This window comes from Pseudomonas sp. PDM26 (genome assembly GCF_019219185.1).
Classification (GTDB): Bacteria; Pseudomonadota; Gammaproteobacteria; order Pseudomonadales; family Pseudomonadaceae; genus Aquipseudomonas.
In genome coordinates this window covers 56,706-114,376 of record NZ_JAHUWC010000005.1, presented here as the reverse complement: position 1 = coordinate 114,376, position 57,671 = coordinate 56,706, and the positions used below count along the sequence as shown (strand labels likewise).

The following is a 57,671-nucleotide window of genomic DNA, read 5'->3' as shown; positions in this document are numbered from 1 at the left end:
TGGGCCGGATTATGCCAGAAAAGCCCAAAAAGAGTAGGCCCCTCCTGTCGTAACGGCATTAATCCGGCGGCAGCCAGTGAATTCACCTGCGCTGAATCGTTTTAGTGACGAGTATCTGACGGCGTCTCGATGCCCGCACCGGCGAATAATTGAGTCACGTCGGCGGCATCGAACAGATAGCGCTGGTTGCAGAACTGGCAATCGATTTCGATGTTGCCACCGTGCTCGACGACCAATTGCTGCGCGTCTTCCATACCCAGACTGACCAGCGCATTGGCAGAACGTTCGCGCGAGCAGCTGCAGCGGAAGCGCAACTTCTGCACATCGAACAGACGCACCTGCTCTTCGTGGTAGAGGCGATGTAGCACGGTTTCGTTGTCCAGGCCCAGCAGTTCATCGGCGGTCAGGGTGGTGGCCAGTGCGGTGAGGTGCTGCCAGCTGGCGGCGCGTTCCTCTTCGTCTTTAAGGCGGTCGGCGGGCAGTTGCTGCAACAACAGGCCACGGGCGCGACGGCCATCGGCGCAGAGTTTGATACGCGTGCCAATCTGCTGCGACATGACGAAGTAGTTGGTAAAACAGTCGGACAACGTTTCGCCATCAAGATCGACGACGCCCTGGTAGCGTCGGCCCTGTTTCGGGTCGACGGTCAATGTCAGCGAGCCATCCGGCATCAAGTCGGCCAAGGTAGCATCGGGGGCAATGCGGTCCGCTTCGTAACGGGCCAGGCCACGGATATCGCGCTCGCTGGAGCACTCGATCATCAGCAGCGGGATCGGGCCTTCGGAGCGGGCCTGCAGGATCAGCAAGCCATCGAACTTCAACGTGCCGACCAGCAAGGAAGCAGCCGCCATCAGCTCGCCGAGCAGTTGCGCGACCGGCTGCGGGTAGGCGTGTTTGGCCAGGACTTCGGCGTAGCTGAGCTCCAAAGAGACCAGCTCGCCACGGGTGTCGCTGTCATCGAAGATGAAGCGTTGGGTGAAGTCGTTATCCGGTAGGTCGGTCATAAGTCTGGGTATCTGAAGTGGTGACAAAAGTGATTACGGAATTCGAGGTTACGCCTCGGCCATAGCGTCTTGCTGTCTGGTTATGGCTTACAGGCCGGCGGCTGTGTGCGCTTTACGACGAATGGCACTGCCAATGGCTCGTGCAGGGCAGGCGAACTACCCCATATGGCTACGCGCAAGCACAATTACAAGTCTTTGCCTGTTTGAGTGATCGACGGACCCGGTCAATCATTCGTTGCTGCTGCCACGAAACTTGAACAGATCCCGCCGCTGTTTCTTGCTCGGTTTGCCGTCGGTGCTCACGCCCAGAGCGCCTGCTTTGCGCTCGGCGGCGGCGTTTTCGCGCTTGGCGATGCTGGCTTCGGTTTCGGCGTACAGCATCTGCGCTTCCGGCGCGCCACGGCGCACGATCGACAGCGCCTGGACCACCACCGTGCGCTCGTCGAAACCGGTACGAATCACGAATTCATCGCCGATACGTGGTTCCTTGCCGGGCTTGCAGCGCTCACCCCGGCAATGCACCTTTCCGCTTTCAATCGCCGCTTTGGCCAAGGCGCGGGTTTTGTAAAATCGTGCAGCCCACAACCATTTATCGAGGCGGACTTTGTCGTCCTCTTCGTTTTTTTGTGCCATGGAATTTCCTCATTCTGAAATATTGGTGAACTGTACTACCGTTTCTGTCGTACCAAGAATTTCACCGGCCCGAGCTACAATGCTGACATTCCATAACCTCCCTGCGGGGCTGGAAATCCGGGCCGTAGATATCTGTCGCCTTTTAACCATTATTCTGCGTGAATACCGCGAATTCGGCCGCCTGCGGCCACCGCGGTTTCTACCGGTTGAGCAATTTTGAAGACATTTGACCATTTGACCGTTGTCGGTCTGCGCGAGTGGGTGGCGCTCCCTGATTTGGGAGTCGCCGGCCTTCGGGCAAAAATCGATACCGGCGCCAGCACCTCAAGCCTCCACGCCACCGAAATCGAGCCGTTCGAGCGCGACGGCGAGCAGTGGGTGCGTTTCACAGCACACTTGGGCACGGTGGTGCAGTTGCGTCACCGTCGCTGCGAAGCACCGCTGGTGACAAGGAAAACCATTAAAAGCTCAAACGGTCACGCGCAGGTGCGATACGTGATCAGCACCACCCTGGCCCTTGGTGATCGGGTCTGGCGGGTCGAGTTCACGCTCGCCTGCCGCAAGTCCATGCGTTATCGCCTGCTGCTCGGCTCCAAAGCCCTGATCCACGGCCAGTTGGTGGTCAATCCGGGCATCAAGTATGTACAAGACAAGCCGGTGTTCCCGGTATCTACCTCCTCCACAGGTGTTGCATGAAGATCGCTGTGCTGTCGCGGAACCCGCGTCTGTATTCCACCCGTCGTCTGGTCGAAGCCGGTACCGAGCGTGGCCATGAAATGGTGGTGGTCGACACCTTGCGCGCCTACATGAACATCGCCAGCCACAAGCCGCAGATCCACTACCGCGGCAAACCGCTGGAGGGTTTCGATGCGGTGATTCCACGGATCGGTGCGTCCGTGACCTTTTATGGCTGCGCAGTGCTGCGCCAGTTCGAAATGATGGGGGTATTTCCACTCAACGAATCGGTGGCCATTGCCCGTTCGCGGGACAAGCTGCGTTCGCTGCAATTGCTGTCTCGTCGCGGGATCGGTTTGCCGGTGACCGGGTTTGCCCACTCCCCCGATGACATTCCCGACCTGATCGAAATGGTCAACGGCGCGCCGTTGGTGATCAAGGTGCTGGAAGGTACCCAGGGCATCGGCGTGGTGCTGTGCGAAACCGCCACGGCCGCGGAATCGGTGATCGAAGCGTTCATGGGCCTCAAGCAGAACATCATGGTTCAGGAGTACATCAAGGAGGCTGGCGGGGCGGATATTCGCTGCTTCGTCGTCGGTGACAAGGTGATTGCGGCGATGAAGCGCCAGGCCAAACCCGGCGAATTTCGCTCCAACCTGCATCGCGGTGGCAGCGCGAGCCTGATCAAGATCACACCCGAAGAGCGCATGACAGCGTTGCGTGCGGCGAAGGTCATGGGGCTGGCGGTGGCAGGGGTGGATATCCTGCGTTCCAATCACGGGCCGCTGGTGATGGAAGTGAACTCGTCGCCGGGACTTGAGGGGATAGAGACCACCACGGGGAAGAATGTCGCGGGGATCATCATTGAGCATCTGGAGAAGAATGGTGGGCCGAATATGACGCGGACCAAAGGTAAGGGTTGAGCCTGAAAAGATCGCAGCCTCGCTTCGCTCGACAGCTCCTACAGAAAAATGCGATCCCCCGTAGGAGCTGTCGAGCGAAGCGAGGCTGCGATCTTTTCAGCCGTTAAACCGCATCCCGCGGCAGCAGCAACCCCAACGGCAACCGCACCCGCGCTTCCAGCCCACCGCCCGAGCGGTTACGCAGCTCAACGTTGCCGCCATGCATCGAAGCAATCCGCTTCACGATTGCCAACCCCAACCCGGTGCCCTTGCCACCCCGAGCACGATCCCCCCGGGTGAACGGGTTGAAAATCGCCTCAAGCTCTGACGGATCGATCCCCGCGCCACGGTCCATGACACTCAGGACCACATACGGCGCACTGGTATCCCCGGACACATATGCCGCCACTTCCACCCCGCTGCCGGCGTGATGCAGAGCATTACCGATCAGGTTGTTCAGCAGCCGCTTCATCGATACCCGACGCAGCGGGAACGGCTGGATCGGCTCCAGGCGCAAATGCACTTTCTCTTCGCTCTGGTTGTACGGCGCGGCAACTTCACGAACCAGATCGCTCAGGTCCACTTCTTCCACCGACTCATCACGTCCGTCACGAATGAACGCCAGGAACTGGTCAAGAATCGCGTCCATGTCTTCGATGTCACGGATCATGTCGTCCGTCAGGTCACTGTGGTCGCCCATCAGCTCCAGGGACAGCCGCAAGCGGGTCAACGGCGTACGCAAGTCGTGGGACACCCCGGCCAGCATCAACTCGCGTTCGCGACCGGCCTGCTCGACGTCTTCGGCCATCTGGTTGAAGGCGCGGTAAACCTCGGTCATCTCACTCGGCGTATCGCTGATCGGCAGGCGCACGCTACGGCCCTGGCCGAGTTGCCGCGCGGCATACACCAGACGCTTCAAAGGTTGATTGAGCTGGCTGACGAAGATCCAGGCCGAAGCGGTGGACAGCAGGCCAATAGCGAGGAACCAGCCGAGCACGTTCCAGATTTTCTGACCGCGCAACGGATGCGGATACAGCGGCACTTTCAGCCAGCCTTCACCCAGGCTCGGAGCACGAACCCACAGTGCCGGGGGAGAATGCATGCGTAGCCGCACTTCGGTGTCCGGCCCCAGCTCGGTCTGCATCTGTCGCTGGTAAATCTCACTGTATGGCCAATGTTGCTCGCCTTCCGGGACACCTGCGCCCACTACCCGAATCAGGGGTGCACTATCGGCAATCTTTGCGCGGTTCTCTTCATCGGCCGCCCAGTAGGCACGCAGCACCAGGGCGACACCGTGGCTGTATTGGCGGTCCACCAGCACGTCTTCGTTCATCAGCAGATAAACCAGGGTCAGCGCCTTGGAGAAGAGAACGACGATGAGCACCAGCCAAAGGGTGCGAGAGAAGAAACTCTGGGGAAACCAAACGGGGGTTTTCATGGTTAGCCGTTAAACACTTGCAGGAGCGAGCAATGCTCGCATATTGCGGATCGCGAGTCTGCGGACAGGATCGATTGATCCGTTGTCCGCATGACCCGCTCCTACAAATCGCCAATCACTTGGTCGCGGTACCATCCGGAACAAACACATAACCCACGCCCCAGACGGTCTGGATGTAACGCGGCTTGGAGGGATCGGGTTCGATCATCCGGCGCAGACGGGAAATCTGCACATCGATGGAGCGCTCCAGGGCATCCCACTCGCGGCCACGGGCCAGGTTCATCAATTTGTCGCGGGTCAGCGGTTGACGCGCATTCATCACCAGGGCCTTGAGCACCGCGAATTCACCGGTGGTGAGCATGTGCACTTCTTCGCCGCGCTTGAGCTCGCGGGTGGCCAGGGACAACTCGTAGTCACCGAAGGTCACGCTTTCGTCTTCGCTGCCCGGGGCACCCGGCACCGGAGCCGACTGGCGACGCAATACCGCCTTGACGCGAGCCATCAGCTCATCGGGGTTGAACGGCTTGGCCAGGTAATCGTCGGCGCCCAGTTCCAGGCCCTTGATCCGGCTCAGCTCGTCGCCCTTGGCGGTGAGCATGATGATCGGAATCTGGTTGTTCGCGTTGCGCAGACGGCGGCAGGCGGTCAGGCCGTCTTCGCCGGGCAACATCAGGTCGAGGACGACCAGGTTGAACACTTCGCGCGCCAGCAGGCGATCCATTTGCTCGGTGTTCGGTACGGCGCGGGCGCGGTAGCCCTTGCTGACGAAAAAACGCTCCAGCAGGCTGCTCAGCCCCGGATCGTCGTCAACGATAAGAATTTTTTCGCCTTCAGCAGTTTGTGCAGTGCTGCTCATTGGATGCTCCCTTTGATCTCGGCACGCATTATGGCGTAGCTGCCGTTATACGCACCGTGTGCATTGTTAGCAGATTTTTCCTATACCGCCAGAAAACCGGCCATTGCACCGGCAACCCGCGATGCCCCCCGAATGCCGTAACGCTGGTTATAATGCCCGGCCTTTTGTGTCAGGCAACATCAGACAGGTACTACAGACGGACGCGATTTATTTTTATCGCGTCAGCAGTAATTGTTCGATTTCACGGGTCAACGCAATGCCTGCTGACCCAGGCAGCGGCGCTGGCCAGGCCGCTCAACCAGACTCGCGAAGGCCCTATTTCCGCGCCTGCGAGCCTGCTTTCACAATTTGTCAGGTGGTTTTATGGACAGCATCAACAGCCGCATCGCCGAGGAACTCGGTGTACGCCCACAACAGGTCGAAGCGGCCGTCGCGCTACTCGATGAAGGCTCTACCGTTCCCTTCATCGCCCGTTACCGGAAAGAAGTGACCGGCAGCCTCGACGATACGCAATTGCGTCATCTGGAAGAGCGCCTGCGCTACCTGCGAGAACTCGACGAACGGCGTATCAGCATCCTCGCCAGCATCCAGGAGCAGGGCAAGCTGACCCCTGCACTTGAACGCGACATCAAGCTCGCCGACACCAAGACCCGCCTCGAAGACTTGTACCTGCCGTACAAGCAAAAGCGCCGCACCAAGGGTCAGATCGCCCTGGAAGCCGGCCTCGGCGAATTGGCCGACGGCCTGTTCAACGACCCGTCTCTGAGCCCGGAAACCGAAGCCGCACGTTTCATCGACGCGGAAAAAGGCGTGGCCGATGTGAAGGCAGCCCTTGAAGGCGCCAAGTACATCCTGATGGAGCGCTTCGCCGAAGATGCCAGCCTGCTGGAAAAGCTGCGCAACTACCTCAAGCAGGAAGCCACCCTCAGTGCCCGCGTGATTGCCGGCAAGGAAGAGGAAGGCGCCAAGTTCCGCGATTACTTCGAACACGACGAACCGCTCAAAAGCATGCCGTCGCACCGCGCGCTGGCGATTTTCCGTGGCCGCAACGAAGGCATCCTCAGCTCCGCGCTGAAAGTCGGCGACGAACTGCCGGGCACCATGCATCCATGTGAAGGCATGATCGGCCAGCAATTCGGCATCCAGAACCAGAACCGCGCCGCCGACAAATGGCTGGGCGAAGTGGTGCGCTGGACCTGGAAGGTCAAGCTCTACACCCATCTGGAAACCGACCTGCTGGGCGAGCTGCGCGATGGCGCGGAAACCGAAGCGATCAATGTCTTTGCCCATAACCTGCACGACCTGCTGCTGTCGGCACCGGCCGGCCCGCGCGCCACCCTGGGTCTCGACCCGGGCCTGCGCACCGGTTGCAAGGTCGCCGTGGTCGACGCCACCGGCAAGCTGCTGGATCACGCCACGGTTTACCCGCACGTGCCGCACAACAAGTGGGACCAGACCCTCGCCGTGCTCGCCGCCTTGTGCGCCAAGCACTCGGTGGACCTGATCGCCATCGGCAACGGCACCGCCAGCCGCGAAACCGACAAGCTGGCCGCTGAACTGATCAAGAAATACCCGGCCATGAAGATGACCAAGGTCATGGTTTCCGAGGCCGGCGCATCGGTTTATTCAGCGTCGGAACTGGCTTCCAAGGAATTCCCGGATCTCGACGTATCGATCCGTGGCGCCGTGTCGATTGCCCGTCGCCTGCAAGACCCGCTGGCGGAGCTTGTGAAGATCGATCCGAAATCCATCGGCGTCGGCCAGTACCAGCACGACGTGTCGCAGCTGAAACTGGCCCGTGGCCTGGACGCGGTTGTAGAGGACTGCGTGAACGCCGTTGGCGTGGACGTGAACACCGCTTCCGTGGCGCTGCTGGCACGGATCTCCGGCCTCAACGCGACCCTTGCGCAGAACATCGTCAGCCACCGCGACGAGCACGGTGCGTTCAAGACCCGCGCTGCGCTGAAGAAAGTCGCGCGCTTGGGTGAAAAAACCTTCGAACAGGCGGCCGGATTCCTGCGCGTGATGAACGGCGACAATCCCCTGGACGCCTCCGCAGTGCACCCGGAAGCCTATCCGCTCGTGCAGCGTATCGCCGCCGAGACTGATCGCGATATTCGTTCGCTGATTGGCGACAGTGGTTTCCTCAAGCGCCTGGACCCGAAAAAATTCACCGACGAAACTTTCGGTTTGCCAACTGTCACCGACATCCTTCAGGAACTGGATAAGCCAGGCCGCGATCCGCGTCCCGAGTTCAAGACCGCCGAGTTCCAGGAAGGCGTCGAAGACCTCAAGGACCTGCAACTGGGCATGATCCTCGAAGGCGTGGTGACCAACGTGACCAACTTCGGTGCTTTCGTCGATATCGGCGTGCATCAGGACGGTTTGGTGCACATCTCTGCGCTTTCGGAGAAGTTCATCAAGGATCCACGGGAAGCGGTAAAGGCCGGTGACGTGGTGAAAGTGAAGGTCATGGAAGTGGACATCCCGCGCAAACGCGTGGGCCTGTCGATGCGCATGAGCGACACCCCGGGAGAGAAAATCGACGGTGCCCGCGGTGCACGTCCGGGATCGGCGCCACGCCAGTCCCAGAACACCGCACCGCGCAAGGAAACCACGGCGGCAGCACCGAGCAACAATGCCATGGCTTCGCTGTTCGCCAATGCCAAGCAATTGAAGAAACGCTGATGGACATTCCCGTCGGGCTGACCGAAAGCGCGTTTTTCAAGCTGCTGGGCTGCCGCTTGTACAGTCTGGAAAGCGGGGTGGCGCAAGTCGCCCTGGCGCTGGAGCCGGAGCTGCGCAATCGCGGCGGCAAGCTGCACGGCGGGGCCTTGTTCAGCCTGGTGGACATTGCCATGGGGCTGGCCTGTTCCAGCACCCACGGCTTTGACCAGCAGAGCGCGACCATCGAGTGCAAGATCAACTACATCCGCGCCGTCGCCGACGGTGAGGTGATGTGCACGGCGCGGGTGATCCACCCGGGTCGCCGCACACTGGTGGTCGAAGCCGATGTGATGCAGGGCGACAAGCTGGTCGCAAAAGCACAAGGCACGTTCGCTGTCCTGTAGATGGATGTCATCGATTTGAGTTAATTTCGGCGCAATGACCTGTAGGAGTGAGCTTGCTCGCGATGAACGTCAGGGCGCCGTTTTCACTCAGGCACCCCTCGTCATCGTTAACCTCCATCGCGAGCAAGCTCGCTCCTACAAAACAAGGCGAAAACGCCAGTTTTAACTTCACCCTTGTAGACCGTCTTGCCCACCCCCATATTGGGGCGACTGACGCGTGAAGGAATCCAACTTGAGCGAACTTCTCAACCGCCGCCTGGCCCTGCTCGGCGAGCGCGCTAACCTCTCTCTGCTCGAACAGTGCCTTCACGGCATCGAACGTGAATGCCTGCGCGTGACCGATGAAGGTCGCCTGGCGCAAACGCCGCACCCGGAAAGCCTGGGTTCCGCGCTGACCAATGAACAGATCACCACCGACTACTCCGAGTCGCTGCTGGAGTTCATCACTCCGGCCCTGCCCGACCCGGCGGACACGTTGGCGAGCCTGGACAGCATTCACCGCTTTGCCTACAGCAAGCTCGGCAACGAGTACCTGTGGAGCCCATCGATGCCGTGCCCGTTGCCGGCCGAGGAAGACATCCCGATCGCCTGGTACGGCACGTCCAATATCGGGCAGCTCAAGTATGTGTACCGCAAGGGCCTGGCCCTGCGTTATGGCAAGACCATGCAGTGCATTGCCGGCATCCACTACAACTTTTCCCTGCCGGAAAAACTCTGGCCGCTGCTCAGGCAGGCCGAGGGTTTTGTCGGCACTGACCGCGACTTTCAGTCGTCGTCCTACATCGCCCTGATCCGTAACTTCCGCCGCTACAGCTGGCTGCTGATGTACCTGTTCGGGGCATCGCCAGCACTGGACGCCGGCTTCCTGCGCGGTCGTTCGCATCAGCTGGAGCAACTGGACCCGCAGACTTTGTACTTGCCTTACGCCACCAGCCTGCGCATGAGCGACCTGGGTTATCAGAGCAGCGCCCAGGCCGGCCTGACGCCGTGCTACAACGATCTGAACAGCTACACCGACAGCCTGCGCAAAGCGGTGGCCACGCCGTATGCACCCTATGTCGAAGTCGGCACCCACCAGGATGGGGAGTGGGTACAGCTCAACACCAACATCCTGCAGATCGAAAACGAGTACTACTCCAACATCCGCCCGAAACGCGTGACCTACACCGGTGAACGCCCTATCCAGGCACTGATGGCCCGGGGTATCCAGTACATTGAAGTGCGCTGCCTGGACATCAACCCGTTCCTGCCGATGGGCATCGACCTCACCGAGTCGCGTTTCCTCGATGCGTTCCTGCTGTACTGCGCGCTCAATGACAGCCCGTTGCTGACCAGCACCAGTTGCGGCAACGCGACCTCGAACTTCCTCAGCGTGGTCAAGGAAGGTCGTCGTCCGGGCCTGCAACTGCAACGGGATGGCCAGCCGGTTGACCTCAAGGAATGGGCCGGCGAGTTGCTGGAGAAAATTGCTCCTCTGGCGGCGATGCTTGACCAGAGCCATGGCGGCGATGCCCACAGCAAGGCGCTGGACGCCCAGATGGCCAAGGTCCTGGACCCGTCCCTGACGCCGTCGGCCCAGGTATTGGCGGCGATGGCCGAACACAATGAAAGCTTCGCCCAGTTCTCCTTGCGCCAGAGCCAGGCCCATGCCGAGTTCTTCCGCAGCGAGCCGTTGCCGGCTGAGGAACAGGCGAAATTTGAAGAGCGGGCGCGTTCGTCGCTGGCTCAGCAGGCTGAGCTGGAGCAGAACGAAGTCGGTGATTTCGATGTGTTTGTCGGAGCGTATCAGGCGAGCATTCTGGCGATCAGCAACTAATCGGCGCCAGTAAGAAAGATCGCAGCCTTCGGCAGCTCCTACACTGGAATGAGTTTCCTGCAGGAGCTGCCGAAGGCTGCGATCTTTTGGTTTTCAGCCCTGCGGGTTTTCCCCTCATAAGCTAATTCGAAAAAGTTATTTATTTTCGAATTCTTAGATCATTTAGTCTCTTTCTCACGCCGACTCTCGGTCGCCTGACAAGGAGCTTCCTGATGAAACTGACTTCCCCTCTTCGCTTGTTGGCGGCCGCTTCCTTGGCTACCGTGAGTTTTTTTGCCCAGGCGGCCGACTTCACCGTCGCCTACCAGACCACCGTTGACCCGGCGAAAGTCGCCCAGGCCGACGGCGCCTACGAAAAGGCCACCAAGGCCGATATCAGCTGGCGCAAATTCGACAACGGTGCCGATATCATCGCTGCCATCGCCTCCGGCGACGTACAGATCGGCTACCTCGGCTCCAGCCCTCTGACCGCCGCCATCACTCGCAAAGTCCCGGTGGAAACCTTCCTCATCGCCACCCAGATCGGCGCCGCCGAAGCCTTGGTCGCCCGCGACGGTTCGGGGATCAAGACCCCGCAAGACCTGATCGGCAAGAAAATCGCCGTGCCATTTGTGTCCACCGGCCACTACAGCCTGCTGGCCGCGCTGAAGCACTGGAACATCGACCCGTCGAAAGTCACCGTTCTCAACCTGGCTCCGCCCGCGATCATCGCCGCCTGGAAACGTGGTGACATCGACGCCACATACGTGTGGGATCCGGCCCTCGGTGTCGCCAAGGAGAACGGCAAGGTACTGATCACCTCCGGCGAGCTGGCCAAGTTCGGCGCACCGACCTTCGATGCCTGGATCGTGCGCAAGGATTTCGCCGAGAAGCATCCGGAAATCGTCACCGCGTTCGCCAAAGTGACCCTGGACGCCTACGCCGATTACCGCAAAGACCCGCAAGCCTGGCTCGCCAACCAGGGCAACGTCGACAAATTGGTGAAGCTCTCCGGCGCCAAGGCCAGCGACATTCCGTTGCTGCTGCAAGGCAACGTCTACCCGTTGGCGGCTGACCAGGTGCTCACCCTCGGCGCGCCGACCACCAAAGCCATCACCGACACTGCGGCGTTCCTCAAGGAGCAAGGCAAGGTCGAGGCGGTGCTGCCGGACTACGCGCCCTACGTCAGTGCGAAGTTCATCACCAACTGATCGGGAGTTCATTGCGATGGCTTTGCTACAGCTGGAGCGCATCAGCGCACAGTACCTCGGTGCAGCAGAACCTGTACTGGCGGATATTTCCCTGAGCCTCGGCCCCCAGCAGTTGCTGGTGGCCCTTGGCCCGTCCGGCAGTGGCAAGACTTCACTGTTGAACCTGATTGCCGGTTTCGTCGAGCCCAGCGCCGGGCGCATCACCCTCGACGGCGTGCCCGTCAAAGGCCCGAGTGCCGAGCGCGGCGTGGTGTTCCAGGACGACGCGTTGCTGCCGTGGCAAGACGTACTGGCCAATGTCGGGTTCGGTCTTGAACTGGCCGGTATCGCTCGGGACAAACGCGAAGCCCGCGCCCGGGAAATGCTCGCCCTGGTCGACCTTTCCGGTTTTGAGCTGCGCCGCATCTGGCAGCTTTCCGGTGGCCAGAAGCAGCGTGTCGGCCTGGCCCGCGCCCTCGCCGCCGACCCGCGTGTGTTGCTGATGGATGAGCCTTTCGGTGCCCTCGACGCCTTCACCCGCGAGCAGATGCAGGAGCTGTTGCTGCAAGTCTGGCAACGCACCGCAAAACCGGTGTTCCTGATTACCCACGACATCGAAGAAGCCGTGTTCCTCGCCACCGACCTGATTCTGCTGGCACCCAATCCAGGGCAAATCGTCGAGCGCCTGAGCCTCGATTTCGGTCAGCGTTATGCCGCCGGTGAGTCGGCCCGCTCGATCAAGTCCGACCCTCGTTTTATCGAAACCCGCGAACACGTACTCGCCAAGGTGTTCTCCCAACGCAGCGCCGCCCAGCGGCAGGAGCGCGCATGAGCAGTTACGAAATTCCCGTCACGGCGATAACGCCAGGCACCACCGTGATTCCGGCAAGTCGCCGTTTGAGCACTCGCTGGATCAGTGTGCTGACACTGGTCGCTCTCGTTGCCATTTGGTGGGCCGCGACTGCGACCGGCTTGATCGAGCCGCTGTTCCTGCCACCACCTTCCGCCGTACTGCAAAAAGGCTGGCTGCTGGCGACTTCGGGTTACATGGATTCAACCCTGTGGCAGCACCTGGGCGCGAGTCTGGGCCGCATCGGCCTGGGCCTCGGCTTTGCGATTCTCACCGCCGTGCCGGTGGGCATCGCCATCGGCGCCAACCGTATCGCCCGTGGCGTGCTTGACCCGCTGATCGAGTTCTACCGGCCGATTCCGCCGCTGGCTTATCTGCCACTGATCGTGATCTGGTGCGGCATCGGCGAATTGTCGAAAGTGCTGCTGATCTACCTGGCGATCTTCGCCCCGATTGCCATCGCCACCGCCACCGGTGTGCGCACGGTCGACCCGGCCAAATTGCGTGCCGCGCAGTCGCTGGGGGCGACCCGCGTGCAGTTGATTCGCCACGTCATTTTGCCCAGCGCCTTGCCGGATATCCTGACCGGTGTGCGCATTGGCCTCGGAGTGGGTTGGTCGACGCTCGTCGCCGCGGAATTGATCGCCGCCACCAGCGGTCTGGGCTTCATGGTGCAATCGGCTGCGCAGTTTTTGGTCACCGATGTGGTGGTGCTGGGGATTCTGGTGATTGCACTGATCGCCTTCGCCATGGAGTTGGGCCTGCGTGCCCTGCAACGCAAACTGGTGCCGTGGCATGGCCAAAATCACTGAATATTGAACACCCCTGTAGGAGCGTATTGCTTGTAGGAGCGAGCTCGCTCCGGGCGGCGTTCCGACGATGGACTCAAGAGCGCCGCGTTTAGCCAGTCAACACGCGTTATCGTTAACGACCATCGCGAGCAAGCTCGCTCCTACAGTTGGCACCTCCGGATTGAAGAGAACCACCATGAGCCACCTGACCATCGTCCCCTTAGGCTCCGCCCTCGGTGCGCAAATCAGCGGCGTCGACATCAGCCAGCCGCTGAATCTGGAGCAGCGCGATGCCATTGAGCAGGCGCTGCTCAAGCATCAAGTCCTGTTCTTCCGCGACCAGCCAATCACGCCACAGCAGCAGGCGCGATTCGCCGCGAATTTCGGCGACCTGCACATTCACCCGATTTACCCCAACGTGCCGGAACAGCCGCAAGTGCTGATCCTCGACACCGCCGTCACCGACGTGCGCGATAACGCGATCTGGCACACCGACGTGACCTTCCTGCCGACGCCGGCCATGGGCGCGGTACTCAGTGCCAAGCTGCTGCCGGAGTTTGGCGGCGACACGTTGTGGGCCAGCGGGATTGCCGCGTATGAAGCCCTGTCGACGCCGCTGAAAACCTTGCTCGAAGGCCTGACCGCCACTCATGACTTCACCCGTTCGTTCCCGTTGGAGCGCTATGGCAACACGCCCGAGGCGCTGGCCCAGTGGGAAGAAGCACGGCGCAAGAATCCGCCGCTGTCGCACCCGGTGATCCGCACGCACCCGGTGAGTGGGCGCCGCTCGCTGTTCGTCAACGAAGGTTTCACTTCGAAGATCAACGAGCTGTCGGAAACCGAGAGCGAGGCGATTCTGAAGTTCCTGTTCGCCCATTCAACGCGACCGGAATTCACCATTCGCTGGCGCTGGCAGCAGGATGACATTGCGTTCTGGGATAACCGCGTGACTCAGCATTACGCGGTGGATGATTACCGGCCGGCGCGGCGGGTGATGCAGCGGGCGACGGTGTTGGGGGATGTGCCATTTTAAGATCAAAAGATCGCAGCCTTCGGCAGCTCCTACATTGACTGCGTTCGCCGCAAATATTACGGCCGAACATTGATCCTGTAGGAGCTGCCGAAGGCTGCGATCTTTTGCTTTTTAGGGTTATTCCGCCGTCGAAGGCTTCTCCCAAAGATTGACCCCGCCCTCCCGGGCAAACCGGTCAATCTCCGCCAGTTCCTCTGCACTGAAGCTCAGGTTCTTCAACGCCCCGACGTTCTCGACGATCTGCTCCGGCCGGCTCGCACCAATCAATGCCGACGTGACCCGCGGATCGCGCAACGTCCAGGCCAGCGCCAGCTGCGCCAGGCTCTGGCCACGACGTTTGGCGATTTCGTTGATTGCCCGCACCTGGGCAATGTTGGCCTCGGACAAATGCGATGCCTGCAACGAACCACCGCCCGGACGGTTGACCCGCGCATCCGCCGGCACGCCGTTGAGGTATTTATCGGTCAACAAACCCTGGGCCAGCGGGGTGAAGGCAATCACACCGGTACCGAGTTCGTCAGTAGTGTCGAGCAGGTCTTTTTCCACCCAGCGATTGAGCAGGTTGTAGGCCGGCTGGTGGATCAGAAGCGGCACTTTCCACTCTTTGAGCAACGCCGCCATTTCGCGGGTCTTCACCCCAGAGTACGAAGAGATTCCGATGTACAACGCCTTGCCCTGTTGCACCGCCGTGGCGAGTGCGCTGGCGGTTTCTTCCAGCGGCGTGTCCGGATCAAAACGGTGGGAGTAAAAGATGTCGACGTAATCCACGCCCAGGCGTTGCAGGCTCTGGTCGAGGCTGGCCAGCACGTACTTGCGTGAACCGCCGCCCTGACCGTAAGGGCCGGGCCACATATCCCAACCAGCCTTGCTGGAAATGATCAGTTCGTCACGGTATTGCTTGAAGTCTTCACGCAGTAAACGGCCGAAGTTGATCTCGGCGCTGCCGTACGGCGGGCCATAGTTGTTGGCCAGGTCGAAATGGTTGATGCCCAGGTCGAATGCCGTGCGCAATAACGCGCGCTGGGTATCGATCGGCGTGCTGTCGCCGAAGTTGTGCCACAGCCCCAACGACAGCGCCGGCAGCACCAGTCCGCTGCGGCCCACGCGGCGGTAAGGGATGGAGTCGTAGCGGTTTTCGGCAGCGGTGTAAGTCATCGAATCCTCTCTTGTCGGTCTTGAATCTGGTCTCGACTGCTTCGCCAGTCGCCCAGCATACGCCCGGACAAACGCCAGAAAACCCCGGATTCGACTAATGGCTGAAACGTTTCACATATTTTCATCTTCGCCGTCAGAACCATCGCCAAGATCGCAGCCTTCGGCAGCTCCTACATTGACCGCGTGCACTTTTCACCTTCACGTGGCCCCCGCAAACACCTCTCCCAACCAATCCACAAATACCCGAACCCGTGGCGACATGTGTCGATTGTGTGGATAAAGCACCGATACCGGCATTGACGGTGGCGGTGTCTCGGTGAGGATTTCCTGCACCAGCCCTTGGGCGATCTGCGTTTCCATCCGGTAATGCGGGCACTGGATCAAGCCCAGTCCGGCAATCGCCGAGGCGGCGTAGACTTCGGCGCCGAACACCGAAACGGCGCCATCGATGGTCACTTCCCTGAGTTCGCCGTCCACCATGAACTCGAACGGGAACAACTTGGCCGTCGTGCGCGAAACGTAGTTCACCGCGCGGTGCCGACTCAGGTCGGCGAGGCTTTTCGGTTCGCCGTATTTGCGCAGATAGGCGGGGCTGGCGCAGGTGATCTGACGCAGGTTGGCGACACGTTTGCCGATCAGCGTGGAGTCGCCCAATGTTCCCGCCCGCAACACGCAATCGATACCTTCGCTGATCAGGTCGACCTGGCGGTCAGCCTCGCTGATGGACAGCTCGATGTCGGGATAACGCGCCATGAATTGCGGCAAAGCCGGGATCACGAAGTGCTTGGCCAATGTCCCGTGCAAGTCCACCCGCAGCCGCCCCTTCGGTGCCACACCACGAAACGCCAATTCCGCTTCTTCCAGCTCTGCCAGCAGTTGCACGCAACGCAGGTAGTACGCCTCGCCATCCAGCGTCGGGCGCACTTTACGCGTGCTGCGCTCCAACAAACGGGTACCCAGCCAGGCCTCGAACTGATTCAAGGTGTGGGTCAGCGTCGCGCGTGGCAGGTTCAGGTCATCGGCAGCCTGCGTGAAGCTGCTGCGCTCGTAGATCCGCACAAAAACCTTCATCGCCTTGACTTGGTCCACAGCTCACTCCAGGCACTCGATTGTTGGTGATTATTGAACAGTCAAGGCAACTCTCGTGCATTTATCACCCTGAGTAAACATGTGAAATTGGCTTCACCCCAGACAAACACCTTCACTCATAGGAATCATCGCCATGACTGCTCAAACTCCGAAAGTTGCCATCGTGACCGGCGCCTCCCGCGGCATCGGCGCGGTCATCGCCAAACAACTGGCCAGCGAAGGTTTCGCCGTTGCCATCAACTACGCCAGCAGCGCCACCGAAGCCTCGAAACTGGTGGTAGAGCTGCGTCAGGCCGGCCACCAGGCCATGGCGATCAAGGCCGACGTGGCCAATGCCGACGACGTGCGCCGGATGTTCGACGAGACGGAAACCCAACTGGGCAAGGTCGATGTTTTGGTGAACAACGCCGGCATCCTCAAAGTGCTGCCGCTGGCGCAACACAGCGATGAACTGTTCGAGCAGAACTTCAACATCCACGCTCGCGGTACCTTCAATACCCAGCGTGAAGCGGCGACCCGCCTGAACAGCGGTGGCCGGATCATCAACTTCTCCAGCAGCACCGTCGGCATGAACCTGCCGGGCTACGCGGTGTACATCGCCAGCAAAGCGGCAGTGGAGTCCCTGACTCAGGTATTCGCCAAGGAAATGCGCGGGCGCAACATCACCGTCAATGCGGTGGCCCCGGGCCCCGTGGCCACCGACCTGTTCCTGCATGGCAAAAGCGAAGAACAGATCCAGACCTTCGCCAGGATGGCGCCGCTGGAACGCCTGGCTCAGCCAGAAGACATTGCCCGAGTCGTGTCCTTCCTCGTCGGACCGGATTCGGCGTGGGTCAACGGGCAGATTTTGCGGGTCAATGGCGGGTTGGTTTAACTATGCTCAGACAGACACCGCAGTGCCCCTATCGCGAGCAGGCTCGCTCCCACAGGGCTCGCCGTGATCCTTGCAGGAGCGAGCCTGCTCGCGATAGCGGCCTCGATGGCAGCACACATCTGAAGACAGGGTCCACCATGCACACCACCATCATCATCACCTTCGGCCTGATCCTCCTGGCGCTGATGCTCTACATCGGCGAGAACATCGGCTTCACCCACCAGACCCTGGCCTACAGTTTTATCGTGCTATGGCTGGCACTGACGCTGATCAACGGCGCAGTCGGCATCGTGCATGCCGGCCAGCCATTGAGCACCGAACTGGTGATCGGTAGCGCCGTGTTCGGTGTCCCGGTGGCGGCGCTGGTGTTGTTCATGGTGTTGACCACCGAGACATGAAGACCTTGATCAACGCACCAGATGCAGAAACTGCATGTGCCGTTCGTACTGGTCGAGGATATCGTTGATGATCTGCTCCTTGGTGTAGCCCACCAGGTCGTAATCCTGGCTGCCCTCGCTCAAATGCACTTCGGCCCGGTGGTAGCGGCGATTGTTGAGTTGCTTGGAACCCATGCCGCCACGGGCAAACGACGGCGTGAAGTAACCGCGCATCTGCACCTGATAAACGAACGAATGTTGATCGCCGTGGCCGATCTCCAGGCTGACGCTGTCAGTCGCCGGATCGGGATGCGTCACCACATGCAAGCCCTTCTCCCGGAACACGGCAGACACTTCTTCAATCGCCGGGCGCACCATCGTATCGAGAAAGCGATAAACCTCGTCCCGCGAAGGGAAATGCACCGCCTGACTCAAACGTTGCCTCCAGCCGCCGCGCCGTGAGCCAGACACCGGTGCCAGTGAATGCATCTGCGCAATCTGCTTCTGCGATTCCAGATAAAACGCCTTGTGCAGCCCCCACATCATCAACAGCAGAATCAACGAGAACGGCAGCGAGGTCAGGACCACCGCCGACTTCAACGCATCGATGCTGCCCGAGAACAGCAATGCACTGGTCACCAGCGCAGTCATCGCGCCCCAGAACACTCGCAACCATTTCGGCCCGTCTTCATCGGGATTGCCGCCCTTGGCGGACAGGGTCGACAGCACCACGGTGCCGGAGTCGGCGGAGGTGACAAAAAACACGAAGCTGATGAACACCGTGACCGCGATGACGGTTTTGCTCCACGGGTAGGTTTCCAGCAGCAGATACAGCGTCATCGACGGATTATCGATGGCCGACATGCCGAGTGCGCTCATGCCGTGGTTGAGCACTTGATCGATGGCGCTGTTACCGAAAATCGACATCCACGCCAGGGTGAAACCGAGCGGAATCAGCAGCACGCCGAAAACGAATTCACGGATGGTCCGGCCACGGGAAATCCGTGCGATGAACAGGCCCACGAACGGCGACCATGCGATCCACCAGGCCCAGTAGAACACCGTCCAGCCGCCCAGCCAGTCGCTGGGTTTGTCGTAGGCGTACAGGTCGAAACTCTTCATCGGCAAGGCGCCGAAGTAATCGCCGAGGTTCTGGATCAGGGTGTTAAGCAAGTGCTGCGTGGGGCCGGCGAACAACACAAACAGCAACAGCGCACAGGCCAGCAGCATGTTGATGTCGGACATGACCCGCACACCCTTGTCGACGCCGGATACGGCAACGATGATCGCTGCGCCCATCATCAAGGTGATCAGGCCGATCTGAATCCATTGGGTGTGGGCGATGCCGAACAGGTAGTCCAGGCCCGAGTTGAGGTGCAACACGCCGAAGCCCATGTCGGCGCCGAGGCCGAACACCGTGGCGATGATGCCGAAGCCGTCCACCGCGTAACCGATCGGGCCGTTGATGCGCTTGCCGATCAGCGGATACAGCGCCGAACGCAGGGCCAGTGGCAGGTTATGCCGGTAGGCAAAGTAAGCCAGCGCCATGCCGACAAAGGCGAACACACCCCAGCCGTGCAGACCCCAGTGCAGAAACAGAATCTGCATCGCCTGGCGCGCCGCATCTGCCGTACCAGCCTCGCCTTGGGGCGGTTGCAGCATATGGGTCAGCGGCTCGGACACACAAAAGAAAAACAGAGTGATGCTGATCCCCGCGGCGAACAGCATGCCGGCCCAGGACAAGTAACTAAATTCGGGTTCGTCGTGGTCGGCACCGAGCTTGATCTTGCCGTAGCCGGACAAGGCGGTAACCACCACGAAGACCAGATACAGGGTCATCGCCAGCATGTAATACCAGCCGACCGTGTTGGCCGCCCAGTTTTGCGCCGCCAGCAACCAGGCACCGGCCTGCTCGGGCATGGCGATGACAACGACACCAAACAACAGAATGAAACTCGCCGAGAACCAGAACACCGGCGGATTCATGCGGATCAGACCGCTTGGAGGGATGGACGATGCACTCATGTACGGTGCACCTCGAAGGGGAAAAACGTGGCTGTAGAAATCGGACTCAGCAAAGGCAAGCCTCCTGTTGTGAGCGGGCAGCGAACCGCCGGTTTAACTTGAATGAACGTTCAAGTTAAACATGGATAGGGGGCTAAGGACTAATCGCAGGGCTCGGCGGTAGCTTTCCTACACTCGCTTAAGGAAGGGTATGACGCGGGGATTGGGGGGATTCTGTAGGAGCTGCCGAAGGCTGCGATCTTTTGACTTTTGTTGGTCAAATTCTTAAAGATCGCAGCCTCGTTTCACTCGACAGCTCCTACGGCTCCTACGGCTTCCTACAGTCAGCAGAAATCGAGATTACTTCTGCGCCCCATCATCATGCTGCAGATTCGCCTGGGTCAGGTTGCTGCCCGCCGGCACGCTGCGGGTCAGCCAGACATTGCCGCCGATGGTCGAGCCCTGACCGATGGTGATCCGCCCGAGAATCGTCGCCCCGGCATAAATCACCACGTCATCCTCGACAATCGGATGCCGTGGCTGGCCTTTCTGCAACTGACCGTCTTCGTCCGCCGGGAAGCGCTTGGCGCCCAAAGTCACCGCCTGATAAATCCGCACGCGCTCGCCGATGATCGCGGTTTCGCCGATCACCACGCCGGTCCCGTGGTCGATGAAGAAACTGCGGCCGATCTGCGCGCCGGGGTGAATGTCGATGCCGGTGGCCGAGTGGGCGATTTCCGCACTGATCCGCGCCAGCAACGGCAGCCCGGCGCGGTACAAATGGTGGGCCAGGCGATGATGAATCACCGCCAGAATTCCCGGATAGCACAACAGCACTTCATCGACACTGCGCGCCGCCGGGTCGCCGTGATAGGCCGCCAGTACGTCGGTGTCCAGCAGGCTGCGCAACCCTGGCAGGGCGAGGGCGAAGTCCTGAATGATCTGGATGGTCCGGGCTTCGACTTCAGTCTCGGCCTGGGCACTGTGGCGCGCGGCGTAGCGCAATTCGAGTCGCGCCTGGGCCAACAGCGCATTCAGCGCCACATCCAGCGTATGACCAACGTAGAAGTCTTCGCTTTCTTCGCGCAGGTCAACCGGCCCCAGGCGCATCGGGAACAGCGCGCCGCACAGGGCTTCGAGAATCTCTGCCATGGCCGCCCGGGAGGGCAGTTCGCGACCGCCCTGCTCGCCGCTGGCCCGGCCGTTTTGTGCACGCCACTGCTCACGTGCCGTGCGCAGCTGACTGACGATGGTCTGCAATTGCCAATGGCTGGAACGCTCACTCACGGTAAAAACTCCTCACGGGCGACCGGACTGTCTGGCCGCACTGACGGCGATTACTTTACGGCAAGGGTCGCAAGGCAAATTAAGAACCAATAGTGCTGTACTCAGTTCGATTGGCTATAAGCGATTGACGGTTGCCCAGGCTTTGGGGCCTGCCTATAGTCCTGAAATCCTCCACGGCCAGTACGGACCCATGATCAAACAACAACTCGCCCGCTTTAACCGCCTCGACCTGCTCGGTCAACCCACCGCCCTGGAAAAACTCGAACGCCTGTCGACCTGGCTGGGCCGCGACGTGTACGTCAAGCGCGATGACCTGACGCCGCTGGCGATGGGCGGCAACAAATTGCGCAAACTCGAGTACCTGGCCGCCGATGCCTTGGCCCAGGGCGCCGACACCTTGATCACCGCCGGCGCGTTGCAATCGAACCACGTGCGCCAGACAGCCGCCATTGCCGCCAAGTTGGGCCTGGGCTGCGTAGCCCTTCTGGAAAATCCTCTGGGCACTGACGACAGCAATTACACCGGCAACGGCAACCGGCTGCTGCTCGACCTGTTCGATGCCAAGGTCGAACTGGTGGAAAACCTCGACAACGCCGATGAACAACTGCAAGCCCTGGCTGACCGACTGCGCAGCAACGGCAAGAAGCCGTACCTGGTACCGATCGGTGGCTCCAATGCCTTGGGCGCCCTGGGTTACGTGCGCGCCGGGCTGGAACTGGCCGAGCAGATCAAGGACACCGGCCTGAAGTTCGCCGCCGTGGTCCTGGCCTCGGGCAGCGCCGGTACCCACAGCGGCCTGGCACTGGCCTTGAGTGAAGTACTGCCGGATCTGCCAGTGATCGGCGTGACGGTTTCGCGCAGCGATGAAGATCAGCGGCCAAAGGTTCAAGGCCTGGCCGAACGCACTGCCGAGCTGCTGGGCGTGAACCTGCCGGACGCTTTCAAAGTCGAGTTGTGGGATGAGTATTTCGCCCCGCGTTATGGCGAGCCGAATGCCGGGACACTGGCGGCGGTGAAGCTGCTGGCGGGCCAGGAAGGCTTGCTGCTGGACCCGGTCTACACTGGCAAGGCCATGGCGGGCTTGCTGGACGGGATCGGGCGTCAGCGTTTCGACGAAGGCCCGATCATCTTCCTGCACACCGGTGGGGCGCCGGCGTTGTTTGCCTATAAGGATTTTCTGTAGGCGATTCAGAAGATCAAAAGATCGCAGCCTGCGGCAGCTCCTACAGGTGCATGCCGATCCCTGTAGGAGCTGCCGCAGGCTGCGATCTTTTCCTATGAAACACATATTCAATTAACGAATAACAAATAGGATATTTATTATTTTCCTATCTAACGGCATCATCTTATAGTCACGCCGCAGGCGAATTTGTAACGAGACGCATACGCTGCTTTAGTGCAGGATATCGCAGTCATCAAAATCCCGAATTTGCCAACTTTCCTAAAGCGTCTTCCATAAGAAAACACAGGGGCTTGTCATGAATTTTTCCGCACTACGTCGCAATCTGCTGGTGGGCTCGCTGGGCCTGGCACTGAGCGCCGGCCTGATCGGCCAAGCGGTTGCCGGTGAGCAACTGCAACAAATCAAGGACAAAGGCGTGATCAACGTCGGCCTGGAAGGCACCTACCCACCGTTCAGTTTCGTCGACGCCGACGGCAAACTGGCCGGCTTCGAAGTCGAGTTCTCCGAAGCCCTGGCCAAAGAGCTGGGCGTGAAAGTCAAACTGCAACCAACCAAATGGGAAGGCATCCTCGCCGCCCTGGAATCCAAGCGTCTGGACGCAGTGATCAACCAGGTAACCATCACCGAAGAGCGCAAGAAGAAGTATGACTTCTCCGAGCCCTACACCGTTTCCGGGATTCAGGCACTGGTGCTGACGAAGAAGGCCGCCGAGCTGAACATCAAGTCCGCCGCCGACCTGTCTGGCAAGAAAGTCGGCGTAGGCCTGGGCACCAACTACGAAGAGTGGGTAAAAGCCAATGTGCCGACCGCTGACATCCGCACCTACGAAGATGATCCGACCAAGTTCCAGGACCTGCGTGTCGGCCGTATCGACGCCATTCTGATCGACCGCCTGGCCGCGCTGGAATATGCCAAGAAGGCCAAGGACACCACCGCCGCCGGTGATGCGTTCTCCCGTCAGGAAGCCGGCATTGCCCTGCGCAAAGGCGAGCCTGAACTGCTGGCCGCGGTGAACAAGGCCATCGATAAGCTGCGTGCCGACGGTACGCTGAAAAAGCTGTCGGAAAAATACTTCAGCGCTGACGTCACTCAATAATGGGAGACGCTTTCCAACTCGCACTGGACTCCGTGCCCTTTCTGCTCAAGGGCGCGTACTACACGGTGATCCTCAGCCTGGGCGGGATGTTCTTCGGCCTGGTGATGGGGTTCGGCCTGGCGCTGATGCGCCTGTCGCGCTTCAAACTGGTGAGCTGGATCGCCCGCATGTACGTGTCGTTCTTTCGCGGCACGCCGTTGCTGGTGCAACTGTTCGTGATCTATTACGGCTTGCCGCAATTGGGTCTGGAACTCGATCCGCTGCCGGCGGCCCTGATCGGCTTCTCGCTGAACATGGCCGCCTACGCCTGTGAAATCCTGCGTGCCGCGATCAGCTCCATCGAGCGCGGCCAATGGGAAGCGGCTGCCAGTATCGGCATGACCCGTGCGCAGACCCTGCGTCGGGCCATCCTGCCGCAGGCGATGCGCACCGCATTGCCGCCGCTGGGCAACAGCTTCATTTCGCTGGTCAAGGACACCGCGCTGGCCGCTACCATCCAGGTGCCCGAACTGTTCCGCCAGGCGCAGCTGATCACCGCCCGTACCTTCGAAATCTTCACCATGTATCTTGCCGCCGCACTGATCTACTGGGTCCTGGCCACGGTGCTGTCGCACCTGCAGAACCAGTTGGAAGCGCGGGTCAATCGGCACGACCAGGAGTCCTGACCCGATGATTGTCGTGGAAAAACTGACAAAGCAGTTCAAGGGTCAAGTCGTGCTCAACGGCATCGATCTTGAGGTCAAGGAAGGCGAGGTGGTTGCGATCATCGGCCCAAGCGGTTCGGGCAAGACCACCTTCCTGCGCTGCCTGAATTTTCTGGAAGAACCCACCAGCGGCCGGATCAAGGTCGGCGATATCGAAGTCAATACCAGCCGTCCCCTGAACCAGCAGCAGAGCCTGGTGCGGCGTTTGCGCCAGCACGTAGGTTTCGTGTTCCAGAACTTCAACCTGTTCCCCCATCGCACGGCGCTGGAAAATGTCATCGAAGGCCCGATCGTGGTCAAGAAGACCCCGCACGCCGACGCTGTGGCCCTGGGTAAAAAACTCTTGGCCAAGGTCGGCCTGGCGGGCAAGGAGGACGCTTACCCGCGTCGCCTCTCCGGAGGCCAGCAACAACGCGTGGCGATTGCCCGGGCGTTGGCAATGGAGCCGGAAGTGATCCTGTTCGATGAGCCAACCTCAGCCCTCGACCCGGAGCTGGTGGGCGAGGTATTGGCGACGATCCGCGGCCTGGCCGAAGAGAAGCGCACCATGGTGATCGTCACCCACGAAATGGGCTTTGCCCGGGACGTGGCCAACCGTGTGGTGTTTTTCGACAAGGGCGTGATCGTCGAACAAGGCGAAGCAAAGGCGTTGTTTGCCAATCCGAAAGAAGAGCGAACCAAGCAATTCCTGAGCAAGTTCCTGAATAACACCCACAACTAACAACCCTGCGCAACAACGGTAAACTTCCATGGATGGAAGTAACCCCCTCGAAATACGCCTTATTAATACCAAACTAAACTCATCTATTGAACATGCAAATCCTGTACGCGTGCGCGGTACAAATGTATGCATCACAACAATTAAACAGTGCCAATTCGATCAGATCCCCTATCGCAAGACCGAGCCAATGACTTGCACCAATTCGCCCATATTCCCCCGCTTTCAGTAGACAAATTCGACGCACAGACATGGTTTAATTACTTGGGGTCGTAGGAACTTTCTGAATAACATCACACTTCACTCATCACCAACAAAACTTATTGACACCTGATCTTCCTGACTCTTATCTAGTCTCCACCCAGCGACACTCATCACGCTTAACTCATTATTTCAACTCGAAGTAATGAATGGTTTTTCTGTTCGATTTTCAGTTTTTGAAATTCCAGAAACGGACTTCGTTGCAAGACTTCAAGGAGACTTCATGAACAGCACCTCAAACAAATCCGGGCTTGCGGCCCCGACCCTGGCGCAATCCAACAAGACCGGCATCAACGTCACTTGCGCGGCGCACCTGCTGATCGATGTGGCACCCTACCCCGCCATGGACGCAGGTGACCTGATCGAACTGTTCTGGGACAACTGCTACGTGGCCTCCCGCGTGCTGACGGCCTGCGATGTCGGCCAACCGGTGCAGCTGCGGGTGCCTGAAAGTTTTGTCGCCAACGGTACATCGCGCATTCACTACCGGGTCATGCAAGTTGGCCGGGGCCCGGCGGTATCGGCCAGCCGCAACGTGCAGATCAAACTCGACTGCCCCGGCGGCCAACCCTCCGCACTGTGCGGCGATGAAAACCAGTGCCTGGCACCGGTGGGCATTCCCGAGGCGATTCGCCGTCAGGGGGTCAATCCGAGTCAGGTCAAACGCGGTGTTCCCTTGACCATCGAGCCGTACCTGAACATGGCCGTCGACGACGAAATCACCCTGCGCTGGGGCGATTTGCGCATGGATCTGCCACGGCTCAAGTCCGCCGATGTGGGCCAGCCGATCCAGGTCTGGATACCGCCGGCCATCATCCTCGAAGCCGGCGAAGACCTGCGGCTGGAAGTGACGTACTGCATTCTCGACCGGGTGGGCAACAACTCTCGCTGGGCACCGGCTCGCACGCTGAAGATCGGTTGTGCCAGTCCTTATCTGAAAGTCCTCCCGAAAAAAGTGCTCAAGGCTGCCGAATCCCGCAAGCAATGAGTCCTGGCTTGAAATCAAAGGATCGCAGCCTGCGGCAGCTCCTACGCGCATCGTCGTCAACCTGTAGGAGCTGCCGCAGGCTGCGATCTTTTGACCTTCTATGCATATTCCTAAAAGTTAGTTCATAAAATATTTATACGCGTTTAGGGTATATGCACCGGACCACCGGACATCCTTGTTTTCATGCGCTGCCACAAGCGGCGCTTCCATAAGATGTGAGGTAGGTATGGTCCGGAACACAATCACCCCAGTGCAGATCGCCAGGGCATTGCGTGCAGCCAAGGAGCGGCACTGATGTCCAGTCTGGCAGATGCAATCGTCCAGAGTGACCTGGACATCGCCCCCCCGTTGTTGCCCGCACAAGTCTTGCGCAACGATGCTCAAGCCATCAAGGCGGCCCACGAACTGGCGCAAGTCGCTCGTCTGCAAGCAGCCAAACGTGACCGGCAGCGCAAGCTCCCATGGTCTGAAATAGAACAGTTCACCCGCAGCGGCCTGGGCAGCATTTCCATCCCCCGCGAGTACGGTGGCCCACAGGTTTCGTTCGTCACCCTGGCCGAGGTTTTCGCGATCATTTCCGCGGCAGACCCGGCGCTTGGGCAGATCCCGCAAAACCAGTTCGGCATTCTCAACCTGGTGCTCGGCAGTGCCACCGAAGCACAGAAAAGACACCTGTTCAAAAGCGTTCTGGATGGCTGGCGCATCGGCAATGCCGGGCCGGAACGCGGCACTAAAAACACCCTGGAGCTGAAGGCGCGCATCACCGCTGACGGCGTCGTCAATGGCCAGAAGTTCTATTCCACGGGTGCACTGTTCGCCCATTGGGTCGCGGTCAAAGCGTTGAACGATGACGGCAAGCAAGTGTTGGCGTTCGTCCGGCGCGGCACACCGGGATTGCGCATCGTCGATGACTGGTCCGGCTTTGGTCAGCGCACCACCGCCAGCGGCACGATTTTGCTCAACAACGTGCAGGCCGATCCTGAATTGGTGGTGGATAACTGGCGGATCAACGAAACGCCGAACATCCAGGGTGCCGTCTCGCAACTGATTCAAGCGGCCATCGACGCCGGTATCGCCCGAGGCGCCATCGACGACGCCATCGACTTCGTGAAAACCCGCGCCCGGCCGTGGATCGACGCCAAGGTCGAGCGGGCCAGCGATGACCTGTATGTGCTCGCCGATATCGGCAGGTTGAAAATCGAACTGCACGCCGCCGAAGCGCTGCTGCGCAAGGCCGGGCAAGTGCTCGATGACGTCAGCGCCGCACCATTCACCGCCGAGTCCGCCGCCCGCGCCTCGATCGCCGTGGCCGAAGCCAAAGTGCTGACCACCGAGATTTCGTTGCTGGCCAGCGAAAAGCTGCTCGAGCTGGCCGGCAGCCGCGCCACCCTCGCCGAATTCAACCTCGACCGCCACTGGCGCAACGCCCGGGTGCACACCCTGCACGATCCGGTGCGGTGGAAGTATCACGCGGTCGGCGCCTATCGCCTCAATGGCACGCTGCCTAATCGCCATTCCTGGATCTGACGACCAGAACACTTTTTACCAGAGCTCTGGAGAAACACATGACAAGTTCTCACCACGTCGCGGTCATCACCAGCGACGAACAAGCCCTGATCGTCGCCAGCGACCTTGCCGAAGACTTCAAGCGCGACAGCGCCACACGCGACCGCGAACGCCGTTTGCCACATCCGGAACTGGAAGTGTTTTCCCGCTCGGGCCTGTGGGGCATCAGCGTGCCGAAGGAATACGGCGGCGCCGGTGTTTCCAACGTCACCCTGGCCAAGGTCATCGCCTTGATCGCCCGGGCCGACGGCTCCCTGGGGCAGATCCCGCAGAACCATTTCTATGCCCTCGAAGTATTGCGGGTGAACGGTAGCCACGAGCAGAAAAAACGCCTGTACGCCGAAGTCTTGGCCGGCCAGCGCTTCGGCAATGCGTTGGCCGAACTGGGCACCAAAACCGCACACGATCGCGTCACCAGCCTGACTCGCGACGCCAGTGGCTATCGCATCAACGGCCGCAAGTTCTACGCCACCGGCGCGATCTACGCCCAGCGCATTCCCACTTCGGTGGTGGATGAAAACGGCGTGCAGCAACTGGCGTTCGTCCCGCGCAACAGCAAGGGCCTGAGCGTGATTGACGACTGGAGCGGCTTCGGTCAGCGCACCACCGGCAGCGGTTCGGTGGTGTTCGAAGATGTCTACGTCGCTGCCGAAGATGTGATCCCCTTTCAGAGCGCTTTCGAACGCCCGACCCCGGTCGGCCCGCTGGCGCAGATTCTCCATGCCGCCATCGACACCGGCATCGCCCGCGCCGCGTATGAAGATGCGCTGCACTTCGTGCGCAGCAAAACCCGGCCGTGGATCGACGCCACCCACGAAAAAGCCACAGACGATCCACTGACCCTCAAGAGCTTCGGCCACCTGAGCATTCGCCTGCACGCCGCCGAGGCGCTGCTGGAGCGTGCCGGTGAATACCTCGACCAGGCTCAGGCCGACACCAATGCCCAGACCGTCGCGACCGCGTCGATTGCCGTCGCCGAAGCCCGCGCCCTGAGCACCGAAGTCTCCCTGGCCGCCGGCAGCACGCTGTTCGAACTGGCCGGCAGCCAGGCGACCTTGATCGAACACGGCCTCGACCGCCACTGGCGCAACGCCCGGGTGCACACCCTGCACGACCCGGTGCGCTGGAAGTACCACGCCGTCGGCAATTACTACCTCAACGATGAAAACCCGCCATTGCGGGGGACCATTTGATGACCGCCGCGAAAAAGAAAATCCTGCTCAATGCGTTCAACATGAATTGCATCGGGCACATCAATCACGGCCTGTGGACGCATCCGCGTGACACATCCACCCGCTACAACACGATCGAATACTGGACCGAACTGGCACAACTGCTGGAGCGCGGGCTGTTCGACGGCCTGTTCATCGCCGACATCGTCGGGGTCTACGACGTCTACCAGAACTCGGTGGACGTGCCGTTGAAAGAGTCGATCCAGCTGCCGGTCAACGATCCGCTGCTGCTGGTCTCGGCCATGGCCGCAGTGACGAAAAACCTCGGTTTCGGCCTGACCGCCAACCTCACTTACGAAGCGCCGTATCTGTTCGCCCGCCGCCTGTCGACGCTGGATCACCTGAGCCGTGGACGGGTCGGCTGGAACATCGTCACCGGCTATCTCGACAGCGCCGCCAAGGCCATGGGCCTGAGCGAACAGGTCGAGCATGACCGCCGTTATGACCAGGCCGACGAGTACCTGGAGGTGCTCTACAAACTCCTGGAAGGCAGCTGGGAAAACGGTGCGGTGCTGAACGATCCGCAGCAGCGGATCTACGCGCAACCGGACAAAGTGCACAAGGTCGAGCACAAGGGCGAGTTCTATCAGGTCGAGGGTTATCACCTGTGTGAACCTTCGCCGCAGCGCACGCCGGTACTGTTCCAGGCCGGCAGCTCGGATCGCGGTTTGCTGTTCGCCGGGCGACATGCCGAGTGCGTGTTCATCAGTGGCCAGACCAAGGCATCGACCAAGGCCCAGGTGGACAAGGTGCGTGCCAGCGCCGTCGAAGCCAAGCGCAATCCCGAGGACATCAAGGTGTTCATGGGGCTGAACGTGATCGTTGGCGCCACCGAAGAGCTGGCCTGGGCCAAACACGCCGAATACCTGAGCTACGCCAGTGCCGAAGCCGGCGTGGCGCACTTCTCGGCGTCCACCGGGATCGATTTTTCTCAGTATGAAATCGAAGAGCCGATCCAGTACGTGAAGAGCAATGCCATCCAGTCCGCCACCAAACACCTGCAAAACAACGACTGGACCCGGCGCAAATTACTGGAACAACACGCCCTCGGCGGTCGCTACATCACCGTGGTCGGTTCACCGCAGCAAGTGGCCGATGAGCTGGAATCCTGGATCGCCGAAACCGGGCTGGATGGCTTCAACCTCACGCGGATTGTCACGCCGGAAAGCTATGAGGATTTCATTGAGCTGGTGATTCCCGAGTTGCAACGGCGTGGCTCGTACAAGACCGCGTACGACAGCGGCACCTTGCGCGAAAAGCTGTTTCAGCGGGAGGCTTTTTTGCCTGAGCAACATACCGGTTCGGCTTACCGCCGCTAACCCTGTGGCGAGGGGGCTTGCCCCCGTTGGGCCGCGCAGCGGCCCCAAAGACTTCAATGAGGTGTGTCAGTTACAACTCGACTGCTGGTTTGGCGACTGCTGCGCAGTCGAGCGGGGGCAAGCCCCCTCGCCACAAATACGCGTACACATAAAATAATTGACTGGAAAAGACATCATGAAAAAGCACTACCTCTCCCACCCAGTCAAAGCACTGGCCCTGGCCCTCGGCCTGTTCAGCTCGGTGACTTTCGCCGCCGACGCACCACTGAAAATCGGCACCACCGCCGCCTTCGCCATTCCCCTTGAAGCCGCCGTCGAAGAAGCCGGCAAACAAGGCCTGAAAGTCGAGCTGGTGGAGTTCACCGACTGGATCGCGCCGAACGTCAGCCTCGCCGCCGGCGACATCGACGTGAACTACTTCCAGCACATCCCGTTCCTGGAAAACGCCAAGGCCGCCTCGGGTTTCGACCTGGTGCCATTCGCGCCGGGGATCATCAACAACGTCGGCCTCTACTCGAAGAAATACAAAAGTTTCGACGAACTGCCGCAAGGCGCCAGCGTGGCCATCGCCAACGATCCGATCAACAGCGGTCGCGGCTTGCAGCTGCTGGCCAAGGCCGGCTTGATCACCCTCAAGCCCGGCGTTGGTTACAAGGCCACCGAGGAGGACATCGTCGCCAACCCGAAGCACATAAAGATCCTCCAGGTCGAAGCCGTGCAACTGGTGCGCGCCTATGACGATGCCGATCTGGTGCAGGGCTACCCGGCCTACATTCGCTTGTCGAAAACCTTCGATGCGGGCTCCGCACTGCTGTTCGACGGCCTCGATCACAAGGAGTACGTGATTCAGTTCGTGATCCAGCCCAAGAGCAAAACCGACCCGCGCCTGATCAAGTTCGTCGACATCTACCAGCACTCACCCGCTGTGCGCGCCGCGCTGGATAAAGCTCACGGCAAGCTCTATCAAGCCGGCTGGGAAAGCTGAACATGAGCGCCGCCATTCAACGGCGACTGGAGATTCCAGAGCCGCGCCTTTTATCAGAGCATGCTGAACAAACCGAGCTGCATCCCGAGCTCAATCGCGCTCATGTGCGCTTCATCAATCTGGGTAAAACCTACAACGGCCAGCAAGGCCCGGTGGCCGCGTTGCACGGCATCGACCTGGCGATCCAGCGCGGCGAAGTGTTCGGCATCATCGGCCGCAGCGGCGCCGGCAAGTCGTCGCTGATCCGCACCATCAACCGCCTGGAACAGCCAAGCAGCGGTCGGGTGCTGATCGATCAGGTGGACATCGGCGAGTTCGACGAAGACCGCTTGGTGGCGCTGCGTCGGCGCATCGGCATGATCTTCCAGCACTTCAATCTGATGTCGGCCAAGACCGTTTGGCAGAACGTCGAGTTGCCGCTGAAAGTCGCCGGTGTTCCCAAGGAACAACGCGAGCAGAAGGTACGCGAACTGCTGGAACTGGTCGGCTTGCAAGCCAAACACAAGGCTTACCCGGCGCAGTTGTCCGGCGGGCAGAAACAGCGCGTGGGCATTGCCCGGGCGCTGGTGCATGACCCGGAGATTCTGCTGTGCGACGAAGCCACCTCGGCGCTGGACCCGGAGACCACGCAATCGATCCTCGGCCTGCTGCGCGAGATCAATCGGCGCCTGGGCCTGACCATCGTTTTGATCACCCACGAGATGGCGGTGATCCGTGAGATCTGTGATCGGGTCGTGGTGCTGGAGCACGGGCGCATCGTCGAGCAAGGACCGGTGTGGGAAGTGTTCGGCAATCCGCAACATGAAGTCAGCAAGACATTGCTCGCGCCATTGCAACACGCATTGCCCAAAGAGCTGCAAAGCCGTTTGCAGCCGCAGCCAAAGTCCTCGGACGCTGCCGTGGTCCTGCGCTTGCAGTTCACCGGCAGTCAACGCGACGAACCAGACCTGGCGGCATTGTTCAGCGCCCTCGGAGGCCGTGTGCGATTGCTGCAAGGCGGCGTGGAACGGATTCAGGGGCATGCGCTTGGGCAACTGCTGCTGGCGGTGACAGGCTCACCCCTCGCTGCCGAAGAGTTGCGTCAGCGCGCCAGCCAATGGGCGCAACAAGTGGAGGTACTGGGTTATGTGGTTTGATCGCTTGCTGCAGGGTTTTATCGACACATTCCTGATGGTCGGCGTGTCATCGTTGATTGCGCTGTTGGCGGGCATTCCGCTGGCGGTGATCCTGGTCACCAGCTCCAGGGGCGGCATCTACGAAGCCCCGGCGCTGAACCGCGCACTGGGTGCGTTCGTGAACCTGTTTCGCTCGATTCCGTTTCTGATTTTGATGGTGGCGCTGATTCCGTTCACCCGATTGATCGTCGGCACCACCTACGGCGTATGGGCGGCCGTGGTGCCGCTGACCATTGCCGCCACGCCGTTCTTTGCGCGTATTGCCGAGGTCAGCTTGCGCGAGGTCGATCACGGATTGATCGAAGCGGCGCAAGCCATGGGCTGTCGACGCTGGCACATCGTCTGGCATGTGTTATTGCCGGAAGCGCTGCCGGGGATTGTTGGCGGATTCACCATCACTCTGGTGACCATGATCAATTCATCAGCCATGGCCGGGGCGATTGGCGCGGGTGGATTGGGGGACATTGCCTATCGATATGGGTATCAGCGGTTTGATAGCCAGATCATGTTGACGGTGATTGTGTTGCTGGTGGTGTTGGTAGCGGTGATTCAGTTGGGTGGGGATCGGTTGGCGCGGGGGTTGAACAAGCGCTGACGAGTTGAAGGTCACCGTGCTTTTGTGGCGAGGGAGCTTGCTCCCGCTGGGCTGCGAAGCAGCCCCATACCATTCAGTGCGGTGTGTCAGTGAAATTCGGGTGTCAGATTTTACGATTGCTGCGCAATCGAGCGGGAGCAAGCTCCCTCGCCACAGGTGATCACCGACCCCGGCAGGTAAGTTTTCTTACAGGAAAATCAGCGGTTTTGCAGGCCTGCTCCCTTTCTTTTGAAGGACATTTCCTAGATCATTTCGCTCGCTTGCGCCTGCCGAATTCCGTGGCTAGTCTCGGTCCGTCACTGCTCATCAGTGATCGGGTTTAGTCGCCCGGATTTTACTAGGCGTACAGCGTCACCTAATTTCAGGTTCTACTACCTGAACGTTATGGTGGCTGTGCGCAGGGCACCTTCGGGTGCGCCGGGTAGCCTAGTGACCGGTCGACTAACCTGTGCGCAGCCGCCACCCCTGATCGTTTAGTCGCGATATCGGTTGGCTCCCATTAGCACTAGGAGTTTTACCAATGAAGAAACCCGTACCCGATCCGCCTCCCGAAAACCCTACCAACGAAACCGTCACCGACGATTGGCTCAGGGATCGTTCCGCGCTCTACCGAGCCATCGATTTCCACCTCACCGGCAAGCAACCCGCACCAACCGACGAAATGCGCTTCTACAACGTCAGCAAAGACGTGAGTTTTGAAGACACTCAGCTCTATGTCGCCGACCTGCTGCGCTGTGCGTCGGTCACGGCGTATCAGTGTGGCGATCAACTCGAGGGCGCCGACCGGGCGATGGTGTACTCGATCTGGCATTTGCTGGAAATTGCCAAGGCGATGGTGGATCACTCCATTGAGTGTCTGGGGATGAAAAAGGGCTGAGCCAAGGCCAAAAGATCGCAGCCTTCGGCAGCTCCTACGTGTGAATGCCAAACTCTGTAGGAGCTGCCGCAGGCTGCGATCTTTCAAAGCGCGAAAGCGCTTATAGTTAACACATCTCCTTTTTCCTGCGCAGCCGACCATGAAGCAAACACCCGACGACCTCGAACAGATCACCTCCACGACCCTCGGCCATTACAACGCGGTCGCCGAGGACTTTCGTGAAGGCACGCGCGACCACGACGTCAGCCAGAACATCGATGCCCTGCTGCGGCATATTCAGGGCGAGGCGCCTTTCGACATTCTCGATTTTGGCTGCGGGCCGGGTCGTGATCTGCAGACGTTCACCCGCATGGGCCACAAGGCGGTCGGCCTCGACGGTTCGGAAAAACTCGCGCAGATGGCCCGTGAGGACAGCGGTTGCGAGGTGTGGCAGCAGGACTTTTTGAAGCTTGATCTGCCGGCCGAGCGTTTTGACGGGATCTTTGCCAACGCGGTGCTGTTTCATGTTCCTCGTCAGGAATTGCCTCGGGTGTTGAAGCAACTGCGCGCGGCGCTGAAACCGGGTGGGGTGTTGTTCAGTTCCAATCCCCGTGGCGAGAATCAGGAAGGCTGGAACGGGGCGCGTTATGGGTCGTATCACGACCTGGCGGCGTGGCAGCAATTGTTGACCGAGGCGGGGTTTGTGGAGCTGGAGCATTACTACCGGCCGGCAGGGTTGCCGCGGGAACAGCAGCCTTGGTTGGCGAGTGTCTGGCGGCGCGCTGAATAAAGCGCAGATCAAAAGATCGCAGCCTTCGGCAGCTCCTACAGTAGGTAGGTGTAGGAGCTGCCGAAGGCTGCGATCTTTTGTTTTTGTTGCCAGAGCCGACGTCTTTACTGCGCCTCCTTCTTCGGCTCGCGAATCTTGTACCAGGCCACATACAGCGCCGGCAAAAACAGCAGCGTCAGCAAGGTGGCGATGACGATCCCGCCGATCATTGCGTAGGCCATCGGCCCCCAGAACACTTCCCGGGCAATCGGGATCATCCCCATGCTCGCCGCCGCCGCGGTCAACAGGATCGGCCGACGTCGATGCTCGGTGGCCTGCACCACCGCATCCCACGGCGCGTAACCCTTCTGCTCGTACTCTTCGATCTGGGTCACCAGGATCACCGAGTTACGGATGATGATACCGATCAACGCCAGAATCCCGAGGATCGCCACGAAGCCCATTGGCGTACCGGTAGGCACCAGCGCGATCACCACGCCGATCAGCCCCAGCGGCGCGACGCTGGCCACCAGGAACAGCTTCTGCACGCTGTGCAGCTGGATCATCAGGAAGGTCGCCATCAAGAACAGCATCAGCGGCACGACCTTGGCAATCGGTCCCTGGGCTTTGCCGCTTTCCTCCACCGTACCACCGGTGGCGACCTTGTAGCCCGCCGGCAGCTTGGCAGCGAAAGCATCGATGGATGGCTTGAGGAGTTTCACCAGGTCGGTCGGCTGGATCTCGTCGCGTATTGCCGCCTTGATGGTGATGGTCGGCAAGCGATCCCTACGCCATACCAACGGCTGCTCCAGTTCGTAACGCACCGTGGCAAATGCCAGCAACGGAATCGACGTGCCGCCAGGCGTGACGATCTGCAGGTTCTGCAGGGTTTCCGGCGTACCGCGCTCGGAATCCACCGCGCGGCCGACCACGTTGATCAGATAGATGTCGTCGTCGACCTGGGTCACCGCCTGGCCGCTGACGATGCCGTTCATCAGGTTGGCCACATCCTCGGAAGACAACCCCAACTGCCGCGCCTTGTCCTGGGCGATGTCGATGCGCAGGACTTTGCCCGGCTCGTTCCAGTCGTAGATGATCTCGCCAACGTGCGGGTTCTTGTCCAGCTCGGTGGCCAGGTCGATGGCATGCCGGCGCACCTGATCGACGTCTTTGCCGCTGACCCGGTACTGGATCGGACGCCCTACCGGCGGGCCCATTTCCAGTGCCTGGACATAACTGCCGATGCCGACGAAGTCATTGCGCAAGCGCTCGCGAAGCTTCTGCATCATGGCCTCGCGGGTATGGCCTTTGCTGACGATCACCAACTGTGCGTAGAACGGGTTTTGCAGTTGCTGGTCCAGTGGCAGGTAGAAGCGGATGGCACCCTGACCGACGTAGGTGCTCCAGCGCACGATGTCCGGATCGTCCTTGAGCGTGGCCTCGAGACGATCGACCGCCCGGCGGGTTTCGTCGAGCGAGGCGTTTTGCGGCAGGTTCAGGTCCACCAGGATTTCCGGACGATCCGAAGACGGGAAGAACTGGTTCTGCACAAAACGCATGCTGAACACCGCCAGTGCAAAGCACAGCACGGTGATACCAATGGCCCACCAGCGATTGCGCATGCACCACAGCAGCCCGCCGTTGAACGCCTTGCCGATGCGCCCGGGTTCGCCTTCGTGGGGTTTCACGTTGGTGCTGAGGATGTGCACGCCGATCACCGGCGCAAACAGCACCGCCACCACCCACGACACCAGCATCGCACAGGCAATCACCGCAAACAGGGTGTAGGTGTATTCACCAGCGGAGCTGGCGTTCAAGCCGATCGGCACGAAGCCCGCCACGGTCACCAGCGTGCCGGTGAGCATCGGGAACGCCGTGGAGGTGTAGGCGAAGGTTGCCGCCTGCTCCTTGGTCTCGCCCAATTCCAGACGGGTGACCATCATTTCCACGGTGATCATCGCATCGTCCACCAGCAGGCCGAGGGCGATGATCAGTGCACCGAGGGAAATCCGCTGCATGGTGATGCCGCTGTATTCCATGAACACGAACACCATCGCCAGCACCAACGGGATCGAGCACGCCACCACCAGCCCGGCGCGCACACCGAGGCTGACGAAGCTGACCAGCAGCACGATCACCACCGCTTCGAACAACGCGCTGGTAAAGCCGCCGACGGCTTCCTCCACCACCACGGCCTGGTCGGAGACGTTGTAGATGCCGACACCGACCGGCAGGTCGGCGGTCAACTCGTCGATACGGGTGTGCAAAGCCTTGCCGAATGCCTGGACGTTGCCACCCTTCTGCATGGCGATCGCCAGGCCGATGGCCTGCTTGCCGTTGTAGCGGAATTCCGGCGAGGCCGGATCGACGTAGCCACGGCTGATTTCGGCAATGTCGGCCAGACGATAGTAGCGGTCGTTGAGCTTGAGGTTGACCTCGGCCAGGTCTTTCTCCGAAGCGAACTTCCCTGAGGTTCGCACCGATATCCGCTCCGGCCCAGCCTCGATGACACCCGCCGGGGTCACGGCGTTCTGGGTTTGCAGGCTCTGCACCACCTGACGCTCATCGATGCCCAGCGCTGCGAGCTTGCGTGTGGAGAAGTTCAGGTACAGCACTTCGTCCTGCTGGCCGACCATTTCGATCTTGCCCAGCCCCGGCACACCGCGAATTTCCATGCGCGCCTGTTCCACGTAGTCGCGCAACTGACGCAGCGTCAGGCCGTCGGCGGTGAAGGCGTAGATCGAGCCGAAGACGTCACCGAACTCGTCGTTGAACGACGGCCCCTGTATGCCCTGCGGGAACTGGTATTTGATGTCGTTGATCTTCTTGCGCACCTGGTACCAGATCTGCGGGATGTCCTCGGCACTGGTGGTGTCGCGCAGGTACACGTACACCGTCGATTCACCGGGGCGCGTGTAGCTTTTCACGTAGTCGAGGGAGTCGAGCTCTTCGAGCTTTTTCTCGATCCGGTCAGTGATCTGCTTGAGGGTTTCCTCCTGGGTCGCCCCCGGCCATTTGCTCTGGATCACCATGGTTTTGATGGTGAACGAAGGGTCTTCTTCGCGCCCCAGGTTGAAGTACGAGAACACCCCCATCAGCAACGCAACGAACATCAGATACCAGATGAACGACTGATGCTTGAGGGCCCATTCCGAGAGGTTGAAAGGCCCTTTCATTGACTGTCCTCGTCGATTTTCACTTGTTGCCCCGGTTTGAGGCTGTTCACACCGGCACTGACCACTCGCTCGCCGTTCTTCACGCCGTCGGCCAGCACTACAGTGCTATCGGTGCGGCTGATCACGGTGACGTCACGGGGGGAGACGGTTTTACTCTGTGCATCGATCACCCAGATGCGTGGCTTGCCATCGACCTCCTGCAGCGCGGTGACAGGCAACTCGATGCGCGGCTTGATCGCCGAGCTCAGGGTGACGCTGATGGCCGTACCCAAGCGAAAGCCTGGTGGCGTTTCGGCCAGGGTCAGGCGGGCGCGACGGGTGCGTGTGGCGCTTTGGGCCTGAGGTTCGATTTCACGGATGATGGCGGTGGTGTTGATGCTCGGATCCAGTTGCGCCGCGACCAGGAACACCACATCGCTGGGCAGTTGATCGACCAGGGTATCGGGCAGGTCGATCACCGCTTCCTTGATGTCCGGTTGCGCCAGGGTTACCACTTGCTGACCGGTCGTCACGACTTGCCCGGCCTCGGCGCTCCACGCGGTGACCACGGCTTTATGGTCGGCGCGCAACTCGGTGTAGCCCAGTTGGTCCTTGCTCTGGTTGACGGCCGCCCGGGCCTGATCGAGGGAGGCCTGGGTGGTTTTCAGGTCCGTGTTGGCCTCGTCGAGCTGCGCTTGCGCGCCGACCCCGCGGTCAAACAAGGCTTGCTGACGCTGGGCAGTGGCCTTGGCGTTGATCAGTTGCGCCTGGATTTTCGCCAGATCGCCCTGGGCCGAGCGCAATTGGTTCTGTTGATCCGAAGGATCGAGGGTGGCGAGCAATGTACCCTTCTCGACCTCGGCGCCGACATCGACGTTACGACTGGCGATTCGCCCGCCCACGCGGAACCCGGTATTGCTTTCATAGCGTGCCTGGATACTGCCGGCGAAGCGACCCAGGTCCTCTTCGCTCAAGGCCTGGACCTTGATCGAGAGCACCGGCCGTACTGGCACCGGCGGCGGTTCGTTTTTGGAACAGGCGCTCAGCACCAGCCCGATGGACAACGCCCATAAAGGCTTCATGGCTTTGCTCCCCACGTCAGGTCCTTGTAAGTGTTTTCGGCAATCTCGACCTCCATGTCCGGATGCAACAATTGCCCGCCCGCGATGATGACTTTGTCCCCGTCCTTCAACCCGCCGCTGACGATGATCTTGCCCGTCAGGTAGCGGCTGACCGTCACCGAATGCAATTGCGCTTTGCCCTTGTCGTCGACAATCCAGACAGCAGGATTGCTGATGTTTTTGGTCAGCGCCGACCACGGCAACTCGATGACCGGCTTGCCCGATCCCCTGGCCGTGGCACTCACCACCGAACCCAACTGCATGCCGTCGGGCAGTTTGTCCAGGCCGACCTTGACCTGCACGGTTCCGGATTGCGCCGACACCGACGGGGTGATTTCGCGTACGGTGCCGGTGGTTTTGATCGCAGGGTTGTCGAGCAAGCTGAGGACAATGGTGTGATCTCTCGGCTTCTCGGCCAGCAGCGATTCATAGACATTGAACACCGCATCGCGGTCGCCGTCCCGGGCCAGGCTGAAGATCGGCATCGTCGCCTGCACCACCTGGCCGACTTCCGCCTGACGCTCGGTAATGATCCCCGGCGCATCGGCAATCAGCGCCGTATAGCTCAACTGATCCCGGGCATTGGCCAGCTGCGCCTGGGCTGCGCTCAGGGCGCTCTGGCTGCTGTGCAAGGCGGCCTCAGCAGAGTCGTATTCGCTCTGGCTGGTGTAGCCCTTGGGCAAGAGTTTTTGCTGACGTACGAACGCCTGCGCGCTCTGCTTCACACGCGCCTGTTCGGCGACCACTTGTGCCTGGGCCGAGTCGACATTGGTCTGCAGATCCTTGGGGTCGAGCCGGGCGAGCACTTGCTTGGCGGTCACACGATCACCGACGTCAACCGAGCGCTGGATGATCTTGCCACCGACGCGGAAAGACAGCTCCGTCTGTACCCGCGCCTGGATATCACCGGTGAGGGTGACCGAGGCCGCATAATCCGCTGGCTTGACGACTTGTACGAACACCCGTGGCAGGTATTCCTGCACGGGCTTTTTCTCCTCGCAAGCCGTTAACAGGGTGACGACACTCAAGGCCATGACTACTTTCAATCCGGGAACCGCCATGCAAACTCCTTGGCCTTTTTTATGGACAACTCGACAGAGAGCTTAGAACAGGATTTCAACCACGCACGCTCCCTTTATGAAGAAACAATTCATAACGTTTTCCCCCAAAAACACGTGTCATAGACGCCTGCACGTACCTGAAAATGAGCCCGCTCGATCTCGCCTCAGGAACCCATATGCTCAAGACCCTCGCGGTGGCCAATTACCGCTCGATCAACAAATTGGTGATCCCGCTGGGTCGGCTGAATCTGATCACCGGCCCTAATGGCAGCGGTAAATCCAACCTTTACCGTGCGCTGCGCCTGCTGGCGGAAACCGCTCAGGGCGGCGTGGTCAATGCGCTGGCCCGTGAAGGCGGGCTGAATTCGACCTTCTGGGCGGGCCCGGAAACCATCACCCGGCGCATGCGCAACGGCGAAGTGCCCGTCGAGGCCACGGTGCGCCAGGGCGTCAAACGCCTGCGGCTGGGGTTTGCCGGGGAAGATTTTGGCTACTCGATCAGCCTGGGCCTGCCCGACTCCAATGGCCATTTCATGCTCCCGGGGCACAGCTCGCCCATCCCGTCACGCTTCGGCCTCGACCCGCAGATCAAGCGCGAATGCCTCTGGGCTGGAGCGTTCTATCGTCCGGCCAGTCTGCTGGTCGATCGTGACGGTCCAATGATCCGTGCCCGCGCCGATCGCAAGTGGGATGTACTGGCCCAGCACACGCCGATGTTCGACAGTCTGTTCGATCAGGTCGGCAGCCTGCGCAGTTCGCCGGAAGTGCTGGAGATGCGCGAGTTCATCCGCCGCTGGCGCTTTTACGATCACTTTCGCAGCGACGCCGACGCCCCGGTGCGCCAGCCGCAACTGGGCACCCGCACGCCGGTGCTGCACCACGACGGACGCGACCTGGCGGCGGCCTTGCAGACGATCATCGAAATCGGCGATCCCGAGGCATTGCGAGCCGCCATCAGCGACGCCTTTCCCGGCGCGCGACTGAACATCGAACCATTGCCGGGTGGGCGCTTCGCCATCGAGTTCTTTCAGGAAGGTTTGTTGCGGCCGTTGTCGGCCGCCGAGTTGTCGGATGGAACGTTGCGTTACCTGCTGCTGGTCGCGGCGCTGCTGACACCACGGCCGCCGACACTGATGGTGTTGAACGAGCCGGAAACCAGCCTGCATCCGGATCTGCTGCCGGCGCTCGCGCGTTTGATCATCCGCGCCTCCGGGCAGTGCCAGGTGTGGGTGGTGTCCCATGCCCGGCGCTTGATTTCGGCATTGCAGCAAGACCCCGACTGCAACTGCATCGTGCTGGAGAAAAATCTTGGCCAGACTGCAATTGTCGGCCAGCGCATGCTGGATGAACCGGCATGGTATTGGGCGGATTGAACGGCGCGTGATTTGCCGGGACGATGGAGGACGTCTATTTTCCCTTGCGCCGTAGGAAGGGTCTTTTTTTCGAAACACAGCTCCAGGGACGAACCCATTTTGGCCAGACTCCCGGCCAAACCTCACAAGGACAAGAACATGGCAGACGTAAAAACGCCACAACGGCTGGATCCGCAGGACATTCTGAAATTATTGATGGCGTTGCGCAGGGCCTTGAAGGCCGGGCCGGCGTGAGTAACTCCAGGGTCAACAGGCACTTTGTGGCGAGGGAGCTTGCTCCCGCTCGAATGCGCAGCATTCGCCCAAGGAGGCAATGAGAAATGTGGTGCTTTTTTGGGGCTGCTTCGCAACCCAGCGGGAGCAAGCTCCCTCGCCACAAGAGCGCCCTCTCTACAAGTAAATCGAACGCCAAAAAAAAACGCCGACGCTAAATCAGCCGTCGGCGTTTGAAACCTTAAAGGGGTTTGCTTCGCGAATCAGAACGCCGGCAGTACCGCGCCGCTGTACTTCTTCTCGATGAATGCTTTCACTTCCGGGCTGGTCAGAGCCTTGGCCAGTTTCTGGATGGCAACGCTGTCCTTGTTGTCCGGACGGGCCACCAGGTAGTTCACGTAAGGCGAATCGGCACCTTCGATTACCAGTGCGTCTTTAGCCGGGTTCAGACCTGCTTCCAGTGCGTAGTTGGTGTTGATCATGTCCAGGTCGACCTGATCCAGCACGCGCGGCAACATGGCCGACTCAAGCTCCTTGAACTTGAAGTTGTGCGGGTTCCTGGCGATGTCTTTTGGGGTCGACACGGCGTTATTCGGGTCTTTCAACTCGATCAGGCCAGCCTTCTGCAGCAGGATCAGGGCACGGCCGCTGTTGCTGCCTTCGTTCGGGATGGCGATGGTCGCGCCATCTTTGAGCTCAGCCAGGGTTTTGACTTTCTTCGAGTAGCCGCCGAAAGGTTCAACGTGCACGCCAATCACGGTTTCCAGGTGAGTGCCTTTACCTTCGTTGAAGCTCTTCAGGTACGGCAGGGTCTGGAAGTAGTTGGCGTCCAGACGCTTCTGGTCGACCTGCACGTTCGGCTGAACGTAGTCGGTGAAGACTTTGATTTCCAGGTCCACGCCTTCTTTGGCCAGGGTTGGCTTGATCAGCTCGAGAATCTCGGCGTGTGGGACCGGGGTCGCGGCAACCACCAGTTTCTCGCCAGCCTGAGCCAGCCCCGCGGTCAGGGCAGCCGCCAGTGCGGTGAACAACAGAACCTTTTTCATGCAGTGTCCTTATCGAAAATCACAATCGCTTGTGGCGACGGCTTGAAAACGAGAGTGCCAGTGAAGTGCTATCGCTGGCGTGAAGCGGACAATACCGGGATTTTTTATTCCCGAACAATAACTTTTATTCTGATTGATATTCCATTTTGAAAGCATGCAAATCTCTGGTCATCATTGCTCAAGTGCCACGCAGCGTGGCGATCCGCTCGCCAATCTCATGGGTGAATGACTCCAGAGCGTCCACTGCATCGTTTCGAAACTTCTGAGCACTGAAATCCTCAGCCAGTGATGGCCAGTGATCTTGAAGAAATTCGTCGACTTTAGTGGCGTACTTTTGCGAATTCGCGACCATGAACGCTGATGTAGAAGCGATACTCGCCCCACTGGTTACCGTTTTTCCCGTCAACACTTTGTTGAGCCGGTTCTGCAATTTGACGGTACTTCTCAATGCCTCATTTGCCGTGGAAACAGCGCCGTATAGACGCTGCCCCACCGCCACGCGCGCACCCCCTCGCTGTGCAGTCACCACGTCTGCCAGGGAGCCCACACTTTTCGTCAACGCAAAGCCAATGCCTTTACTGCCAATTTTTGCAACCGCGGTGGCCCCGAGCGACACCACTCCCAGCGCTATCGACGAATAGGTCAATAGCTGGGCGCCAACGGTATCCGGGGCCAGCTCATCGACAACCGCCGAGGCGATTGAAACCGTCGCGGAAATGACCTCCAGTGTTAAAAAGGCGAAGGCGTTAGCCGAGATCGGCACGAGTGGTGCGGTTGCGCCCATGGTAACGACTGTCAGGGCAATCGCGGCGGCGGCCAGGGCGGCGGTCACACCGATTCTCACCCACCCCAAGGTCGAAATATGCCCGGTGGGATCCTTGAGATTGACCGGATCTCCCAGACAATAGGCATAGGCATTGATGCCGCCATCCTCAAAGGGGCTCCAACTGTCGGGGTTGTGGAATCGCATCAATCGGGGGTTGTAGGCCCGATAACCCCTGCCGAGCAGATAGCACCCGGTTGACGGGTCCAGTCGCGCACCCTGAAACCCCAGCAGAGCGCCAAGTCCGCTCGATGCGGGGCGATCACCATAAGGAAGACAAGACAAAACAGATTCGTCTGGAGATCCAATGCGTGCAAGGGCCGTGCCCTGACCATCCGTGACAAACAAGACAACGTCGCCATCTTGCTGCTCGGCCAAGAACTTGCCGTCGCCTGACAACAGACTGCGTCGGTGTTTACCCGCCACTTCGCTGCACAGCGCATGCTCGTTATAGAAAAGCCTGATCAACTCTCCGGATTCGGCAGCCACCGCATGCAATTGATCTTCGCCGTCGAATTGATAATGCGCACCACCGCCAGCGCTGGTCACACTTTCGAGCCGACCCAGAGTGTCATACCTGAACGTGCGCCCTTGGTTATCGTTGAGCAGATTACCGTTGGCATCGTATTCGAAGCTCACTTGCCCGGGCTGATAGTGCGCGTGACTGTGAGTCAGTGAACTCAACTGGGTTTTGTCAGGACGATCGTAAGAAAACCTGCACAGGTTCTCCTCCCCATCGAAACCCGTACGCACCGTCAACAGGTTATCGAGGTAGTCGTAGGTGAATTCCTGAAAATCAATGCGTTTTCCCCAGGCATCGGTCGGTGCCTGCGTGCCTTCACAGTCATAGCGTTTCAGGCGCCCGCGCCTGTCGTAGGCGAAGTTTTCTGTACGTGATTGCACACCGGACACCAACGTTCGCTGTTGAAGCTTGTCATCGGCCCCAAACACTTGAAGGATTTCCAGGCGAGATCCGTCGCCGAACTGCGAAATACGCTGGATCTCACGACCGAACTCATCGTGAATCAAGGTGGTCGTCAGCGAACGTTTCGAGGCGGTGTCCTCGACACTCAATGTCAGCAACTGGCCCTGGGCACCGTAGGTGTACTTCGCGAGAACCGGTTTCTGCTGAATTTCCAGGGGCCGCGCCGCAGCGTCATAGGTATACGTAGTTTCTACATCGTTAACATCGGTGAAGCTGATAGGCAGCCCATTCAATGAACGGCTAGTGGCGGTGCCGAAGCGGCCTTCACCGGAGATCCACTTTTGGGACTTTTCTTTGCCCGACCTGGCGTACTCAACCCGGCGCTGGATGGCAGGGCTGGAGGTTTCGACGAGTTGCCCGGTCAATGGATCAAATCGATATCTGGCTGATCGAGCGTGGCTGCCCATCCGCTCGGTCACTGCCCCGTTGAGCTTGGGATCAAGGGTGAACCTGAAAATATCGCCTGCCGCCGTCACTTGCTGTAAAGCTTGAGCGCCACCACCCTCATAGCTCCTTGTTTCGGTTCTGCCGCCGACGGTCGTACGGGTGACGCGCAACAAACCGTCATAAGTCCGGGTGCCCAACACGTAGTCATTGGCACTGATTTCGATCGGATGATCACCCGTGCTCAGAGGGTCATACTTTTTTTTTATCGAAGTGCCATCCGGCAGGATCGTCTCGATCAGACGACCGAAAAGGTCATAACGCAAGCGCGTTTCGAATCCTGCCTCGTTGGTTTGCGTCAGGCAACGCCCAAGTCCGTCATAGGAAAAAGTCGCGGTAATAGTGACCACACCTTCGGAATCGATGCGTTCCTCCCGATCTGGCTTACCGAACACGTTAAATACGGAACGGGTTTTTCCAGCGCCGTCGCACCAGCATGTTCGAGTCAATGAAACCGGGTCAAACACATCGTTCACCGCAACACTATCAGGACCTACCGTTCTGCATACGCGCCCCCAGCCGTCGTGGCTGTAGGTCGTGGTTGACTCGGTGGCCGTGCCCTCGAACCAGTCCTGGCTGACTTCGCTTACCAGTCGACCAAAATTGTCGTAGTGGGCCTCATAGCTCAGACGTAATGGTCTGCCGGGTGAGTCGACATCCTGAACTTTGACTTTGGTCGTGCGCCCGACCCCGTCGAGCCAAACCTTGCTCAGCACACCCCGTATGCTGGTGATGCCGATGGTCGCGCCGTCCTCTGGCCGGCTTTCCCCGTAGAATTCGGTGACGCGTGACACGATATCCGTTCCATCGAATGCCGCTGTCTCGCGAACAACACGGTTCAGATTGTCGTACTTTTTCAACAACTCATTACCGGCCCCATCCCGAGCCTTGACTTCCTGTCCGATAAATCGGTCATGCCAGACTTTGCGATCGTGCCTTTCGCTACCCACGTACAACTGCTGAAGGGTTTCTACCCAATCTCCATCAATTGAATATTTGAATTCGAGACGGCGATTGCCGTTGTGCTCGACATGCGAGCGACTCTTGAGGCGTCCGTAAAACGCATCACTGGCATCATTGATGTACTCGAATCGGGTATCCACGCTTGGCTTTTCATTCCCTCCTTCAAACAGCCTTTCGCTTTGAGGCAACAAAAACCGATGACCGTCTTCGCGCATGGAGGGCAAGTCAATGTAGGAAAAACGGACAATGACCGTCGGCGCCGGGGCAAAATCAGGTGACGGTGTGACTGATCGCTCCTTCAATGCCGTGATGAAACCCAGTGGGTTGGGGGGGCAACCCTCGGCACCTTCTGCCGGATAGTAGACGTAATCCTCCCGGGCTCCGCTCGGATTTATCTGCGTTAGCAGATTGCCGGATTCATCATAGGTCGTATGGGTGATTTCAGTTCGGGGCGCGGCGCTCGTAGAAGTATCGATATAACTGACGACAGATGTTTTCTGCAGTTGGAAATGGGCGGGCTGATCGGAGAAGTCCAGACCGTCAACATCGTGATAGATAATCGTTCTTTGCTGCACCTTCCCGTTGGAAAGGGACTTTTCCGAGATCATCAGGTGGAAACGGTTGTAGGTTCTTTCGATGCGACTCAGTTCAACTGTCTTGTCGCCCACCCCCGTGACCAAGCGTTCGGTACAGGAGTAGGTGTAAGGCCCTTTGTGCCCATGCAGATGGTCCCCGCCCTGCGCCCAACGAAGTCCCGATTGATAGCCGAGGAAATTTTTGTCGGAGTATTCATAGACACGGGTGATCGTCGGCAACCCTGAACCCGGCACCAGAACACTGCGCCGCACCGCCGGCAAAGCATTGATTGGTGCCCCGAGCGGTAACCGATGCTTCTGAGGAGCGTACTCAATACTCTCGACACTGCCACTCGGCGCGCGGACTTCCGTCATGACCAGAAAACCATTGAGTAATTGGTAATCGAATGACCATGCAAGGGGCTCGGCGGGACCGTGATCAAGGATTATCTGCCGGAGCCATCCATCGCGAACCCGCAAAATAAACTTCAAGCGTCTTGGCGGATGATCAGGCCATACGGTAATGCTGGCGGGTTGATCGTGCGTTTCATAACTCAGGGCCACGACGCGGTGTTGCTGATCGTGAATTTCGTGCAGGACACGGCGGCCCCGTACCAACATGTATTTCAGACTGATCGAGCGCCCTTCGTTGGAGTGAACCTGTTCGGTCAACCATTCGTCATACGTTTCATCCGGCCTGACCAACCTCTCGATCAGACCGTTTTTATGGCTGACAACCAGATTGTCGCCGTCGAGCGTGACCTGGGTGTCTTGAAGCTTTTTATCCCTGACGACGAGCTTCCCTCTGCTGATGTAGACAAGATAAGAAGTTCCGCTTGCAAGGGTCAGCTTACGGGTCTTCCGATTGTAGGAGCTCAAACCCAATGACCAACCGCGTCCCCAACCGAAATCTGTTGTGCGGAAACTATCGAATGAAATACGGAAGGATATCTGCGGACCGTTGATATTGTTGGCCACCCACCCCGCGAGATTAATGCTGGTACTATAAGAGCCGGTACGGACATCAATTCCAGACTGGATAAAGTCAGAAAAGTTGAATGCGTTGGACTCCACTTCTGGCACTGCTGTACTCATCATCATTCCTTGACTCTGCAGATACAGTAAAATTAAACAACTTCGATCATCGAAGGATTTCTGGTGTTCATTGCGACGTCGACTTCATGCCTGTTCCCATACATATCCCGAACAAACATCTTCACCAACAAATGATCATATCGAACATGGGACGCTCCGCCCTTTCTGGCAAAGTGCATCAAAAAAGTGACTTTCCCTTGTTCTTCATGGCAGGCCGCAAGTTTATCGACTGTTTCCCATAATGCCTCCGTACCATGATTGGCCTTGAGCCCTTTAAAATAACCAACGGCGTAATACCCGAGATAGTCGGGATACTCACTGCGTGCATGCAACACGCCGGTAATCGAGCAATCGATGAATTTTATATGGTGCTGGTCCACTATCAGGTCCAGAATATATCGATCAACCTTGGCAATATTCTCTGTCGGCTGCAAGTTACCGGGTAGGTGTTTGACCCTGAACTGTTCTTTTCGATAGATCGGCGGTGGAACGGTCCTCAGGCTTATTTCACCGAATTCCAAGGTTTCTTCCGAATAGAACGCCTCCCCGTCCGAACGGGTAATGGCTGCAATCAGCTTGATGGGCTCGGGAGAGTTGCTGCTGACGTAGAACTCCTTGAGAAAGATGGCTTTCCCCCGCACAACCGGGCCATGCAGTTCACCCGTATGAGGAAATGGCTCGTATGGCAAGCGTCGTTCCAGCGCGCATTTCCACGCCAGTTCCTCGCCGTCTCGAATGTTGTCTATCGGCAGGGCTTTGCCGGAATAGGCATCCAGCAGTTGAATGCTGTCGAACTCGCTCTGGGAAATGCCTACTGCCTTTAGCCCATCGCCTACAGCTTGCACAACCACCATCAATTTCAACTGCTGATACCCATTGGCGTAAATTGTATTTCCGCCCGAAGTCGAGAAAACTTGAAATCGTTTGAGACCTATCCACTCAGGAAAATCAGCCTCTTGGAAAGACAGGGGTGCCATCCCCGGATCAGCAGGCATATACCCCTCGACAAGGGAATTGACATCTTCCAACTCATCGTCGGCACCTGGGGCTATTGCAGCATTATTTTCAACAAGCCTCACAGAAAAATCCTTTTTCATATGATATTTAACAATGACGGATATCAATGTATCCAAGAGAAATTAAAAGATATGTCAAAGCCCATCAGCCTGCAAAACGCAAAATTGTTACAACCACACTGCAAGTATTACAAAATATAAAACAAGGATCAGCCCCCACAAAAAAACCAGGCAACAATCAATTGCCTGGTTTCGTTATAAAGATAATCGATGGGTTTATATATTGATGCTTGTGAAATACTCTTTCAGCGCCCGGACTTCAGCGACATCTCCTTGTTGAACAAGTTGATCCATCCATCCTTGTATAAGAACCGCAGATGGCCGGACAACCGACAGATTCAAATGCTCCGGCAAGATTTCGTCACCCGTACTGACCAGCAATGCAAAGTGAATGACGTTCTCCAGCTCCCTGGTATTGCCCGGCCAACTGTGCCGCTCCAGCACGTGTTGCGCCTGCTCGCTGATCAGCGGTACCGGCAGGTCCAGGCGTTGGCTGTAGATGCCGAGGAAGTATTCGGCCAGCGAGAGGATATCCCCCACCCTCTCACGCAACGCGGGCAGTTCGAGCGGGCCTTCGCTGAGGTAGTGATAGAGCCGTTCATGGAATTTTCCGGCGGCAACCGCCTGGGCCAGATCGATGCTGGTGGCCGCCACCAGCCGCACATCCACCGGGCTCGGCTGTTGGGCACCGACGCGGGTGACTTCGTGGTTTTCCAGCGCGGCGAGCAATTTGGTCTGGATCGGCAGCGGCAGGTCGCCGATTTCGTCCAGGTACAGCGTGCCGCCGTTGGCCGAACCGAACCACCCGGCACGACTGCTCGCCGAACCGCTGTAGCTGCCCGCCGCATAGCCAAACAATTCGGCGTCGGCGTAGGTCGGGCTGATGGCGCCGCAGTTGACCGACACGAACAACCCGCCGCGATCACTGGCGCGATGGATATGCCGCGCCAGCAATTCCTTGCCGGTGCCGGTTTCGCCACGGATCAGCACTGACACTGAACGCGTGGCCAGTTGCTCCAGGTCTTCACGCAATTGCCGCGAACGCGGATCGACAAACACCAGCGCCTTGGCGCGGATGCTCAGGGGGCTTTTTTCGGCATCGGGAAAGGTCAGCAGCGGCTGACCGAAGGTTTCAAAGCTCATGGCAGACTCCCGCCCAAAACCGCCGGGAGACGGGGGCGTTAAATAAGGAAAGTGTTCAAGCTCGACGCAGGGCGTGGTGTTCCATGCGGTTCTGCAAGCGATAGAGATAGGCAAAACCCTGCTCCCAGCGCTGGTGACCGGACTTCACGTTGATATGCCCCGCCCCCGCCAGAATCCCCGCCTCGGCGCCCCAATGGCGCGCCAGTTCCAGGGCACGCGGTGCACTGACGGCGCTGTCGTTGTCGGAGCTGACGACCTGGCTGGGGAATGGCAGCAGGTCCGTCGGAATCGGCGCGAAGTTACGCAAGGCCGGCGCGCAGGCCGGGCGTTCGACATCTGCCGGCGCGACGAGCAAGGCACCGCGCACTTGACGCAAAAACTGCACGGGGGCGCTCGCTGCCCAATGGGCGACGGTGATGCAACCCAGGCTGTGGGCAATCAGGATGACCGGCGTGCTGTCGGCGGCAATCGCCTCGGCCAGCGCCGCGACCCAGTCTTCGCGACGTGGCGTCAGCCAGTCGGCCTGCTCCACCCGCGCACTGTTCGGCAGGCTGTTCTGCCAGTGGCTTTGCCAATGATCTTCCGGCGATCCTTGCCAGCCCGGCACAATCAGGTAGCGAATTGATTCGTTGCGCATGGGGAGCTCTCCTGCTGCGTGTCTGTTCCCGGTCGATTATAGGGACGCGAGATATATTCGTTAAGGAATAAGAAGATATTTATTAAGATCCATATCGAATATAAAACATCACCCTGTAGGATTGTGTTTTCTCGGGATAAAAAAAGGGCCGCACCCTGCCAAGGAGACGGCCCCGGAAAACGAAAATCCGTTAACGCGCAGTAATCACCGACAGTTTGGTAATCCCTGCCCGCTCAATCGACGCCATGGCCCGCGCCACTTCGCCGTAATTCACCCCATCGTCCGCCTGCAACTGCACGCGCACCTCGGGGTCCTTGGCCTTCGCCGACTTGAGGTTGAACTCCAGCAAGTCCGGTTGTATCTCGTCCTTGTTGATAAACAGTTTGCCGGCACCGTCGATGCTCACCACCAACGGGTCTTTCTGCTCCACCGGCGCCACCGCTTCGGTCTTGGGCAGGTTGATCGGAATCGCGTTGGTCAGCAGCGGCGCGGTGACGATGAACACCACCAGTAACACCAGCATCACATCCACCAGCGGCGTCACGTTGATCTCGCTCAGCACCTCATCAGAGTCTTGCGTGGAGAAGGCCATATCAGGACGCCTCCTTCACTTTCTGCGCATTGCCCTGGGCTGCCACCTTGTGCGCCTTCGGGTGGATCAGCACACGGAACGAACTTTTCTGCGCCAGGCTGTAGAAGTCATGGGCGAAGTCATCCAGGTCCGCCGCCGTCAGTTTCAAACGGCGCAAAAAATAGTTGTAAACCAGCACCGCCGGCACCGCGACGGCAATCCCCACGCCGGTGGCGACCAGTGCCGCGCCAATCGGTCCGGCAACCGTTTCCAGGCTTGCCGAGCCCGCTGCACTGATGCCTTTCAACGCTTCCATGATTCCCCACACCGTGCCGAACAAACCAATGAACGGTGAGGTGCTGCCAATGCTCGCTAGCACCGCCAACCCGGTTTCCAGCGACCGGCGTTCGCGCACGATCTGCTGACGCAGGGCACGCTCCAGACGATCCTGATGATTGATCGCCTGACTCAAATCCGCAGCCTGTGGCGCCTCGCCCACCTGGATGGCCGCGTAACCGGCCTGTGCAACCCGGGCTGCCGCGCCGGGCCGGGTTTCGCTCAGTTCGGCCGCCGAGTCGAGGCTCGAAGCGGCCCAGAACTGTTGATGAAACTTTCGATCCTGTGCCTTCAGGCGACCGAACTGCACGCCCTTGAGCAACGCCAAACCCCAGGTCGCGACGGAAAAAACCACCAGCAGCCAGATCACCGCGCTTTCGATGGATTCAAGTGGAGATGTCAGTAACGTCATGGTGCATTCCTCGTGTAAACGTTTAGCGCGAAATTGGTTTCGGTTTAATGAATCTTGAAATCGATGGGCACGCTGACCCAGCCGTCCCGGGCGACATCGCCTTGCCTGGCTGGCACGAAACTCCAGCGTTTCACCGCGTTCAGCGCGGCTTCGTCCAGTGCATCACGGCCGCTGCTTTTCTGAATCTGGATCTCGCCGGGCTTGCCGCTGGCCAGCACCTGCACGCGCAACAACACTGTGCCTTCCCAGCCTTTACGCTGGGCCAGCGACGGATATTCCGGTGCCGGGTTTTTGAAGTAGCCGGCGGTGGCCGAGGCGGGTGTCACAGGTGCGGGCGCAGGTGGCGCAGGGGCCGCGACTGGCGCTGCCGGTTGTGGCAGCGCAGGTGGTTGTTCAACGGCTTTTGGCGCCGATTTCGGTACCGGTTTGGCGACCGGCCTGGGCCTGGGAACCGGTTTCGGTGGAGGTGGCTTCACCGCCAGTTCGTCCTCCACGGGCACAGGCGGCTCCACCACAGGCTGGACAGGTTGCGGTGGCGGCGGCTCGACCACCGGTGGCGCCGGACGTGAGAATTCGATGGTCATCGGCGGAATCTGCGGCGGCACGACAGGCAGTACTGTGGTCGGCTGTTGATTGACCCAATAAATCACCGCGCCATGCACCAGCAACGCCAGCACTCCGAGCAGGATCGTCTCCCGTCGACTCAAGATGCCCTTGGGCGCGCACTGCAAACGCAACTGGCCCAAGGGCACCCGGTGTGGCCGGCCGAGGTCGACCAACTCGCCACCAGGTGCCGGGTGCCACAGCACTTCATGCGCACTGGCAGTGGTCTGGACATTGCCCATTGCTGAACCCCCCTTCTTAGAAGTCGTATCGACCGGTCACGCCCAGCGTTCGTGGCGTGCCGAGCAGGCCTTCATAACCGCCATTCGCAGCCGTCCACAGCGTCGTGTAGTAGGTTTTGTCGAAGGCGTTTTTCAGCCATAACGAAACGTCCCACTGCCCCTGGTTGAAGTCACCGCGCAGGCCGGTGGACAGGTTGACCACTGCATAACTCGGGATCTGCCCGAAGTCGGAATCTTCCACTGTGCCCACCGCTTTGGAGCGGAATGCATAGCTGGCGGTGACGTACTCTTCGAAGCCGTTGCTCAGGTTCCACTTGTATTCGCCGTTGGCGTTGCCGATCCATTTCGAAGCGCCCACCACTTGATGTCCGCTGAGGTCGCAGGACGCCGGAGCGCCCGGCGCCAGGCTGACTTCCGGCGGGCACGGAGCGTCCTTGTACGAGAGGTAGCTAACGTCGTTGTACGAGCCGTTGATGTTCAGCGTCAGGCCGCGCAACGCAAGCAGGGTGCTTTCGAATTCCACGCCACGGGAGCGCACCGAGCCGGCGTTGGTCAGGAACTGCACGCGGTTGACGTCGTCGAAGGCGTTGGTTTGATAGCCGTTGACCTGGGTCCAGAACACGTTGGCATTCAGTTGCAGGCGACGGTCCCATAGGGTGCTCTTGAAACCGAGCTCGGCGTTGTTGGCGCGCTCGGTACCGATCAGCAGCGAATCGGCGCCGGCCACCATCGCCGTGCCGACGGCCAGATTGACCCCGCCGGATTTTTCGCCGTGGGACAACGTGGCGTAGGTGAGCAGGTCGTCGGTGAGGCGGTAGCTGAGGTTCAACAGGCCCGAGGGACTGGAGCTGTACTGGTTCAGATCGCCGGAATCGAAGGCCCCCGCACGAGCGAGTCGTGCCGCGGCCGCCGCACCGGTGACCGCGGCACCACCGGCCGGCGCATCACGGGTCACCCTGGCGTTTTTCTCTTCATAGGTGCCACGCAACCCGGCGGTGAAATCCAGGCGCTCGGTCAGGTGCCAGGTGCCTTGGGCGAACAGCGCGAAGCTGTTGGTTTCGATATGACCGTTGCCGACACTGTCGATGTTGTTCAGCGCACCGTTGGGCGTACCGTTCCAGATGTCCGCTTGCGGGCCGTAAAAGGTGAAGGATTTGTTGTCCAGGTCGGAACCGAAGTAATAGGCACCGAGCACATAATCGAAGAATCCACCGGTAGGCGATGCCAGGCGAAACTCTTGGGAATACTGCTTATCCTCCACCGAAACGCCGGCGTTGTGGAAGACGGATACGTTCAGGCCGTCATCATTGCGCGGGGTGAAATTCCACCAGCGCCAGGAGCTGATGGAGGTCAGGGTGAAGTCGCTCGGTAGCGTCCAGTTCGCCTCGACCGACGTACCGCCCTGGTGCACGGTGACGTGCTGGTCATCGTTCAGGTTGACCTTGCGGTGCGTGCCATCGACCAGTGTCGCGCCCACCGCATTGGCCCGGCGCTGGTAAAGGTTGACGCCATTGATGGTCGGCCCGGTGCTGAACAACACGCGGGTGCCGGCGCTGGAATCTTCTTCGTTGTAGTCGCCGATCCAGCGCAGGCTGAATACTTCGTTCGGCTTGAACAGCAACTGGCCACGGAAGCCATCGCGGGAGCCACCGTTCAAATCGTGGCCGTCGAACTCGTTCTTGATATCACCGTCGCTGCGGGTGCGATACGCAGAAAAGCGTCCGGCCAGTTCGTCATTCAGCGGGCCGGAAATCGTGCCCTTGGTCTGGAAGTATCCGTCCTCGCCCACCGAAGATTCGATGCTGCGTTCCGGGGTAAAAGTCGGCGCACGGGTGCTGATGTTGATCACGCCCGCCGTGGTGTTCTTGCCGAACAAAGTGCCTTGCGGACCACGCAGCACTTCGAGCTGCTCGATGTCCATCAGGTCGAACACGGCCATGCCCGGCCGGCCGAGATAAACGTTGTCGATGTACAGCCCGACACTGCCCTCCAGGCCATCGCTGGCCGGGTTGTTGCCCAGGCCACGGATCGACACGCTGGACTGGCGCGCATGCATGTAGGCGACGTTGACACTGGGCACCAGTTGCTGCAAATCCTGGATGCGATAGATCCGCTGGGTTTCCAGGGTCTGGCCGCTGACCACGCTCATGGGTGTCGGCACATCCTGCGCACTTTCTTCGCGGCGGCGGGTGGTTACGGTCACGGTTTCCAGTTGTGCATTGTCGGCCGTGACGTTTTTTGCGGGGGTGGTTTCAGGGGTGGTGCCGTCGGCCGCATAGCCTTGGCTCCAACCGGCGCTTCCTGCCAGCAGCAGGGCCAGAGGCAGGCGTTTGAGCCGTTGGGGTGACGGCGTTGGGGCGAGGTACAACGGACTCATAAGGCGGGGTTCCCGATCAAAAGAAATGCTTTATTGCTTGCCCGGCCGCCATCGCAAGCAGTCTCGCTCCTACACTGATCCTGCGAACACCGAAGATCCCCTGTAGGAGCGAGCCTGCTCGCGATAGCGTCGGCTCAGACGCCGCCGATATCCGGCCCTTTCACCGTCTGGCTGACCTGCCCGTTCACACCCACCGGCACTTCACCCTTGAGCGTCACCCGACGCACCACACGATCCTGAGTCCCGTAGTCATCCACTGCGTAATGCTGGGTGGAGCGGTTATCCCAGATCGCCACATCGCCAGCCTTCCAGCGCCAGCGCACGATGTTTTCCTGGCGGATCACATGGCTTTGCAGCAGCCCGAACAGGTGCGCCGAATCGGCCTGGGAATAGCCCTTGATGCGTTTGACGAAGTGCCCCAGCAACAGGCTCTTCTCACCGCTGATCGGGTGCACGCGGACCACCGGGTGTTCGGTCTCGTAGACGGTCGAGGTGAAGATCTTGCGATAGCGCTCCAGCTTCTCGGCCGAGACGTCTGGCCTGGTACCGGCGTAGTCGTATTCGTTGCTGTGCACGGCGACCAGTTTGTCGGCCAGTTCACGCAGCTCCACTGACAAACCGTCGTAGGCGGCGGCGGTATTGGCCCACAGGGTGTCGCCGCCGAAAGCCGGGGCCACCACCGAGCGCAGGATCGAAGCTTTGGGGTAGGCCTCGACGAAGGTCACGTCGGTATGCCAGGAGCTGGCTCGCTGGCCCTCGGCACCGTCCAGTTCCAGCAGGAAACGCGTGCCTTCGCGCACCGGCACGGTCGGGTGCGCCACCGGTTCGCCGAGCAGATGGGCGAACGCCTCCTGGCGCTGATCGTCGAGCAGGGTCTGCTCGCGGAAGAAGATCACTTTGTATTGCAGAAGCGCCTGTTGAATGGCTTCGACGGTGGCGGCATCCAGCTCGCCCGAAAGCTGTACGCCACGAATTTCGGCACCGATGCGACCGGCCACCGGGTGGATCTCAAGCGCGTGAACAGCAGGTTGTACTGCGAAAGCGGCATTGCTCATGGGTAGACCCTCATCAGACTCTTGCGGTTGAACCGGTCGCGAAACACTGCTCTATCTATATTCAATTTAGATCTAATAGATATCTATATGCTTCGTTGACGGAATAAGAGGTTGCATTTAAAACCTCAGTCAACCCTCGTCGCAAATGCCTTCGAGCTATTTTTAGGATGCCGGAAAAGCATATGGATCTTCGCCAGTTGCGTTACTTCATCGCCCTCGACGAGCACCGCAGTTTCGTGCGCGCGGCCGAGGCCATGGGCATTACCCAGCCAGCCTTCAGCCGCAGCATTCAGGGGCTGGAGCACGAGTTCGGTTGTGTCCTGGTGGACCGCGGCAACAAGGATTTGCGCCCCACCCCCGAAGGCCTGGTGGTGCTGCAACATGCGCGCAGCCTGGTGCAAGGCGCGGCCCTTTTGAATGCCGAAGTGACGCAGATGACCAAGCTCGATGCCGGTGAGCTGCGTTTCGGCTGCGGTCCGGCACCGGCGGTGAAACTGGTGCCGGATGCAGTGGCGCAATTCATCAACGCGCACCCGAAAGTGCGTATTTGTTTCGAGGTGGATAACTGGGAAAAACTCAGCCGTGCCCTGAGCCGTGAAGAGATCGAATTCTTCATCGCCGACATCCGCCATTTCGAGTCCGATCCGAACTTCCAGACCCAGGCTTTGACGCCCAAGCGCGGCGTGTTTTTCTGCCGCCCCGGGCATCCACTGCTAACCAAGGAGAGCCTGTCGACCAACGACATGTTCGATTACCCGCTGGCGACCACGATGATCCCCCCAGGCATTCGCAAACTGCTGGCGAACCTCAGTGGGCGGGTGGATTTTTCGCCGACCATCGAGACCGAACACTTTCCGGCGCTGGTGAAAGTGGTGCTGCAATCGAATGCGATTGGCGTCGGCACCGAGGAGGCGTTTATCGAGGACATTGCCCAGGGTTCACTGGTGTTGCTGCACTGGCGCAATCTGCCGCAGAACATCGACAGCATGAATGCACGGTGCGGGATCGTCAGTCGCACCGGGTTCAGGCTGTCGCCGGCGGCGCGGGCGATGATCGAGACGTTGGTGGCGGTGGACAGGCAGCAGATGGCCGTTGCGGTTTGAGGATCAAGAGATCGCAGCCTTCGGCAGCTCCTACACTGATCGATGTAGGAGCTGCCGAAGGCTGCGATCTTTTGAGATTTAAAGCCTGGCAGCAGCCAACTCCGGCGCCACCCAATCGCTCACCTTGAACGACTTGCGAATCAGCTTCTGCTGCGAAGCCAGGTCCACGGCATCCTGCAACTTGCCAAGGAACACCGGGTCAAGCGTCGAGGGGAAAACCTCGCCCAGTTTCTGATCCTTCAAATCCTGAGAAAGAATTACCGGTGGATAACTCGCCAGCCCCGACACCAGCTGAATGTAGGCGTCCTTGTTGCTTTCCTGAGTCAGCCACTCCACTGCTTGCTGCTGCGCCTTGAGCAGTTTCGCCACCGCCTCCGGATGCGCATCGACAAACTTCCCGGTCCCCACCAACACCGCCTGCACACTGCCGGCGCCGCCCAGGTCCTTGGTGCTCAGCGGCAACTCGGCCAGCCCCTTGGCTTGCAACGCCGTGAGCCCGGAACCGCCCCACGAGGCATCGATCTGCTTCGCCGCCAGCGCCGCGACCGCCGCGTTGAAGTCGAGGTTGATGACTTTCACGTCCTTCTCGCTCAACCCCTGACTGGCCAGCGCCGCGTCGAAGGACAACTGGCTGGCGGTGCCACGGAAGATCGCCACGCGTTTGCCCTTGAGGTCCTGCAGGGTCTTGATCCCCGAACCCGGCACCACGCCCAGGTAATGCTTCACCCCGCGTGCCGAGGCGCTGAGCAACCGCGTATCCAGACCATTGGACTTGCCGATGATGGCCGCCA

The 57,671-nt window shown here is 59.7% G+C and carries 48 protein-coding genes (1 of these 48 only partly in view); 26 read left to right on the top strand and 22 right to left on the bottom strand.

All coding sequences use genetic code 11. The annotated features are described in order from the left end of the window. Positions 1 to 101 precede the first annotated feature (101 nt). On the bottom strand, positions 102 to 1,004 hold the full coding sequence (gene hslO / locus KW849_RS11925; protein WP_218429593.1) for an Hsp33 family molecular chaperone HslO: 903 nt from the start codon (positions 1,002 to 1,004) through the stop codon (positions 102 to 104). 228 nt (positions 1,005 to 1,232) lie between these two features. After that, positions 1,233 to 1,637: an RNA-binding S4 domain-containing protein gene (locus KW849_RS11920; protein WP_108216131.1), complete on the bottom strand. Its 405-nt coding sequence runs from the start codon at positions 1,635 to 1,637 to the stop codon at positions 1,233 to 1,235. 234 nt (positions 1,638 to 1,871) lie between these two features. Here KW849_RS11920 and KW849_RS11915 point away from each other — a divergent pair, with 234 nt between their 5' ends. Together KW849_RS11915 and rimK are read left to right on the top strand one after the other, a co-directional pair. Beyond that, positions 1,872 to 2,333 carry an ATP-dependent zinc protease gene (locus KW849_RS11915; protein WP_177413322.1) on the top strand — a complete coding sequence of 154 codons (462 nt, stop codon included), beginning with the start codon at positions 1,872 to 1,874 and terminating at the stop codon, positions 2,331 to 2,333. Continuing rightward, positions 2,330 to 3,235 carry a 30S ribosomal protein S6--L-glutamate ligase gene (gene rimK, locus KW849_RS11910; protein ID WP_007972871.1) on the top strand — a complete coding sequence of 302 codons (906 nt, stop codon included), beginning with the start codon at positions 2,330 to 2,332 and terminating at the stop codon, positions 3,233 to 3,235. The genes KW849_RS11915 and rimK overlap by 4 nt, the downstream gene beginning before the upstream one ends. A gap of 103 nt (positions 3,236 to 3,338) precedes the next feature. Here the strand turns inward: rimK and KW849_RS11905 are convergent, their stop codons facing one another. Then, positions 3,339 to 4,652, bottom strand: a complete 1,314-nt coding sequence (locus KW849_RS11905) for an ATP-binding protein (RefSeq protein ID WP_218429592.1) — start codon at positions 4,650 to 4,652, stop codon at positions 3,339 to 3,341. 115 nt (positions 4,653 to 4,767) lie between these two features. Beyond that, the gene (gene ompR / locus KW849_RS11900; protein ID WP_007972873.1) at positions 4,768 to 5,508 is read right to left on the bottom strand and encodes a two-component system response regulator OmpR; all 741 of its coding nucleotides are present in this window, start codon (positions 5,506 to 5,508) and stop codon (positions 4,768 to 4,770) included. Between the two features lie 363 nt (positions 5,509 to 5,871). Here ompR and KW849_RS11895 point away from each other — a divergent pair, with 363 nt between their 5' ends. The 7 genes from KW849_RS11895 to tauD all read left to right on the top strand — a co-directional run bounded on the left by KW849_RS11895 (position 5,872) and on the right by tauD (position 14,238). Beyond that, positions 5,872 to 8,196 (top strand): Tex family protein, encoded by a 2,325-nt coding sequence (locus KW849_RS11895; protein WP_218429591.1) that lies wholly within the window; start codon positions 5,872 to 5,874, stop codon positions 8,194 to 8,196. Further along, entirely contained in the window at positions 8,196 to 8,579 is a 384-nt protein-coding gene (locus tag KW849_RS11890; protein WP_218429590.1) for a PaaI family thioesterase, read from the top strand. The genes KW849_RS11895 and KW849_RS11890 overlap by 1 nt, the downstream gene beginning before the upstream one ends. A gap of 232 nt (positions 8,580 to 8,811) precedes the next feature. Then, positions 8,812 to 10,395, top strand: a complete 1,584-nt coding sequence (gene gshA / locus KW849_RS11885; protein ID WP_218429589.1) for a glutamate--cysteine ligase — start codon at positions 8,812 to 8,814, stop codon at positions 10,393 to 10,395. Positions 10,396 to 10,607: 212 nt separating this feature from the next. Further along, a complete protein-coding gene (tauA, locus tag KW849_RS11880; RefSeq protein ID WP_218429588.1) occupies positions 10,608 to 11,585 on the top strand; it encodes a taurine ABC transporter substrate-binding protein in 978 nt (325 codons plus the stop codon). A 16-nt stretch (positions 11,586 to 11,601) separates the two neighbouring features. Further along, on the top strand, positions 11,602 to 12,396 hold the full coding sequence (gene tauB / locus KW849_RS11875) for a taurine ABC transporter ATP-binding subunit (protein ID WP_218429587.1): 795 nt from the start codon (positions 11,602 to 11,604) through the stop codon (positions 12,394 to 12,396). Beyond that, positions 12,393 to 13,226 carry a taurine ABC transporter permease TauC gene (tauC, locus tag KW849_RS11870; RefSeq protein ID WP_218429586.1) on the top strand — a complete coding sequence of 278 codons (834 nt, stop codon included), beginning with the start codon at positions 12,393 to 12,395 and terminating at the stop codon, positions 13,224 to 13,226. Before tauB ends, tauC begins: the two co-directional genes overlap by 4 nt. 175 nt (positions 13,227 to 13,401) lie before the next feature. Beyond that, positions 13,402 to 14,238, top strand: coding sequence for a taurine dioxygenase (gene tauD, locus KW849_RS11865; protein ID WP_218429585.1), 837 nt, complete (start codon positions 13,402 to 13,404; stop codon positions 14,236 to 14,238). 117 nt (positions 14,239 to 14,355) lie between these two features. Here tauD and mgrA read toward each other — a convergent pair whose 3' ends face one another. Then, entirely contained in the window at positions 14,356 to 15,393 is a 1,038-nt protein-coding gene (gene mgrA, locus KW849_RS11860; protein ID WP_218429584.1) for an L-glyceraldehyde 3-phosphate reductase, read from the bottom strand. A 198-nt stretch (positions 15,394 to 15,591) separates the two neighbouring features. After that, a complete protein-coding gene (locus KW849_RS11855) occupies positions 15,592 to 16,482 on the bottom strand; it encodes a LysR family transcriptional regulator (RefSeq protein WP_218429583.1) in 891 nt (296 codons plus the stop codon). Positions 16,483 to 16,615: 133 nt separating this feature from the next. On the opposite strand from KW849_RS11855, the gene KW849_RS11850 reads away from it, so the two are divergent. Both KW849_RS11850 and KW849_RS11845 read left to right on the top strand, forming a co-directional pair. Then, positions 16,616 to 17,356 carry an SDR family oxidoreductase gene (locus tag KW849_RS11850; protein ID WP_218429582.1) on the top strand — a complete coding sequence of 247 codons (741 nt, stop codon included), beginning with the start codon at positions 16,616 to 16,618 and terminating at the stop codon, positions 17,354 to 17,356. 137 nt (positions 17,357 to 17,493) lie between these two features. Next, the gene (locus KW849_RS11845) at positions 17,494 to 17,754 is read left to right on the top strand and encodes a hypothetical protein (RefSeq protein WP_218429581.1); all 261 of its coding nucleotides are present in this window, start codon (positions 17,494 to 17,496) and stop codon (positions 17,752 to 17,754) included. 9 nt (positions 17,755 to 17,763) lie between these two features. Here KW849_RS11845 and betT read toward each other — a convergent pair whose 3' ends face one another. Next, complete coding sequence (gene betT, locus KW849_RS11840; RefSeq protein ID WP_218429796.1) at positions 17,764 to 19,719, bottom strand: choline transporter BetT; 1,956 nt, start codon at positions 19,717 to 19,719, stop codon at positions 17,764 to 17,766. Between the two features lie 378 nt (positions 19,720 to 20,097). Then, positions 20,098 to 21,024: a serine O-acetyltransferase EpsC gene (gene epsC / locus KW849_RS11835; protein WP_218429580.1), complete on the bottom strand. Its 927-nt coding sequence runs from the start codon at positions 21,022 to 21,024 to the stop codon at positions 20,098 to 20,100. A gap of 190 nt (positions 21,025 to 21,214) precedes the next feature. On the opposite strand from epsC, the gene KW849_RS11830 reads away from it, so the two are divergent. From KW849_RS11830 to KW849_RS11770, 13 genes are all read left to right on the top strand, one after another. Next, positions 21,215 to 22,207 (top strand): D-cysteine desulfhydrase, encoded by a 993-nt coding sequence (locus KW849_RS11830; protein WP_218429579.1) that lies wholly within the window; start codon positions 21,215 to 21,217, stop codon positions 22,205 to 22,207. 295 nt (positions 22,208 to 22,502) lie between these two features. Further along, entirely contained in the window at positions 22,503 to 23,303 is an 801-nt protein-coding gene (gene tcyJ, locus KW849_RS11825) for a cystine ABC transporter substrate-binding protein (RefSeq protein WP_108216115.1), read from the top strand. Beyond that, the gene (gene tcyL / locus KW849_RS11820) at positions 23,303 to 23,968 is read left to right on the top strand and encodes a cystine ABC transporter permease (RefSeq protein WP_108216114.1); all 666 of its coding nucleotides are present in this window, start codon (positions 23,303 to 23,305) and stop codon (positions 23,966 to 23,968) included. Before tcyJ ends, tcyL begins: the two co-directional genes overlap by 1 nt. A gap of 4 nt (positions 23,969 to 23,972) precedes the next feature. Then, positions 23,973 to 24,728: an L-cystine ABC transporter ATP-binding protein TcyN gene (gene tcyN, locus KW849_RS11815; RefSeq protein WP_218429578.1), complete on the top strand. Its 756-nt coding sequence runs from the start codon at positions 23,973 to 23,975 to the stop codon at positions 24,726 to 24,728. Positions 24,729 to 25,209: 481 nt separating this feature from the next. Continuing rightward, positions 25,210 to 25,974, top strand: coding sequence for a hypothetical protein (locus KW849_RS11810; RefSeq protein ID WP_108216112.1), 765 nt, complete (start codon positions 25,210 to 25,212; stop codon positions 25,972 to 25,974). A 294-nt stretch (positions 25,975 to 26,268) separates the two neighbouring features. Further along, positions 26,269 to 27,501 (top strand): SfnB family sulfur acquisition oxidoreductase, encoded by a 1,233-nt coding sequence (locus KW849_RS11805; protein ID WP_218429577.1) that lies wholly within the window; start codon positions 26,269 to 26,271, stop codon positions 27,499 to 27,501. A 38-nt stretch (positions 27,502 to 27,539) separates the two neighbouring features. Further along, positions 27,540 to 28,733, top strand: coding sequence for an SfnB family sulfur acquisition oxidoreductase (locus KW849_RS11800; RefSeq protein WP_218429576.1), 1,194 nt, complete (start codon positions 27,540 to 27,542; stop codon positions 28,731 to 28,733). Further along, positions 28,733 to 30,091, top strand: a complete 1,359-nt coding sequence (locus KW849_RS11795; RefSeq protein WP_218429575.1) for an LLM class flavin-dependent oxidoreductase — start codon at positions 28,733 to 28,735, stop codon at positions 30,089 to 30,091. The genes KW849_RS11800 and KW849_RS11795 overlap by 1 nt, the downstream gene beginning before the upstream one ends. A gap of 175 nt (positions 30,092 to 30,266) precedes the next feature. After that, positions 30,267 to 31,076 carry a MetQ/NlpA family ABC transporter substrate-binding protein gene (locus KW849_RS11790; protein WP_218429574.1) on the top strand — a complete coding sequence of 270 codons (810 nt, stop codon included), beginning with the start codon at positions 30,267 to 30,269 and terminating at the stop codon, positions 31,074 to 31,076. 2 nt (positions 31,077 to 31,078) lie between these two features. Continuing rightward, positions 31,079 to 32,212 carry a methionine ABC transporter ATP-binding protein gene (locus KW849_RS11785; protein WP_218429573.1) on the top strand — a complete coding sequence of 378 codons (1,134 nt, stop codon included), beginning with the start codon at positions 31,079 to 31,081 and terminating at the stop codon, positions 32,210 to 32,212. Then, positions 32,202 to 32,846, top strand: coding sequence for a methionine ABC transporter permease (locus KW849_RS11780; protein ID WP_218429572.1), 645 nt, complete (start codon positions 32,202 to 32,204; stop codon positions 32,844 to 32,846). Before KW849_RS11785 ends, KW849_RS11780 begins: the two co-directional genes overlap by 11 nt. Before the next feature lie 520 nt (positions 32,847 to 33,366). Continuing rightward, complete coding sequence (locus KW849_RS11775; protein ID WP_218429571.1) at positions 33,367 to 33,723, top strand: DUF6124 family protein; 357 nt, start codon at positions 33,367 to 33,369, stop codon at positions 33,721 to 33,723. A 139-nt stretch (positions 33,724 to 33,862) separates the two neighbouring features. Next, positions 33,863 to 34,492 (top strand): bifunctional 2-polyprenyl-6-hydroxyphenol methylase/3-demethylubiquinol 3-O-methyltransferase UbiG, encoded by a 630-nt coding sequence (locus tag KW849_RS11770; protein ID WP_218429570.1) that lies wholly within the window; start codon positions 33,863 to 33,865, stop codon positions 34,490 to 34,492. Between the two features lie 104 nt (positions 34,493 to 34,596). Here KW849_RS11770 and KW849_RS11765 read toward each other — a convergent pair whose 3' ends face one another. The 3 genes from KW849_RS11765 to KW849_RS11755 are packed head-to-tail and all read right to left on the bottom strand — an operon-like array spanning position 34,597 to position 39,808. Continuing rightward, positions 34,597 to 37,647, bottom strand: coding sequence for an efflux RND transporter permease subunit (locus KW849_RS11765; RefSeq protein ID WP_218429569.1), 3,051 nt, complete (start codon positions 37,645 to 37,647; stop codon positions 34,597 to 34,599). Beyond that, positions 37,644 to 38,708, bottom strand: a complete 1,065-nt coding sequence (locus KW849_RS11760) for an efflux RND transporter periplasmic adaptor subunit (protein WP_218429568.1) — start codon at positions 38,706 to 38,708, stop codon at positions 37,644 to 37,646. Before KW849_RS11760 ends, KW849_RS11765 begins: the two co-directional genes overlap by 4 nt. Beyond that, positions 38,705 to 39,808, bottom strand: coding sequence for an efflux RND transporter periplasmic adaptor subunit (locus KW849_RS11755; protein ID WP_218429567.1), 1,104 nt, complete (start codon positions 39,806 to 39,808; stop codon positions 38,705 to 38,707). Before KW849_RS11755 ends, KW849_RS11760 begins: the two co-directional genes overlap by 4 nt. A 176-nt stretch (positions 39,809 to 39,984) precedes the next feature. Between KW849_RS11755 and KW849_RS11750 the strand changes: the two genes are divergently transcribed. Beyond that, positions 39,985 to 41,181, top strand: a complete 1,197-nt coding sequence (locus tag KW849_RS11750) for an AAA family ATPase (protein ID WP_218429566.1) — start codon at positions 39,985 to 39,987, stop codon at positions 41,179 to 41,181. Between the two features lie 476 nt (positions 41,182 to 41,657). On the opposite strand, the gene KW849_RS11745 is transcribed toward KW849_RS11750, so the two are convergent. The 10 genes from KW849_RS11745 to KW849_RS11700 all read right to left on the bottom strand — a co-directional run bounded on the left by KW849_RS11745 (position 41,658) and on the right by KW849_RS11700 (position 55,777). Beyond that, positions 41,658 to 42,440, bottom strand: coding sequence for a MetQ/NlpA family ABC transporter substrate-binding protein (locus KW849_RS11745; protein ID WP_218429565.1), 783 nt, complete (start codon positions 42,438 to 42,440; stop codon positions 41,658 to 41,660). Positions 42,441 to 42,618: 178 nt separating this feature from the next. Continuing rightward, positions 42,619 to 47,325 carry an RHS repeat domain-containing protein gene (locus KW849_RS11740; RefSeq protein ID WP_218429564.1) on the bottom strand — a complete coding sequence of 1,569 codons (4,707 nt, stop codon included), beginning with the start codon at positions 47,323 to 47,325 and terminating at the stop codon, positions 42,619 to 42,621. 32 nt (positions 47,326 to 47,357) lie between these two features. Further along, the gene (locus KW849_RS11735; protein WP_218429563.1) at positions 47,358 to 48,422 is read right to left on the bottom strand and encodes a hypothetical protein; all 1,065 of its coding nucleotides are present in this window, start codon (positions 48,420 to 48,422) and stop codon (positions 47,358 to 47,360) included. A gap of 195 nt (positions 48,423 to 48,617) precedes the next feature. Continuing rightward, positions 48,618 to 49,544, bottom strand: coding sequence for a sigma 54-interacting transcriptional regulator (locus KW849_RS11730; RefSeq protein WP_218429562.1), 927 nt, complete (start codon positions 49,542 to 49,544; stop codon positions 48,618 to 48,620). Positions 49,545 to 49,599: 55 nt separating this feature from the next. After that, positions 49,600 to 50,181, bottom strand: a complete 582-nt coding sequence (locus KW849_RS11725) for an alpha/beta hydrolase (protein ID WP_108216096.1) — start codon at positions 50,179 to 50,181, stop codon at positions 49,600 to 49,602. 190 nt (positions 50,182 to 50,371) lie between these two features. Next, entirely contained in the window at positions 50,372 to 50,773 is a 402-nt protein-coding gene (locus KW849_RS11720; RefSeq protein ID WP_003220570.1) for a biopolymer transporter ExbD, read from the bottom strand. 1 nt (position 50,774) lies between these two features. Beyond that, complete coding sequence (locus KW849_RS11715) at positions 50,775 to 51,500, bottom strand: MotA/TolQ/ExbB proton channel family protein (protein WP_218429561.1); 726 nt, start codon at positions 51,498 to 51,500, stop codon at positions 50,775 to 50,777. A gap of 44 nt (positions 51,501 to 51,544) precedes the next feature. Further along, entirely contained in the window at positions 51,545 to 52,345 is an 801-nt protein-coding gene (locus tag KW849_RS11710) for an energy transducer TonB (protein WP_218429560.1), read from the bottom strand. 16 nt (positions 52,346 to 52,361) lie between these two features. Beyond that, entirely contained in the window at positions 52,362 to 54,722 is a 2,361-nt protein-coding gene (locus tag KW849_RS11705; RefSeq protein ID WP_218429559.1) for a TonB-dependent receptor, read from the bottom strand. Between the two features lie 134 nt (positions 54,723 to 54,856). Next, the gene (locus tag KW849_RS11700) at positions 54,857 to 55,777 is read right to left on the bottom strand and encodes a TauD/TfdA family dioxygenase (protein WP_218429558.1); all 921 of its coding nucleotides are present in this window, start codon (positions 55,775 to 55,777) and stop codon (positions 54,857 to 54,859) included. A 182-nt stretch (positions 55,778 to 55,959) separates the two neighbouring features. Here KW849_RS11700 and KW849_RS11695 point away from each other — a divergent pair, with 182 nt between their 5' ends. Beyond that, on the top strand, positions 55,960 to 56,880 hold the full coding sequence (locus tag KW849_RS11695) for a LysR family transcriptional regulator (protein ID WP_218429557.1): 921 nt from the start codon (positions 55,960 to 55,962) through the stop codon (positions 56,878 to 56,880). Between the two features lie 78 nt (positions 56,881 to 56,958). Here the strand turns inward: KW849_RS11695 and KW849_RS11690 are convergent, their stop codons facing one another. Beyond that, positions 56,959 to 57,671, bottom strand: partial view of an ABC transporter substrate-binding protein gene (locus KW849_RS11690; RefSeq protein WP_218429556.1) — the 3' portion only. It continues 301 nt past the right edge of the window; 713 of the gene's 1,014 nt are visible here — the last part of the coding sequence; the start codon falls outside the window, past its right edge; the stop codon is at positions 56,959 to 56,961.

Bases quoted from the DNA above. Each gene is read 5' to 3' on its own strand.
- hslO (WP_218429593.1), bottom strand. From the start codon at position 1,004: ATGACCGACCTACCGGATAACGACTTCACCCAACGCTTCATCTTCGAT.
- KW849_RS11920 (WP_108216131.1), bottom strand. From the start codon at position 1,637: ATGGCACAAAAAAACGAAGAGGACGACAAAGTCCGCCTCGATAAATGG.
- rimK (WP_007972871.1), top strand. From the start codon at position 2,330: ATGAAGATCGCTGTGCTGTCGCGGAACCCGCGTCTGTATTCCACCCGT.
- KW849_RS11905 (WP_218429592.1), bottom strand. From the start codon at position 4,652: ATGAAAACCCCCGTTTGGTTTCCCCAGAGTTTCTTCTCTCGCACCCTT.
- ompR (WP_007972873.1), bottom strand. From the start codon at position 5,508: ATGAGCAGCACTGCACAAACTGCTGAAGGCGAAAAAATTCTTATCGTT.
- KW849_RS11895 (WP_218429591.1), top strand. From the start codon at position 5,872: ATGGACAGCATCAACAGCCGCATCGCCGAGGAACTCGGTGTACGCCCA.
- KW849_RS11890 (WP_218429590.1), top strand. From the start codon at position 8,196: ATGGACATTCCCGTCGGGCTGACCGAAAGCGCGTTTTTCAAGCTGCTG.
- tauA (WP_218429588.1), top strand. From the start codon at position 10,608: ATGAAACTGACTTCCCCTCTTCGCTTGTTGGCGGCCGCTTCCTTGGCT.
- tauB (WP_218429587.1), top strand. From the start codon at position 11,602: ATGGCTTTGCTACAGCTGGAGCGCATCAGCGCACAGTACCTCGGTGCA.
- tauC (WP_218429586.1), top strand. From the start codon at position 12,393: ATGAGCAGTTACGAAATTCCCGTCACGGCGATAACGCCAGGCACCACC.
- tauD (WP_218429585.1), top strand. From the start codon at position 13,402: ATGAGCCACCTGACCATCGTCCCCTTAGGCTCCGCCCTCGGTGCGCAA.
- mgrA (WP_218429584.1), bottom strand. From the start codon at position 15,393: ATGACTTACACCGCTGCCGAAAACCGCTACGACTCCATCCCTTACCGC.
- KW849_RS11850 (WP_218429582.1), top strand. From the start codon at position 16,616: ATGACTGCTCAAACTCCGAAAGTTGCCATCGTGACCGGCGCCTCCCGC.
- KW849_RS11845 (WP_218429581.1), top strand. From the start codon at position 17,494: ATGCACACCACCATCATCATCACCTTCGGCCTGATCCTCCTGGCGCTG.
- betT (WP_218429796.1), bottom strand. From the start codon at position 19,719: ATGAATCCGCCGGTGTTCTGGTTCTCGGCGAGTTTCATTCTGTTGTTT.
- KW849_RS11830 (WP_218429579.1), top strand. From the start codon at position 21,215: ATGATCAAACAACAACTCGCCCGCTTTAACCGCCTCGACCTGCTCGGT.
- tcyJ (WP_108216115.1), top strand. From the start codon at position 22,503: ATGAATTTTTCCGCACTACGTCGCAATCTGCTGGTGGGCTCGCTGGGC.
- tcyL (WP_108216114.1), top strand. From the start codon at position 23,303: ATGGGAGACGCTTTCCAACTCGCACTGGACTCCGTGCCCTTTCTGCTC.
- tcyN (WP_218429578.1), top strand. From the start codon at position 23,973: ATGATTGTCGTGGAAAAACTGACAAAGCAGTTCAAGGGTCAAGTCGTG.
- KW849_RS11810 (WP_108216112.1), top strand. From the start codon at position 25,210: ATGAACAGCACCTCAAACAAATCCGGGCTTGCGGCCCCGACCCTGGCG.
- KW849_RS11805 (WP_218429577.1), top strand. From the start codon at position 26,269: ATGTCCAGTCTGGCAGATGCAATCGTCCAGAGTGACCTGGACATCGCC.
- KW849_RS11800 (WP_218429576.1), top strand. From the start codon at position 27,540: ATGACAAGTTCTCACCACGTCGCGGTCATCACCAGCGACGAACAAGCC.
- KW849_RS11795 (WP_218429575.1), top strand. From the start codon at position 28,733: ATGACCGCCGCGAAAAAGAAAATCCTGCTCAATGCGTTCAACATGAAT.
- KW849_RS11790 (WP_218429574.1), top strand. From the start codon at position 30,267: ATGAAAAAGCACTACCTCTCCCACCCAGTCAAAGCACTGGCCCTGGCC.
- KW849_RS11785 (WP_218429573.1), top strand. From the start codon at position 31,079: ATGAGCGCCGCCATTCAACGGCGACTGGAGATTCCAGAGCCGCGCCTT.
- KW849_RS11780 (WP_218429572.1), top strand. From the start codon at position 32,202: ATGTGGTTTGATCGCTTGCTGCAGGGTTTTATCGACACATTCCTGATG.
- KW849_RS11775 (WP_218429571.1), top strand. From the start codon at position 33,367: ATGAAGAAACCCGTACCCGATCCGCCTCCCGAAAACCCTACCAACGAA.
- KW849_RS11770 (WP_218429570.1), top strand. From the start codon at position 33,863: ATGAAGCAAACACCCGACGACCTCGAACAGATCACCTCCACGACCCTC.
- KW849_RS11765 (WP_218429569.1), bottom strand. From the start codon at position 37,647: ATGAAAGGGCCTTTCAACCTCTCGGAATGGGCCCTCAAGCATCAGTCG.
- KW849_RS11760 (WP_218429568.1), bottom strand. From the start codon at position 38,708: ATGAAGCCTTTATGGGCGTTGTCCATCGGGCTGGTGCTGAGCGCCTGT.
- KW849_RS11755 (WP_218429567.1), bottom strand. From the start codon at position 39,808: ATGGCGGTTCCCGGATTGAAAGTAGTCATGGCCTTGAGTGTCGTCACC.
- KW849_RS11750 (WP_218429566.1), top strand. From the start codon at position 39,985: ATGCTCAAGACCCTCGCGGTGGCCAATTACCGCTCGATCAACAAATTG.
- KW849_RS11745 (WP_218429565.1), bottom strand. From the start codon at position 42,440: ATGAAAAAGGTTCTGTTGTTCACCGCACTGGCGGCTGCCCTGACCGCG.
- KW849_RS11740 (WP_218429564.1), bottom strand. From the start codon at position 47,325: ATGAGTACAGCAGTGCCAGAAGTGGAGTCCAACGCATTCAACTTTTCT.
- KW849_RS11735 (WP_218429563.1), bottom strand. From the start codon at position 48,422: ATGAAAAAGGATTTTTCTGTGAGGCTTGTTGAAAATAATGCTGCAATA.
- KW849_RS11730 (WP_218429562.1), bottom strand. From the start codon at position 49,544: ATGAGCTTTGAAACCTTCGGTCAGCCGCTGCTGACCTTTCCCGATGCC.
- KW849_RS11725 (WP_108216096.1), bottom strand. From the start codon at position 50,181: ATGCGCAACGAATCAATTCGCTACCTGATTGTGCCGGGCTGGCAAGGA.
- KW849_RS11720 (WP_003220570.1), bottom strand. From the start codon at position 50,773: ATGGCCTTCTCCACGCAAGACTCTGATGAGGTGCTGAGCGAGATCAAC.
- KW849_RS11715 (WP_218429561.1), bottom strand. From the start codon at position 51,500: ATGACGTTACTGACATCTCCACTTGAATCCATCGAAAGCGCGGTGATC.
- KW849_RS11710 (WP_218429560.1), bottom strand. From the start codon at position 52,345: ATGGGCAATGTCCAGACCACTGCCAGTGCGCATGAAGTGCTGTGGCAC.
- KW849_RS11705 (WP_218429559.1), bottom strand. From the start codon at position 54,722: ATGAGTCCGTTGTACCTCGCCCCAACGCCGTCACCCCAACGGCTCAAA.
- KW849_RS11700 (WP_218429558.1), bottom strand. From the start codon at position 55,777: ATGAGCAATGCCGCTTTCGCAGTACAACCTGCTGTTCACGCGCTTGAG.
- KW849_RS11695 (WP_218429557.1), top strand. From the start codon at position 55,960: ATGGATCTTCGCCAGTTGCGTTACTTCATCGCCCTCGACGAGCACCGC.